This is a genomic window from Pseudomonas sp. NPDC089392, assembly GCF_044749595.1.
Lineage (GTDB): Bacteria > Pseudomonadota > Gammaproteobacteria > Pseudomonadales > Pseudomonadaceae > Aquipseudomonas.
Genome location: NZ_JBIVIF010000046.1, coordinates 1 through 52,522, shown reverse-complemented (window position 1 = coordinate 52,522; position 52,522 = coordinate 1). Strand labels below are relative to the sequence as shown.

At 55.6% G+C, this 52,522-nt stretch carries 54 protein-coding genes; 10 read left to right on the top strand and 44 right to left on the bottom strand.

Annotation, left to right across the window (positions count from 1 at the left end; all coding sequences use genetic code 11):
* The 13 genes from ACIP1G_RS27020 to ACIP1G_RS26960 all read right to left on the bottom strand — a co-directional run.
* Positions 1–4,049: conjugal transfer protein TraG N-terminal domain-containing protein (locus ACIP1G_RS27020; RefSeq protein ID WP_400742540.1), on the bottom strand; the 4,049-nt coding region annotated here is incomplete at its 3' end.
* A 9-nt stretch (positions 4,050–4,058) separates the two neighbouring features.
* The gene (locus ACIP1G_RS27015) at positions 4,059–5,510 is read right to left on the bottom strand and encodes a conjugal transfer protein TraH (protein ID WP_060515499.1); all 1,452 of its coding nucleotides are present in this window, start codon (positions 5,508–5,510) and stop codon (positions 4,059–4,061) included.
* A complete protein-coding gene (gene traF, locus ACIP1G_RS27010) occupies positions 5,500–6,510 on the bottom strand; it encodes a conjugal transfer protein TraF (protein ID WP_256213818.1) in 1,011 nt (336 codons plus the stop codon). The genes ACIP1G_RS27015 and traF overlap by 11 nt, the downstream gene beginning before the upstream one ends.
* Complete coding sequence (locus ACIP1G_RS27005; protein WP_060515498.1) at positions 6,510–7,073, bottom strand: S26 family signal peptidase; 564 nt, start codon at positions 7,071–7,073, stop codon at positions 6,510–6,512. The genes traF and ACIP1G_RS27005 overlap by 1 nt, the downstream gene beginning before the upstream one ends.
* Before the next feature lie 4 nt (positions 7,074–7,077).
* Positions 7,078–7,542, bottom strand: a complete 465-nt coding sequence (locus ACIP1G_RS27000; protein WP_060515497.1) for a hypothetical protein — start codon at positions 7,540–7,542, stop codon at positions 7,078–7,080.
* Between the two features lie 184 nt (positions 7,543–7,726).
* Entirely contained in the window at positions 7,727–10,159 is a 2,433-nt protein-coding gene (gene traC / locus ACIP1G_RS26995) for a type IV secretion system protein TraC (RefSeq protein ID WP_060515496.1), read from the bottom strand.
* Between the two features lie 112 nt (positions 10,160–10,271).
* Complete coding sequence (gene traA, locus ACIP1G_RS26990) at positions 10,272–10,613, bottom strand: TraA family conjugative transfer protein (protein ID WP_060515495.1); 342 nt, start codon at positions 10,611–10,613, stop codon at positions 10,272–10,274.
* Between the two features lie 19 nt (positions 10,614–10,632).
* Positions 10,633–11,241, bottom strand: a complete 609-nt coding sequence (gene traV, locus ACIP1G_RS26985) for a type IV conjugative transfer system lipoprotein TraV (protein WP_082425847.1) — start codon at positions 11,239–11,241, stop codon at positions 10,633–10,635.
* A gap of 14 nt (positions 11,242–11,255) precedes the next feature.
* Complete coding sequence (locus ACIP1G_RS26980) at positions 11,256–12,458, bottom strand: TraB/VirB10 family protein (protein WP_181131292.1); 1,203 nt, start codon at positions 12,456–12,458, stop codon at positions 11,256–11,258.
* Between the two features lie 2 nt (positions 12,459–12,460).
* Positions 12,461–13,306 (bottom strand): type-F conjugative transfer system secretin TraK, encoded by an 846-nt coding sequence (locus ACIP1G_RS26975; protein ID WP_060515493.1) that lies wholly within the window; start codon positions 13,304–13,306, stop codon positions 12,461–12,463.
* Complete coding sequence (locus ACIP1G_RS26970; protein WP_181131291.1) at positions 13,303–13,935, bottom strand: TraE/TraK family type IV conjugative transfer system protein; 633 nt, start codon at positions 13,933–13,935, stop codon at positions 13,303–13,305. The genes ACIP1G_RS26975 and ACIP1G_RS26970 overlap by 4 nt, the downstream gene beginning before the upstream one ends.
* A gap of 58 nt (positions 13,936–13,993) precedes the next feature.
* Entirely contained in the window at positions 13,994–14,278 is a 285-nt protein-coding gene (traL, locus tag ACIP1G_RS26965) for a type IV conjugative transfer system protein TraL (RefSeq protein WP_023383785.1), read from the bottom strand.
* The gene (locus ACIP1G_RS26960) at positions 14,275–14,886 is read right to left on the bottom strand and encodes an OmpA family protein (RefSeq protein WP_060515491.1); all 612 of its coding nucleotides are present in this window, start codon (positions 14,884–14,886) and stop codon (positions 14,275–14,277) included. The genes traL and ACIP1G_RS26960 overlap by 4 nt, the downstream gene beginning before the upstream one ends.
* 220 nt (positions 14,887–15,106) lie before the next feature.
* Between ACIP1G_RS26960 and ACIP1G_RS26955 the strand changes: the two genes are divergently transcribed.
* The 4 genes from ACIP1G_RS26955 to ACIP1G_RS26940 all read left to right on the top strand — a co-directional run bounded on the left by ACIP1G_RS26955 (position 15,107) and on the right by ACIP1G_RS26940 (position 19,987).
* Complete coding sequence (locus ACIP1G_RS26955; protein ID WP_060515490.1) at positions 15,107–15,979, top strand: hypothetical protein; 873 nt, start codon at positions 15,107–15,109, stop codon at positions 15,977–15,979.
* 63 nt (positions 15,980–16,042) lie between these two features.
* Positions 16,043–17,803: a type IV secretory system conjugative DNA transfer family protein gene (locus ACIP1G_RS26950; RefSeq protein WP_060515489.1), complete on the top strand. Its 1,761-nt coding sequence runs from the start codon at positions 16,043–16,045 to the stop codon at positions 17,801–17,803.
* Positions 17,796–19,070 carry a hypothetical protein gene (locus ACIP1G_RS26945; protein WP_181131290.1) on the top strand — a complete coding sequence of 425 codons (1,275 nt, stop codon included), beginning with the start codon at positions 17,796–17,798 and terminating at the stop codon, positions 19,068–19,070. Before ACIP1G_RS26950 ends, ACIP1G_RS26945 begins: the two co-directional genes overlap by 8 nt.
* 11 nt (positions 19,071–19,081) lie before the next feature.
* The gene (locus tag ACIP1G_RS26940) at positions 19,082–19,987 is read left to right on the top strand and encodes a hypothetical protein (RefSeq protein WP_060515487.1); all 906 of its coding nucleotides are present in this window, start codon (positions 19,082–19,084) and stop codon (positions 19,985–19,987) included.
* 51 nt (positions 19,988–20,038) lie between these two features.
* On the opposite strand, the gene ACIP1G_RS26935 is transcribed toward ACIP1G_RS26940, so the two are convergent.
* The 4 genes from ACIP1G_RS26935 to ligA all read right to left on the bottom strand — a co-directional run bounded on the left by ACIP1G_RS26935 (position 20,039) and on the right by ligA (position 25,065).
* Positions 20,039–20,581 carry a DUF882 domain-containing protein gene (locus ACIP1G_RS26935; RefSeq protein WP_082425846.1) on the bottom strand — a complete coding sequence of 181 codons (543 nt, stop codon included), beginning with the start codon at positions 20,579–20,581 and terminating at the stop codon, positions 20,039–20,041.
* A gap of 106 nt (positions 20,582–20,687) precedes the next feature.
* Entirely contained in the window at positions 20,688–21,785 is a 1,098-nt protein-coding gene (locus ACIP1G_RS26930) for a hypothetical protein (protein WP_181131289.1), read from the bottom strand.
* Positions 21,786–21,930: 145 nt separating this feature from the next.
* Positions 21,931–23,043 carry a toprim domain-containing protein gene (locus ACIP1G_RS26925; protein ID WP_256213817.1) on the bottom strand — a complete coding sequence of 371 codons (1,113 nt, stop codon included), beginning with the start codon at positions 23,041–23,043 and terminating at the stop codon, positions 21,931–21,933.
* 15 nt (positions 23,044–23,058) lie between these two features.
* Positions 23,059–25,065 carry an NAD-dependent DNA ligase LigA gene (ligA, locus tag ACIP1G_RS26920; RefSeq protein ID WP_181131288.1) on the bottom strand — a complete coding sequence of 669 codons (2,007 nt, stop codon included), beginning with the start codon at positions 25,063–25,065 and terminating at the stop codon, positions 23,059–23,061.
* A gap of 26 nt (positions 25,066–25,091) precedes the next feature.
* On the opposite strand from ligA, the gene ACIP1G_RS26915 reads away from it, so the two are divergent.
* Positions 25,092–26,084, top strand: coding sequence for a recombination-associated protein RdgC (locus ACIP1G_RS26915; protein ID WP_256817004.1), 993 nt, complete (start codon positions 25,092–25,094; stop codon positions 26,082–26,084).
* Positions 26,085–26,164: 80 nt separating this feature from the next.
* Entirely contained in the window at positions 26,165–26,545 is a 381-nt protein-coding gene (locus tag ACIP1G_RS26910; protein ID WP_060515481.1) for a hypothetical protein, read from the top strand.
* Between the two features lie 177 nt (positions 26,546–26,722).
* Here ACIP1G_RS26910 and trbC read toward each other — a convergent pair whose 3' ends face one another.
* The 4 genes from trbC to ACIP1G_RS26890 are packed head-to-tail and all read right to left on the bottom strand — an operon-like array spanning position 26,723 to position 29,968.
* Entirely contained in the window at positions 26,723–27,454 is a 732-nt protein-coding gene (trbC, locus tag ACIP1G_RS26905) for a type-F conjugative transfer system pilin assembly protein TrbC (RefSeq protein ID WP_258197967.1), read from the bottom strand.
* Positions 27,402–28,439 carry a TraU family protein gene (locus tag ACIP1G_RS26900; RefSeq protein WP_060515480.1) on the bottom strand — a complete coding sequence of 346 codons (1,038 nt, stop codon included), beginning with the start codon at positions 28,437–28,439 and terminating at the stop codon, positions 27,402–27,404. Before ACIP1G_RS26900 ends, trbC begins: the two co-directional genes overlap by 53 nt.
* Positions 28,436–29,134: a type-F conjugative transfer system protein TraW gene (gene traW, locus ACIP1G_RS26895; RefSeq protein WP_082425845.1), complete on the bottom strand. Its 699-nt coding sequence runs from the start codon at positions 29,132–29,134 to the stop codon at positions 28,436–28,438. Before traW ends, ACIP1G_RS26900 begins: the two co-directional genes overlap by 4 nt.
* 36 nt (positions 29,135–29,170) lie before the next feature.
* Positions 29,171–29,968: a DsbC family protein gene (locus ACIP1G_RS26890; RefSeq protein ID WP_181131287.1), complete on the bottom strand. Its 798-nt coding sequence runs from the start codon at positions 29,966–29,968 to the stop codon at positions 29,171–29,173.
* 110 nt (positions 29,969–30,078) lie between these two features.
* Here ACIP1G_RS26890 and ACIP1G_RS26885 point away from each other — a divergent pair, with 110 nt between their 5' ends.
* Positions 30,079–30,807 carry a hypothetical protein gene (locus tag ACIP1G_RS26885; RefSeq protein ID WP_181131286.1) on the top strand — a complete coding sequence of 243 codons (729 nt, stop codon included), beginning with the start codon at positions 30,079–30,081 and terminating at the stop codon, positions 30,805–30,807.
* Positions 30,808–30,885: 78 nt separating this feature from the next.
* On the opposite strand, the gene ACIP1G_RS26880 is transcribed toward ACIP1G_RS26885, so the two are convergent.
* From ACIP1G_RS26880 to ACIP1G_RS26855, 6 genes are all read right to left on the bottom strand, one after another.
* Positions 30,886–31,149: a hypothetical protein gene (locus ACIP1G_RS26880; RefSeq protein ID WP_060515477.1), complete on the bottom strand. Its 264-nt coding sequence runs from the start codon at positions 31,147–31,149 to the stop codon at positions 30,886–30,888.
* A 34-nt stretch (positions 31,150–31,183) separates the two neighbouring features.
* Positions 31,184–31,408 (bottom strand): hypothetical protein, encoded by a 225-nt coding sequence (locus ACIP1G_RS26875; RefSeq protein WP_060515476.1) that lies wholly within the window; start codon positions 31,406–31,408, stop codon positions 31,184–31,186.
* A 138-nt stretch (positions 31,409–31,546) separates the two neighbouring features.
* The gene (locus tag ACIP1G_RS26870) at positions 31,547–31,795 is read right to left on the bottom strand and encodes a hypothetical protein (RefSeq protein WP_060515501.1); all 249 of its coding nucleotides are present in this window, start codon (positions 31,793–31,795) and stop codon (positions 31,547–31,549) included.
* A gap of 11 nt (positions 31,796–31,806) precedes the next feature.
* Positions 31,807–32,070, bottom strand: a complete 264-nt coding sequence (locus ACIP1G_RS26865) for a hypothetical protein (RefSeq protein WP_181131285.1) — start codon at positions 32,068–32,070, stop codon at positions 31,807–31,809.
* A 299-nt stretch (positions 32,071–32,369) separates the two neighbouring features.
* Complete coding sequence (locus ACIP1G_RS26860; RefSeq protein WP_181131284.1) at positions 32,370–33,860, bottom strand: hypothetical protein; 1,491 nt, start codon at positions 33,858–33,860, stop codon at positions 32,370–32,372.
* Positions 33,861–35,034: 1,174 nt separating this feature from the next.
* Entirely contained in the window at positions 35,035–36,093 is a 1,059-nt protein-coding gene (locus tag ACIP1G_RS26855; protein ID WP_181131283.1) for a tyrosine-type recombinase/integrase, read from the bottom strand.
* 251 nt (positions 36,094–36,344) lie between these two features.
* Here ACIP1G_RS26855 and ACIP1G_RS26850 point away from each other — a divergent pair, with 251 nt between their 5' ends.
* Entirely contained in the window at positions 36,345–37,205 is an 861-nt protein-coding gene (locus ACIP1G_RS26850) for a hypothetical protein (protein WP_400742520.1), read from the top strand.
* A 95-nt stretch (positions 37,206–37,300) separates the two neighbouring features.
* Here ACIP1G_RS26850 and ACIP1G_RS26845 read toward each other — a convergent pair whose 3' ends face one another.
* From ACIP1G_RS26845 to ACIP1G_RS26825, 5 genes are all read right to left on the bottom strand, one after another.
* Positions 37,301–37,960 (bottom strand): hypothetical protein, encoded by a 660-nt coding sequence (locus tag ACIP1G_RS26845; protein WP_060515471.1) that lies wholly within the window; start codon positions 37,958–37,960, stop codon positions 37,301–37,303.
* A gap of 170 nt (positions 37,961–38,130) precedes the next feature.
* The gene (locus ACIP1G_RS26840) at positions 38,131–38,421 is read right to left on the bottom strand and encodes a hypothetical protein (protein ID WP_060515470.1); all 291 of its coding nucleotides are present in this window, start codon (positions 38,419–38,421) and stop codon (positions 38,131–38,133) included.
* A 58-nt stretch (positions 38,422–38,479) separates the two neighbouring features.
* Positions 38,480–38,995, bottom strand: coding sequence for a hypothetical protein (locus tag ACIP1G_RS26835; protein WP_060515469.1), 516 nt, complete (start codon positions 38,993–38,995; stop codon positions 38,480–38,482).
* A complete protein-coding gene (locus ACIP1G_RS26830; protein ID WP_060515468.1) occupies positions 38,992–39,399 on the bottom strand; it encodes a hypothetical protein in 408 nt (135 codons plus the stop codon). The genes ACIP1G_RS26835 and ACIP1G_RS26830 overlap by 4 nt, the downstream gene beginning before the upstream one ends.
* Positions 39,400–39,584: 185 nt before the next feature.
* Positions 39,585–40,052, bottom strand: coding sequence for a hypothetical protein (locus ACIP1G_RS26825; RefSeq protein WP_060515432.1), 468 nt, complete (start codon positions 40,050–40,052; stop codon positions 39,585–39,587).
* A 127-nt stretch (positions 40,053–40,179) separates the two neighbouring features.
* Between ACIP1G_RS26825 and ACIP1G_RS26820 the strand changes: the two genes are divergently transcribed.
* The gene (locus tag ACIP1G_RS26820) at positions 40,180–40,755 is read left to right on the top strand and encodes a hypothetical protein (RefSeq protein ID WP_181131281.1); all 576 of its coding nucleotides are present in this window, start codon (positions 40,180–40,182) and stop codon (positions 40,753–40,755) included.
* Between the two features lie 96 nt (positions 40,756–40,851).
* On the opposite strand, the gene ACIP1G_RS26815 is transcribed toward ACIP1G_RS26820, so the two are convergent.
* The 12 genes from ACIP1G_RS26815 to ACIP1G_RS26760 form a co-directional block, all read right to left on the bottom strand.
* Positions 40,852–41,646: a hypothetical protein gene (locus tag ACIP1G_RS26815; RefSeq protein ID WP_181131280.1), complete on the bottom strand. Its 795-nt coding sequence runs from the start codon at positions 41,644–41,646 to the stop codon at positions 40,852–40,854.
* An 84-nt stretch (positions 41,647–41,730) separates the two neighbouring features.
* On the bottom strand, positions 41,731–42,240 hold the full coding sequence (locus ACIP1G_RS26810; protein WP_181131279.1) for a hypothetical protein: 510 nt from the start codon (positions 42,238–42,240) through the stop codon (positions 41,731–41,733).
* 617 nt (positions 42,241–42,857) lie between these two features.
* Positions 42,858–43,265: a hypothetical protein gene (locus ACIP1G_RS26805; RefSeq protein WP_060515428.1), complete on the bottom strand. Its 408-nt coding sequence runs from the start codon at positions 43,263–43,265 to the stop codon at positions 42,858–42,860.
* A 33-nt stretch (positions 43,266–43,298) separates the two neighbouring features.
* Complete coding sequence (locus tag ACIP1G_RS26800) at positions 43,299–43,991, bottom strand: hypothetical protein (protein WP_060515427.1); 693 nt, start codon at positions 43,989–43,991, stop codon at positions 43,299–43,301.
* Between the two features lie 1,056 nt (positions 43,992–45,047).
* Complete coding sequence (locus ACIP1G_RS26795; protein WP_181131278.1) at positions 45,048–45,230, bottom strand: hypothetical protein; 183 nt, start codon at positions 45,228–45,230, stop codon at positions 45,048–45,050.
* 20 nt (positions 45,231–45,250) lie between these two features.
* Positions 45,251–45,832, bottom strand: coding sequence for a hypothetical protein (locus ACIP1G_RS26790; RefSeq protein WP_181131277.1), 582 nt, complete (start codon positions 45,830–45,832; stop codon positions 45,251–45,253).
* Positions 45,833–46,096: 264 nt separating this feature from the next.
* Positions 46,097–46,726, bottom strand: coding sequence for a hypothetical protein (locus ACIP1G_RS26785; protein ID WP_223843666.1), 630 nt, complete (start codon positions 46,724–46,726; stop codon positions 46,097–46,099).
* Positions 46,727–46,869: 143 nt separating this feature from the next.
* A complete protein-coding gene (locus ACIP1G_RS26780; RefSeq protein ID WP_181131276.1) occupies positions 46,870–47,358 on the bottom strand; it encodes a hypothetical protein in 489 nt (162 codons plus the stop codon).
* Positions 47,355–48,047 carry an N-6 DNA methylase gene (locus tag ACIP1G_RS26775; RefSeq protein ID WP_181131275.1) on the bottom strand — a complete coding sequence of 231 codons (693 nt, stop codon included), beginning with the start codon at positions 48,045–48,047 and terminating at the stop codon, positions 47,355–47,357. The genes ACIP1G_RS26780 and ACIP1G_RS26775 overlap by 4 nt, the downstream gene beginning before the upstream one ends.
* A 115-nt stretch (positions 48,048–48,162) precedes the next feature.
* On the bottom strand, positions 48,163–49,017 hold the full coding sequence (locus ACIP1G_RS26770) for a hypothetical protein (RefSeq protein WP_060515422.1): 855 nt from the start codon (positions 49,015–49,017) through the stop codon (positions 48,163–48,165).
* A gap of 105 nt (positions 49,018–49,122) precedes the next feature.
* Entirely contained in the window at positions 49,123–49,422 is a 300-nt protein-coding gene (locus tag ACIP1G_RS26765) for a hypothetical protein (RefSeq protein WP_060515421.1), read from the bottom strand.
* Between the two features lie 13 nt (positions 49,423–49,435).
* Entirely contained in the window at positions 49,436–49,825 is a 390-nt protein-coding gene (locus ACIP1G_RS26760) for a hypothetical protein (protein WP_060515420.1), read from the bottom strand.
* Positions 49,826–50,042: 217 nt separating this feature from the next.
* Here ACIP1G_RS26760 and ACIP1G_RS26755 point away from each other — a divergent pair, with 217 nt between their 5' ends.
* Entirely contained in the window at positions 50,043–52,385 is a 2,343-nt protein-coding gene (locus ACIP1G_RS26755; protein ID WP_181131274.1) for an autotransporter domain-containing protein, read from the top strand.
* Positions 52,386–52,522: the final 137 nt, after the last annotated feature.

Below are 52,522 nucleotides of genomic sequence, written 5' to 3'. Positions count from 1 at the left end.
TCGGCGCCGGTCAGCGCTGCGGCCGCGACGGGCTGGCTGGCCTGAGCAGGTGCAGCATCCTGGCGGATCGGTGCTTGTGTCTCGGCGCCGGTCAGCGCTGCGGCCGCGACGGGCTGGCTGGCCTGAGCAGGTGCAGCATCCTGGCGGATCGGTGCTTGTGTCTCGGCGCCGGTCAGCGCTGCGGCCGCGACGGGTTGGTAGGCCTGAGCAGGTGCAGCATCCTGGCGGATCGGTGCTTGTGTCTCGGCGCCGGTCAGGGCTGCCGCTGCAGCGGGTTGGTTGGCCTGAGCAGGTGCAGCATCCTGGCGGATCGGTGCTTGTGTCTCGGCGCCAGTCAGCGCTGCGGCCGCGACGGGCTGGCTGGCCTGAGCAGGTGCAGCATCCTGGCGGATCGGTGCATGTGTCTCGGCGCCGGTCAGCGCTGCCGCTGCCACGGGCTGGTTGACTTGAGCAGGTGCGGCATCCTGGTGGATCGGTGCGTGTGCCTCGGCGCCGGTCAGTGCTGCCGCTGTTACAGGCTGATTGCTCTGCGCAGGAGTCGCGTGCTGTCGAATAGGTGCAGGTGCAGGTGCAGGTGCAGGCGCTTCAGCGTTCGCTTTCATCGGTGTGACCAGTGGCTGGCCATGAGCTGCAGCTTGCGTATTTTCGCCCGGGGCGGCCATCAAGTTGCCTGCGTGTCCGCCCAGTGGAGCAAGAGCATCGGCGGGCGCCGGCATTGGAGTAACTAGCGGCTGACCACTCTGTGCTTGAGCGCCTGCTGTTGCGCCATCACTCTGGAGCATCGAGCGCACACTTGAGCCGGGCTCATAGCGTTCAGGCTTGCCGTTCGCGGCCACATCAGCGTTGTAGTTGTCAGCCATGTGGTCGGAAGCGATCATCATCCCTGGGACGACCGAAACGTTGCCGGCGAGCTTGGTGGCGGCTGCGGCCTCCCGAACGGCTGTCTTCGCAGTTGCCGAGGCGACTTTCGCAGTTTCTGCAGCTTCTGCCACATGTTCACCATTCACCACTCGCGAGGCCTGACCTCGGTTACGGAGAAGTGCCGGTATCTCATGGCCAGCAGCGTTGGCGACGCGTGCAGCCTGCGCAACCTCTGTACCAGCTTCCGCGGTCTTAAGTGCTGCCTCTGCGCCTCTTGCTGCCATCACAGCCCTACCAGCTTGCGCGCCTTTGAGGGCAGCGTTACCCCACCCTGCGCCTGGCACAAACATTGTCGCTGCCGTAACGGCCATCGCAGTTTTAGGGTTCTCTTGCTCCCATTGCTGTTCAGCCTGACCTGCACCAATCATCGTGTTTGTGATTGGCTTGGTCGACATGGTGTCGCGGATCTGCTCAGGGGAAAGCGTGGTGTCTGAATTTTCGAGTGCGGTTTTCCCTGCTCGCATCTGTTCTTGTGCTTTAGGACGGCTACTTGGCAGTTGTGACGACACATATGTCTCGCGGTCTTCGTAAGAACGGTAAGGATCCATTCCTGATGCGACCTCTCTCAACTCCTGTGGCTGTGGAGCACCTGTTGGCCCGACCTGGTTTGCATCAACGCCAGAAACATTCATCGACGGATTGCCAATATTTGCACGAGAAACCTGACCGGCTGGGTTGTCACTGATCTGGGCCGCTTTGCCCCCTACGCCCTTAAATTTACTCGCATCACCTTCGCTCGGACCGCCCACAACGTTGCCCGTCATAGCCGAAATGACGTTAGCGAACTCGGTGTCCGCCCCAATCGACTTCAGAGCCCACAGCTGAGCGGACTCACGTGCCCCAACCATTCCGGTGGACTGTTGGGCGTATCGAGTTTCTAGCTCGGGGAATTTTTTGTTGAACTCACTGCGCTGAGAATCACTGAGACCCGCGATGGCCTGATTGAGGGCCTGCATACCCTGCTGCGAACGTGTGAGATTCCCACCGGTGGTCTCCTCACTGATCTTCGCGTTTGCGGAAACGCCGGCTTCCGCTGAGGTCGCTTGCTGGAAGCGATTGAACGACGACTGGGTGTCAGCGGTTGTTGCACTCAGACGACGACCGAGTGCGTTTTCAGTTGCGGCTTCTCTACCGGTGCTATGAGAGAACGTGTCAGCAACCGAGGCCTTCCACCCGGACATGTCGCTTTCATTTTTGGAGATCTCCGTACCAAATTGGGATGCTATCGTTGAGGCCTGAGACTTGGTCATATCCTTACCAGTGGCGTTCTGGATGCCGGCAGAAACACCTCCAAAAATGCCGCTGAAGCCAACTTTAGCGTCGAACGCCTCTTTGAACGAGTTCATCTCTTTGCCAGTGAAGCCCAAGGCCTGGCCAATGCTATCGCCCAGTTTCATCGCCTGTTGGGAGATACTACTATGCTGCCGATCAAGCGACTGCATACGTTGATCTGTCCAGCTATCACCGGATTTGTACGAGGACATCTGACGGAGAGATGCCTCCACTGCTGAGGAGCTCTCGCTGCGCTTCGAATGGTCAGAACCGAAGGCACTCTGGGTAGAAGTGCTTAGAGTATTTTTCAGATCCGCAGAGTTCCAGTTGGCGCCATTCAGCGAAAGCCCATTATTGATGCTGCCAGAATGTTCGGACTGGTATTGGTTGCGACTTGCAACATCGACATGTGCCCCGTTCTTTACGAGATCAGGTGACTGGAGCTTTTCGTCATTGTGGTCACGTCCTGACCAGCGACTTGCAAGACTCACCATACCGTAAGCAGTTAGCCCAAGCATTGCTGCCGAAATGAGTGGGGTTGCGGCAAGCATGTCCGATGCAATACCGAGCCTAGTTGCCAGGACATCGTAATATACGGCCTTCAAGTTGCTCGGCACCAACCCTTTCTCGGTGAACTCAGTCAGCTTTTCAGCGACATCGTTTTGTATGTACATCTGAATTACTGCGGAGAATGGTAACCACGAAGTTGTCCAGATGCCAAAACCAAGGAATTTCACATACATCATCAAAGATCCAGCACCTTTGAATAGGCTGTAAATGATGACGATTGGGGCGAAGCCGAAGAAAAGGATCTGAAGAAAGACCATCGTCGGCATCATGATTTTAGCAAAGAAGCTTCCAGATGCTGCTGCGTCGGAACGGAACTGCTCGTCTTGCTGGGTAAGGGAGGACATGCAGAGGTTGAAGCTATTTTGATCCGCAACGCTGTCGAGACAGTTATATGTGCCAACTATAGAGTTAAAGAAGAATGCGTTGACCATGAAATCATCAGCGCTTTGTGCTGATGACCACAGCGAAGGCACCAAGTTAGTGATGGCGGCACTGACATCATCTGGCGTGTAAGCGCTACCTGAAGGACTTTTGTCCTTCATGCCCGCATTGATCATTTTCTTGGCGGCATCAGAGGAAGGGAAAGAACCAACTCGGCCGTCAAGCCTCGTTTGTGCCTCCTGGCACGAAAGCGCTAAGCCGCTAATGTTCACGTTATCCCAGTAGGTTGTAAGACCTGTGCCGCGGGAATGACCTAAAACGTAAGACACTATGTTCGTAGATTTCTGAAAATCCGCGATGCTGAACGTCGTAGAGCCTGGAACGCAGTCGATCACATATTGTTTGAGACTGGCAACAAGATAGGGATCAACATTCTCCACCCCTTTACGCAGAGTGAGGAGCAGTTTCAATGGCGTTACAAAGCCGTTCTGAGTTACGGCCATGTAACTGCCAGAAGTACTTTGGTATGCCGTGGTAATCTTTTCAAACAGACCGTACATAGTCGTCGTGAATAAGCTGGCCGGGGCGGCAAGTACGAGGGGGACGTTGTCGACCTTGTTCACCGTCCCTGTGTAGATGTCTTCGATCTTGACATCGGCCTTAATGGTGCAACAGGCAACCATCATAGCGAAGCCAAATAGACCACCTACAGGACCGTTAGCAGGGATGAACTGTTCAGATGCACCCTTTTGGATGACGAACATAATTCCCGAGATCAACGCAACGAACCCACCTACCAGGTACACGCCAGTCATGAATCCCTTAGCGTTGAACACCATCGCTACGCTATTAAGCGTATTATAGAAGGTCGAAACATCACCAAGTACATATACAGTGAAGTCCATAGTTTATTCCTAGAGGCCCGGCTTGACAAAGATGGCGGGGTTACTGGTTAGAATCATTTTGACCCATTGCTCAGTAGCTACAATTCTGGGCTGGAAGTTTGCGTCTTCCGCCCTGATTGCCGCCAGTTCTTGAGTGAGCTTACTGATGTTCTGGTCAACAAAGTCTGGTTTAATACCTTTGACTCCATTGAAGGTCTGATTGGCGGCATACAGTGCCGCCTCACCATATTTAAGGGCCAGCTCGTTGGCGATGATTGGTGCCATTTGCTCAGCAACTGTCTGAATGGCCCCTGGGAACTGTTGTACCTTTCTTATCAGAGCCAGCGCTGGTGTTTTTACAGAATTGATGAATTGTTTCTGTGCAGCGGTGAAGTCACATGAGTTTGTAGTGCAGTTTGTAAGTTTACCAACAATCGAAGTACTAGCTGTCCCAGTAGTCGCGCCCTGTGCGTAGCCAAACAGCATTTTGTTGGTGTATCCCAACGTGCCATCAAAGCTCAACGTCTTATTAGGGTTGATGCTAGTGCACTTGTTCCGGTCGTACCCGTTGTTGCAATGCAGGATTCTCAATGGGGTGCTGTTTGAGCTTGAGCCGTTTTTGAAGTTCATCAAAGTCAAAGTCGGGCTGTAGATTTGGCCAACCTTTGGCTTCTCAGAACCGTCAGAGTTCTTGGAAGAGCTGTCAGGAGCGGTCATTACCACTGCGCCAATCATGCTCATCACAACTTCATTAGCGAGGTTGCTGTCAGCTTCGCCAGTGTCGGGATTGCCCAGGTATTGGCCGGATGAGGTATCTGTCAATGCTTTCCATACTGGGTTGCCGCACTCCTCGCAGCTTCCGTCATTTGTGCCTTTGTCAGAACTGCTGTTTGGAGAGCTGAACAGGTCCGACAAACCAGCAAACAGATCAGAGAAAGAGCCAGTTGCTGCCGAGGCCGCCGTCGAAGCCTGGTCAACCATTTCTTTTCGGGCTGATGGGTCAGTGAACGATTTGACGATCGAGTTCGCCACTGCGCAGGTATTCTTCATCATCTGGTTCAGGGCTTGAAGTTTATTCTGGAAGTCCTGCATCAGCTTGCCCAGGGCCGGGTTAATAGCGTCAATGGCGGCTTTGAACGCAACACCAACAGCGTTTGCTGCGATTTGGCGGAACAGCGCAACTAGGGCGTCAGCGTTGATGAAAGAGAACGACCCCGCGAACATATCAATACCGCCACAACCGGCCGAGAATCGGGGCGGGTCGAAAGCTACCAGGTTAATGTTTCGCACCGGGCTTCGAAGGGCTGCGCCTCCGCCGACCATGCCGCCCCGGCTTTGGCTTGTGAATGCGCCCGCGCTCGTGCTGTTCGACATGAACATGCCGTCAAGCGCATCTGCAAGTCCAGCTGAAGCAGGTACTGAAACCATGGTAAGTGTTGCAACCAGTAATAACGAAACCAGCTGCTTAAATTTATTCCGCATTATTGCTGCCCCCCTCGTAGCGGCCTTCTAATTTGTCCTTTAGATATTTAACCCACTGCTTTGGATCATCACTTGCACCTTTTTGAGTGTCTTCGTTGGTCAAGACGCCTCGATCATAGGTATTGATTTTCTGGGCAATATCTTTCGGCAGTAGATTGTTGCTGTCAGCTGCAATGATGATCCGCTCCGCGAGCTGATCCTGAGCCATCATCCCTTGCGACACGATGTAGTAGTTGTTCGGCGGAACAACGAGAACAGTAGTTGGCGTGATGCGCAAGTTCAGGATGCTCGCTTGCCCAGTGTTTTTCTCGAACTCTGTAACATTCGGTAAGGGCTTGCCATCCATGGAAATGAACTTCGTGACAAATCCATACTCCTTGGCTAGTTTTTGAACGGTATTAACCTGAGGCCGGCAGAACTCGCACTTCGAATCGAAGAAAACCCACAAACCGCCGACTGTCGCGACATGTTTTAAAGCCTCGGTTACACCGGCCTGGGCATTCCGCAGGAAGAAGGGTTTCGTATATGTCGCGATAGGGACTCGGTTGTTCTCGTCCAAAAATGGATCGGCTGCCACTACACGGGTTGTCATCTCTGCATAGCGCTGGGACTTGTCCATGGCCACGCGCTGCGCGTAGAGGTACGCCTCAACGTTTTCCTTGCTAGGGTCGTCGATCGCGGCGTCCAACAGCTTCGGCATGTTTTCGCGCAACCACGAAACAGAAAACGGCTGGATCTTCGGTTCTTCGGCGGCCGTTTTTCCGGCGGGCGGTTTTGGCTCTCGTTGCATTAATGGCGGAGCCGGGGGGGTCTCTTTTGGATCTTTGTAGAAGAACCACCCTTCTGCTTTCCGCTCGATGAACCTCGGAGATCCACTGTCGGTATCCGCAGAGACAGCACTCGGCAAGGCAGCGATCGAGAACAGCGCCAATACCGAAATTGCTTTTGATAATCCTTTACGCGTACGCATACGTGAAAGGCGCTTGAATGGAGCTTTCATCAGATGATAGGCCCTACCTTGCCAATGATCAGCTTCGAATCAAGGAAGCCCCAGTAGCGACCGTCATAACTACGTGGCTCAGTCCCAATAACCAGAATCTTGCCGGCTGGTACTGTCATGACTCGGTCGAAATCGCCGGACTTCTTGCCCAGTTTTCCGATGAGGTCCAGCTCACCGATCAGTCGATCGCCGATGTATGCAACGTTGTTCTTCACGACCAGTTTGTCGCCCGGGAGGCCTGCGACCATCTTTCCGACGGTCTTCCCTTCAAAGTGCTCGCCCATGAAGCCACCTTTTGGCACGAAAGCGACGAAATCACCACGCTTGAGCTCGGCAGGCTGGCCATAAGTGATCATGTACAGGCGCCAGGGCAGGCAACGTACTGACGCAAGATCAACGCCGATCCGGTAGTCCTGGCGAAAGGTCGTAACAGCGGCAACTGCAACGATGAAAGAAGCGGCGATACCGATGAGCGAGTTTCGAAGAAATCGAAGCCGTGCCTTGTCTGACCGAAGGGCTTTGAGCGGGGACACCAGTCGAGACACCAGTGCTTTAGCGTTCATGCGATCACTCCAGCTCAAGGCCAAGATGCTGAGCAACTTGGACAGTTACGTTCATGCCTGCCGGGGCGTTCAAGGCTACCGATGAGTTGATAACCAGTACCCCTGAATCCGTGTACGCCTTCAGTACATTCTGGAGGTCTGTCACAAACGCGAGGCCGTCGGCCTGTGCTTGCTCGGGGCTCAATTCGGCCTTATCGAGGGTTCGCTTCATCTGTGCATTGGCGAGCTTTGTGCCGTCAACCAACACTACCTGAGCACCCACATTGAGATTCTGCCCGGCGAAGTGATAAGCCATGAAGCTGCTAAAACTGGATACAGCGAGGGCCACGATGACGCATGTCAGAAAGGAAACACCAGCAGGTCCTTGCTGGGCTTTGGTAGCTGGTGCTGGCTTCGTCCTAACCTGGTCGTCATCAGGGCGGATTTGTTCCCCTGCCTGTTGTTCTTGGCTATTCGCTGTATCAGTCATCTCGGCGTTTCCCTAATAGCGATGGAAAAAGATAGCGCTCTGCGCGCAGTTGTTTGACAAGCATAACACGTAGCACTACGATAACAGTATTAGATTGCAGCAACAAAAAGCCCGGCTGATGGCCGGGCTGAGCATTGCAGTGCATGCGGTGCGAGCTGGAGGTGCGGATAGCTTGCTGGCTTCTCTACGCCGCGGAGCTTTGGCGGGCCATGTAGTTGTTCACTGCCTCCACCGCATCGACGCCACGGTCAAGATCGTCAAGAATCTCGTTGCGCGCTGCCCCTTTCGAGGAGAACGTCACGTTGTGGAATTCATCCACAACAAGACGCACGATGCCCCAATCGGTTTCGCTGCGTTTGACCATGATCTCGCTGTACTTGCCAGGCATTGTGTGAACTGACTTCAGCATGTGAGCACCGTAGGGTTCGATCTTGAACTGCTTGCTGTCGATGGCCGAGTCGATCGATTCGGATTTTTGCTGCAGGATAAACTGCCAGGCCGAGTTCGCAGCGATAGCTTCAGTGTTTTTCGACGCGTAGACGTCGCCGATAGCCTGCGTGACCACCAGCACTGCGCCGTCTTCTTTACGCGCCTTGCGGTAAGCCGCAACCATCGCCTTGGCCATCATCGGATCATCGAGCATCTCCCAAGCCTCATCGACGATGAGGATTTTTTTCCGGCCCCGCTCACCCAGCTGAGCCTTGTACATGTCGTGGTTGATGCGGGAGATCAGCTGCAGCAGCACTACCTGTTGAAGAGCCGGCCGCCCCTTGAGGTCGCTCAGCTCCATGCAGATGAACGCATTGCTCATATCCAGGTTGTTCTCACCATCGAACCACTTGGTGTATTGGCCGCCGGCGAACGGGAACAGCTGGCGCCCTAGTCGCAAGCACTCCGGGTCGTCCGACTGATTGATGAACCACTCCGCAACTGCAGTGATGTTCGCTGCGTTGCCATACTTCTCCCAGGTACTGGTGATGGCCTGTTCAACGCGAGAGAGCTGGTAATCGTCAAGCGTGTCCTCTGGGGCGGCCATTTTGGCGATGGTGGCTTTGAGGATGTCCATTTCCTCGTGCAGGTCTTCGACGTGCGTGAACGGGTTGAGGCACACATCCGACTCAGGCTTGAACTCGATGAACTCGCCGCCAACCATCTTGCAAAGCTTCAGGTAACTCCGGCCGGCGTCGATCACCCACAGTTTTGCACCAGCAGCGAGATAGTCGGCGGCGATTTTCTGAGTGAAGAACGACTTGCCAGCGCCGGCCTCAGCAAAAATGATTCCGCTGTAGTTGGTGCTCGATTCATACAAATCAATCAATGCCGCCTGGCCGCGGCGGGTGAGCATGAGCATTGCTCCGGCCATGCCGCTACCAGTCCACTCGCCAAGGATTGGCAGGAATTGACAGGCATGCCGAACTGCCATCGTATGGAAGCGATAGAGGTTCTTGACCCCTTCTCGCGATGTGTTGAGTGGCAGCAGGTTGTTCCAGAGCGCTTCCAAGATTCGGCGATCTTCCCTGAGCTCGAAAGCAAGGGATGTGTAATAAGCCTGCAGGCCTGCGGACAGTTTGTTCAGGCGCTGCTTATCCCTTGAGAACAGGAAGATCGTGAAGTTTACTTCTACGATGATCGCACCCTTACCGTCGATCTCATGGACCAGGGTGTCGATGCCCTTTTTCTTGTAGCTGAGGATGGGGATCAGGTGGGCTGTCGGTCCAAAGACCTGGTGATTGATGATTGAGGACGTTTGCTTGACTTCGTCCTTCTTCACGACCTGATCCGGATAGTGGATGGTCAGCACCATGTAGTACGGGTCGGTGATCTGGTTCGAAAGACCGTTCGGGTCCCCGATCATGTGGTTCATGATTGCGAGGCTGGTTTTCTGCGGGAAGTGTTTGACACTCAGCGCCTTCGCATAATGGGCGCCGTCATTGAAATTGATGGTCGACGGATCATCATAGTTGATGGAGTCGCCAGGGTAGTAAACCTGATCCTTGATCAGTTGATCTTCATCGTAGTGAGACCGAGGAGCATCCCAGAGCTTCGTGATTATTCGCATGAGCACTAGGTAGCCCACGGCATCGAGCTGGAACAGGTTCAGGGACGCTGCTTTAAGCGCTTCCGTGACACGGTCGGCCGATTCCTTCGTTGCCGCAATGTCTGCGTCATCCGGGCTCTCGTTACGGCACGGGAATTTTACTGTCACGATGACGCGCTGACGATTCAGCATCACACCGCTCCGTTGAACCAACGGGGTATCGATGCCACCGGTGATCAGATTCGCGTGCTGCCGAGAGAGGGCCTTGAGGATCGGGTTCAGCGCAGGTTTACTGTTCAGATAGGCATCGATGTATTCACCGACATCGGGGCTTCCAAGCATAGCGATCTGAATGAAGGTGCCGGGCGCGAAGTTCATGCTCAAGGCAGACTGGAGCTTGTCAACGGTTGAGGAGCTGGCGCCTGTCAGGGCATCAGATACAAAACATGCCCCGAGGTAATGTTCATTTCCATCGGAGCAAAAGAATACCTTTGAGTCGGGATCGATAGCCCTGACATTGAGTTTTTTTTGAGGGGTGGAGGTTCTATCCCCTTTGATCGTCGCTTTCGAGGCTGCCATTTCACTGTTCGCCATATGTGGTGGTTGAGTAGGCTTGGAAGGCCTGGAGGGCAACCCGCAGGCAGAGCCAGTTGAAAAGGCGCACTAGCGACCTAGTGCGCCTTGAGAGGCGTTACAGCGTGGCGGTGAAGATGTTGGTCAGCACGCCTGGACCAACGCTCGCGGAGAGGGCTACAGCTACGCCGGTCACAACAGCCATGACCGACTGCTTGACCACGCCGATTGCCAGGCCGGTACCCAGGGCACCCAGGGCAAAGACTTTACCCAGGGAGCCAGTCATCCAACCGTCGAGGCTGGTGACGATCTCGGTGAAGGTGGAGTCGGAGCCAGCTGTCACGTCGACGGCGACAGCCAGGCCGACAACAGCCATGCTCAGCAGTGCACGCTTGTCGATTTTCTTGAATGGAGCAGCGGCTACTGCGTTGGTTTCGATTTGTGCGATTTGTGCGGTCATTGTGTAGCTCCCAGTGTTATCAGTTCAGATTGATGTCAGTTGTGGATGGGATTGCGGACGATGTAACTTGCGGTCCGTAATTGGTTGGTTCTGCAGCAACGTTTTCCGATTTAGGTGCGGCAACGCTGACTGGCGGTACAGCGGTTAACTCAAGGTGAGGGACAACCATGCCTTGGCCTGAATATTCGGATTTCCCGAACGACCAAGTGCGTGGCTGGATCTCGGTAAAGAGGTAGGACGGAAAGTGCAAATCGTCTTTGCTGTCGATCCATGGCGCAATCCAGATGCGCATGACCTGGGCTGGAACTCGGACTGGTCGAGCAAGTTCTGCAACAGCTGGCCCTGGCATACCGTTTGATACTTTGAGGTTATGCTCAGAGCCGGCAGTCTTTCCCATGTCGTCACCGTACTTCACGTTCGGCGCCTTCTGACCAATTGGCATGTCACTGTCAGTCAGCGCTGGACTCTGTTCAGTGGACTTGTAAACGGCCATTGGCGACTTACAAATGATGCCTTGTGGCATGCCGGGGCATGAGAACTCGTCTTCGCCGGCAGTATTCAGCCAGGACGAACAACCACTCAGAAGAGCAATAGGCAACAGCGCTGCGACTAATGCAGTACGTTTCATGTAATTACCTTTCATCATTTCAGTTCGATCCCTTTCACCAGCATGATCGTAACTTTACGGCCGGCGTCGATCTCAACCACCGGAGTCATTTCGCGAGCCATCTCCATATAGAATTTGGCAATTTCATTCGCGGAAGTAGAGAACCCTTTAGCCACACCAGTTTGCAGAATGGTCGAAGTATCAGCACTTTGGGTTTGTGTGGTGCTATTGTCACCCAAGCTCAACTGCGGGATTGTTTGTGGTGTCATGCCTTGTGCGAGCCCCGAGAGACCGCCGGCAACCAAAGTTTTGGCAATCATTTGGCCCTGCTTGGACACGAGACGGCCACGCATACCGACCCGCCCGTCCTCGCCAACGATGTAACCTTCCATTTTCCCTTCGATGATCTTTCCGTCCTTGCGTACGCAAGAGAAAGTTTCGGTTCGAAGCATGGCGCGTTCGCTGGACAGAACACCGTAGCCTGAAGCGAGCGCAAAACATTCTTTGACATCGACGCTGTACTTGTTTGGAAGTACTGCGTCAGACTTGATTCGCAGTGTTGTCGGCACGGGGTTTTTCTGCGTTGTAGAGCTGGTAGGAGCGTCCATACCGTTCAACAGCACTCCCTCGAAGAACGATCCGGCTGGCATAGCCGGGGTCGGCTTCTCTGCTTGCTTCGGTGCCTCATTGCGGGACGTTTGAGTGCCGCCAGTAACCCGCAGGGTTGCTGCCTTTGGTTTCGGCTCTTGTAGAGCTTCACCAGTGGCAGTGGCGCCTTCATAGCCTGGCAACGCACTATTCAGTGCTGGCGCGTTACCGCCCTTGTTCAGTTCCAATTTCTCCATCCGATCACCCAAACGCTTCAGCTCGCGAAGCGTGTCCTGGGTAACTGGGTCTGGCCGTTGCCCCCGCAGCCGTTCTTCTTCGAGTGCGCGCAGTCGATCATCTTTACGATCTTGATCCATCTGCTTGATCGATCTGCCGAATTCATCTAGACGCTTGTTCTGAACAGCCAACATAGCCATGATCTGCTCGGGAGTATTGTTATCTCCACGAGGCAATAGCAGTTTGGTATCAGAGGTCGCGTCGGTTTTCGAATTATTCTTAGGCTTGTCATTACCAACAATGACAGACCCAACGATCATCAAAAAGCCTAAAAGGCCAATAATTGCAATGGTAGATCGAACGCCAGGGCTAAGATCCTGCCACTTATCTTTCAACTGGTCCTTGATAGCCATGCTCAGTTCCCCGTTGCCGACTTATCAGAGACGATGAAAACATCAGTGGTCATACCGGCACGAAGGGTGGCGGTCGGGAAGAAAGACACGGCACGGACGCCTTCGCTGTAGAAAGTGCCTTCATCAAGATCAACATCGGTTTTTGATGTTCCTTGCAGGCTGTAGCGATAAATATCGTACTCTGGGCCGGAGTAACGCACCTTAGGATAGGCAATCACATTACCAATGTTCGCAGCCGATGCTGGGAGCAGACCTTCGCTGAAACCCTCAGGCGCTTTGCCAAGAGCTGCTTCTCGTAGCACATAACGAATGGTATCGGTGTAGTTGTTGCTGTCTGGCGCATGATTTTCTGAGGCATGCCCACCAGTTTCTGCCATTGGCTTGTCCAGCTGCAGAGTAATTGTCTGCTGTGGAAGCTCCTTCGGAATCAAGGTCAAAGAGATAACCGGGTCGTTTGGATTGGAACCTGTCACGTAGAGTGCGACAGGCTTATCCTTGGTTTTCATCGTCGCATAAAGCGATTGACCAATCTGGTTAATATCCAAATCATCTGGTTGTTGGTCAACAGCTTTAGGCGAAGCGAACGGAGTAGAAATCCGGTTCGGCAAGATGTTCGAAACGTAAATAACTTCGTTCCGGTCTGAACTCACGCGAACAACCTGGGTGCGCGAATCTGATTCGGCACCCGGCATTACACCTAAACCTGGCAGAGGCTGCGCTTCGACAGGTTTGACACGTTTAGCTGCCGTAGGAACGGGTGGCAATTTGACTTCCGCCATCCCATCAGCCCATGAGATGGATGCATGGATGGTGGCCAGCACGACTAGAGCAATGGCTGAGCGTTTCACTGAAGCGCCTCCTTGGTTGGTTCTGCTGGCTTAGGCGGGTGAGACTGAAGCCACTTGAGTGTTTTGGGGGTGCTGCCTGGGTAATGGTCCATGCCCGTGATCCATGGGCGGCCCGCACGCATCTCGATGACGTACTCGACCACTTGGTAGTCCTGTTTAGGCTTGCCGGCTGCGCTGCGTGACTCCATCGAACCGAGAATGAAAACCTTCTTGGATTCCTTTTCGTAGCTGATGTCAGTGGCGTTCCAAGACACGGAGCCGGCGTTCGTTGCGAACACGGGATCGTTGGCCAACACGAACATCTTCTTGCGAACGTCTGCGTAGATCTTCGGATCAACGAAGGCGCTTACAGAGTCGGCGATGAAGTTCACGTTCTTGGGCGTGACATTTCCCATCAGGGTCGAGGCATAAAGACCAAAGGACTTGATGTATTCGTCGTCCGCGTTGTTCCAGCCAACTTTCACCGCCTTGTCCAGGTTCGGCGGCACCAAACGCGTGGTTTCGTGCTGCCCCATTTGGTTGAAGGCGAGTAGCAGGACCGCTACCGCAAGGCAAGCGTTCGACAAGGTCTGGAAGTTTGTGAGGCTTTTCAGCCCTTCCATCGTTTTCTGCATTTTCTTGATCTTCATTCCGGCCCCTGAGCGCTATCAGATACATAACGCGTACAGATAAATTGATTCGAAAGCTTTAGTAGAAGTAGTCGCGCTTCGAGGAGTCGTCGTAGTGCTTGTTCAGCGCCATGACTCCTGCCTCGTAGCAGAGGTGGTGCAAAACACCGTCCAGTGCACCACTCTTGAATCGCTTAAACCGCTTCACTGCATACCAGCCGCCGGCGAGGGAAGCGATGGTTGCCCAGCCACCCAGTGCGATACCTGCGCCCAAGCAGCCAATGAAGATCGCAGCCTCATCAATTTCCCAGAAAAGTAATTGCACCTGGCTGTCTACGTACCGGGGGATATCGATCTCTTTCACAGAGGTTTCCCCGCGGCTTTCACGATGTCGACTTCGACCCGACGGTTCATCGAGCTGTCGGAGCTCGAAACAGGATCGCGTTTGCCCCGGCCGTAGACCTTAATGTTTTTCTTCTTAACACCCTGCCGGATCAGGTAACGCGCAGCTTCGATGGCGCGATTCTCGGACAGGCGCTGGTTGTAAACCGCCTCACCCACTTCGTCTGCATAACCGATCAAGGTAATGGTGCTGCCGAGGCGGAGAGCGTCAGCGATGACGTTCTTCAGCGGCCACCAGCCCGTCGGCATGGTTTTGTCGAAATCAAAATAAAGTGTGGCGCGTGTGTGGCGGGCTTCCTCGGCCACCCTTGCGTCCTCTGCATCGAGCAGAGCCTCTTCTGCCGGCATAAGAGCGCGGGCCCTGGCTGGCTCAGTCACAGTCCAGATCGGGGATTCGGCTTTTTGCTGGGTGTCGCGAATGGATTCAACAAGCGCGTGGCCAGCGTGCGCGGGCTCAACCGCAACGCCATAGCTATCTGGAACCACTACCTGTCGCACATCAACGGCACCCGCGGTGCTTGCTGAGAGCGCAAGCGTTGCAAGCAGAATGGCTCTGTTCAAGGTGTTCATAGGGTACTCGTTGGTTTGAAATGCGAATTAACACGTAGCGATAATACAGATAGTTGGCTTTTTGTTGCAACCGTCCTCTTGTGGCGCCTAAAATATAGCGACGTGTTACGTATTGCAAACGCTTTTAGAGCTTTCGCGGTCTAGCCCCCACCTTATCAGCAGCTGTGCTTCATACCCCTGCATTAGGTATTCCCTCTTTGCAGAGTCGTAGGAGTCAAAAATGCAAACTAGAACAGACGCAGCATCCCACCAAGGCTCGGCCAACGGCGAATCGCTTTGGTCCAGCCAGGGCCAGGCCGCGGCTTCTATCGGCCTGGAGGTGTGGAACAAGGTTGAGAAAACCAATCCTGATGAGACCAAGTCCTTCAACAAGGGTGGCTTCCAGGGGACTGCGATCGCGCCCATCTATCAGATCAAGCGTGCTACTGAGGTTTTCGGACCTTTTGGCCTTGGCTGGGGTGTCGAACTGATAAGTGAGGCGTACGTGGACGGAAAACCGTTCGTGGTGGATAGCCAGGTAGTTGGTAAAGAGGTCATTCACAAGGTGTACGTCGAGCTGTGGTATCTCCAACGGGGTTTCCGCGGTTCAGTGAAGCAGTTCGGCGCGACCACCTACATCACGCGAGATTCCTACGGAATCATCAGTAGTGATGAGGATCACGCCAAGAAAAGTCTCACAGACGCGACCTCAAAATGCCTTTCGTTGCTCGGTTTCAGTGCTGATGTCTTCACTGGCAAATTCGATGACACCAAGTATGTCGAGGGTCTCCGCGAGGAAGCCCAGCAAGGTCAGGTAAACGAATCAGTTGGAGGCACAACAGGTGCAGCCGAGACTGTTCAATCAGATACCCAACAGCAGGCATCTACGCAACCGCCAGAGAAATCTCGGTACCAGAAATACAAGGATCAGCTGGATCAAATTGCTCAAACCGGGCAGGCCGTAAAGGACGTGCCAAGCGTTCGGACCACCATTGAGCAGGACACGCTCCTGTCGCAGATGGAAATCCAAACGCTTCTGCAATCCCCGCTGCTGCGCTTACCCGCAGCAGAGAAAGACAATGCGCAGGCTTCAGCGTCTGGCGTGTTCCTCTAACCCCACAACCCGGGCGCCTCACGGTGCTCGGGTTTTTTTGTGCGTAGCTAAAGGCTCACTTCCATGAGTATGGATCAGATACTTCGCTCGAAAATCGGTGGCTTCAAAGACACCCTAGCACTCAGTTCAATCGGTGCGGGAGGCCTGCTGACATCACCTTTCTTCAGCTCGGTGCCGGCCACCCTCCCCCTTGCCATGGGGGCTGCGGGCTCGGCATACATCGGCAACCGTGTTTTTGATTTCTGGAAGAACCAGCTGCTCCTTGAGTCGAAGATAAACATCCGGTCGGCTACCGATCTGGCGCACGGTGATGGCTTGCTACTGGGCTTCACTACTGACACGGGCCAGCCTGTACGTGTCCCTGATGAAGACTTCATGCGACATGGATTTATCCTGGGCCAGTCCGGCGTCGGTAAAACCGTATTGGGCAAGCTGATGATGTTCCAGCAAATTCAGCGTGGCGGCGGCTTGACGTTTATTGACGGCAAGATGAATGCGGACGACATTCAAACGATCTACCAGTACTGCGTCTGGGCGGGCCGCGAGCAGGATCTGCTGATTCTGAATCCTGGTAACCCATCGCTCAGCAACACGTACAACCCCATCCTCCGGGGTGACCCGGATGAGATCGCCGCACGCATCCTATCCATCATTCCGTCTACCGAGAATAACCCTGGCGCCGACCACTACAAACAGTCGGCGAACCAGGGCATCACCACTCTCGTAGCGGCTATGCAAGCTGCCGGCCTCGCTTACAACTTCATCGACTTCACGATTCTGCTGATGAACCACAAGGCGATCGAGGAGCTGGAAACATTGCTGAAGAAGACCCAGCCTCACAACCCGGCGACCAAGAACTTCTCCCTGTTCCTTGAGCAATACAAGATCGGCGGAAAGCCGGGTATGGAGAACGTTGTCGACATCAAGCGGATGAAGGAAACGTTCGGCGGTCTTGCCGGCCGGATGTACTTGTTCGGTACGGGGAAATTCGGTGACGTGATGAACACCTACGCCCCCGAAATCGACTTGTTCGAAGCAATCCGGGCGAAGAAGATCATCTACGTCGCTCTCCCGACGATGGGTAAAAACGAAGCCGCCTCGAACTTCGGCAAGATGTTCCTGGGCGACCTGCGTACGGCTATCTCGTGGATCCAGGCGCTGCCTGAAGAGGACCGGCCTAACCCCCCGCATTTCAATTTCATGGATGAGCTGGGCAGTTACGCCGTTCAGTCGCTAGCACGCCCCTTTGAACAGGGGCGCAGCGCGCAGATGGCACTGTTCCCCGCAGCCCAGACCTTGGCCAACCTGGATGTGGTTTCCCCTGACTTCAAAGAGATGGTCATCGGTAACACCTGGACCAAGATCTTTTTCAAGATCGGTACCCAGGCCACAGCCGTTGAGTGTGCAGACCTCATCGGCATGAAAATCGGTATCACGAAGTCATTGAGCGGTACGCAGAACGAAAGCAGTAGCACCCCCCTTCTCAATGTGGCGCCAGAGGGTGGCACCGGTGCCGCCGCCGGCATATCGGTCGGTGAGCGAGAGCAGGAGGAGTACAAGGTCTCGCCGGATGACCTCAAAGCGCTCGGTAAGGGGGAATGCATCATCCAGTACGGCGGAGACCAGATCTTCAACGTCCGGGTGCCGATGATCAGCATCGACAGAAAGCTGCAGAAAGAAATCGGCCCTATTCGAATCAACCACTTCCGCAGGCCGTCCGTTAAGGGTGCGGACTTCTTCAAGAACAGTGACAAGTACCTGGGTGGCAGCGGGCTGCCCACTGGTGGGCGGAAGAAACAACAGGAGCAGCTGAGAGATGAGTAACGTAGAACCTAAGGGCGCTCATGTTGTGCCCGGGCATACCCTTGTGCTCGATGAGAGCACTGAGGGCCAGGGGCAACTGATCAGGGAGGTGATTCAGCGACGCATTGCAGCCGGCGCTGCGGTCTTCGTGGTCGGCTCATCGGTCGATGAATCACTTTTGGGAGCGATGATCGGCGCCAGCACTGCAGTTGGTCGGGGAGCTGATCTGCTCATCGTGAATCCTGGTAGTCCCGCCTTGAGCCATACCTACAACCCGGTGCTGCACACAGCACCTACCAAGGTCGCGAGCCATGTCTTGAATTTCCTCGCGGATCAGGATGCGACGGCAGGTCACGATTCAACCCCAACCGCAGCTCTTGTTCGGGCGATTGTATCCTCGCTGCAGCTCGCTGGCCTGCCCTACTCGTACCTTGATCTAGGTATGTTCGTGATGAAGCCTGACGCTATTTCAGCGCTGATCGAACACATGGCCACTGCATACCCTCGTTCAGTGCAGCTGGGAGCCCTGCAGCAGGCCTGCAAGGCCTTTCAGGATGATGATGGCGACATCTGTGCGGTAAAGCTGAAAGGACGCTTCTCGGGCCTCGCTGGGAGCATGTGCATGCTCGGCGCCGGTAGAGCGGGTGAAGTGTTCAACAGCTACCAGCCTGACGTCGTGCTGCACGAGGCGCTGGTAACACGAAAGATCGTGTATCTCGCAATTCCCTACATCGGCCGAGGCCAGGCTGCGTCCAATCTCCGCCGCATCGTGATCTCGAACCTGGCGGATGCTGTTCTGCGGTCGATCGGTGAGCCTGGTGCACCCACTGCGCTGGCTGTGTTCACCGATCCAGGTGGTTGCAATGACCCGAGCATCGAGCAGCTGCTCTCGCCACAGACTGAGCAGGTGATGAGCGTATGGGTTGCAGCTGGTTCGCTCGACGATCTTGGGCGTGAGTCTCTGGATCTGCGCGAGGCCTGCCTGAGTCGAGCTCGCAACCTGGTTCTGTTCAAACCTCAATCCGAGCCGGCAGCGCAGGTCTATTCCCAGCTGTTGCCTATGGAGCCTGAGCAAGCCCAGGGCACAGGGGATGTGATGCAAAAACTCTTGTCGATGGGCACCACCGACTACGCGATTGTTTCCGGCGAGCACCAGGTGACCTGGGCGAGTGTGGCCACCCCGGGTGAAGTGAGGTTCGCCACAGCGGCCGACATCAGACGGCCGGCCAGGCGCCAGCATGCCCGGATGACTGGCGCAGACCAATTCACGCAAACAGTTCCGGTTTAAGGGTGGTGCCAATGAACGAATTCACTGATATGCCCCTGGGCAACGAGGAAGAAAATGATGTCTTCGGATCTGAGCTTCTATCTGACGATTCTGGCGGTCTTTCTGATCCTGGCGATGTTCGTAACTGGCTTGAGAGCTTTGATAGCGCCAATCTTTTCGAAGGTCTTGACGCCTTCGATCTTGATAACGCTGCAGACGATGCTCAAGTGGATTTTCTGGGGACTGACGAAACTGTGGTCGAGTCATATCCTTTTGCTGAAGAACTTGGGCTCGCCGCACTCAATAATCTATCGAACCTTGGAGCGCAAAGACGAAAACTGAAGAAGGATGAGCTGCGCCGGCTTGATGAAGAGGATTTCGAGGACGGCGTAACGCGTCTCGCGTTTCGCATCATCAAGGCCAACGTCGAAGCCTTGTTCGCGAAGAAGCTACCGACCGACGTGTACGTTACGGCTGCGCAGTGGGTGTTCGGGCCTACTCTTGGCGACTGGGCATTTGATAAGTGCTGCGAGGTGCTTGGCGCTCGTAAGGACGTTATCCGCCTGCGGATCCACTACGAGTTCTGGCGTCGCTGGTACGTGTTCCCTGTCGAGTTCCCTTTCATGATCGACCCTGTGCCTGAAGCTGTTGCGGATGAGATCTTCATTCTGGCCGGTGATGAAGGTTTCGATCTTGCCCGGGTAGCATGGGGGCAGCCTGGCATTCGATCGGCTGACCTATTGGCACTGGCATCCCGTAACAATGTCACAGAGGCCTACCGTTCGGCCCTGGAGCGGCTGAGTGATCGTTACATGTTGAGCCAGCAGAATGACTGCTGGTACCTCACCGGCCGTAACCCAGCACTGAGGGCCGTGGACCTGGCTCTGTTGCCCCACAAGCCCTTGGTTAATCAGATCTCCTGGTCCAGCATGTTCTAACCAAGTGAAGAGGAAGCCAGGCTCTCGATTGCGCGGGGGCCTGGTAATACCCTACCCACGCCAGACTCTCACATCCCCATCATCTACATGGATGAAGCCAGTTCCATCGGGATAAAACCCCACCCCGCCGCCACCTAGATACAGGGCAAGACGTCGAAGGTAATCAACCGGAATACCTGGTACCGTGAGATCGCATGCACCGCCACGGAGGTGTGCTGAATGCTTCTTGCCACCCACCTTTTTATTGGTCGACTCCTCCCGATAGCCTGAAAGTACTATGAGAGGTTTGTGTATGCCGTTGATGGAGAACCAGCCCTGTATTCCGCACATGATGTTCAAAAGTGGGACGGAAATCTGTACGGCCTGTCCGGTGTGAACATCGCGCATCAGCCGACATATCGGATCATAACCGGGCCATACAAGAGCCCCCTTATCGAAGTAGACCTTATCGACCTCCTCCCATTTACCAGGCTCGACCTCACGCTTCAGCCAGAGACGTCTCGGTTGATCCCAGAAGGTGCTGGCGATTGAGAGTAGCGGTGTTGAGGAGGCGGCCAAGCCGAGGGCGTAGTGTAGGAATGATCGACGATCCAAGGGAGAGCTCCACTATCTGTGAAGCAGACTCTATCACTGCATGCAGCGTATGTGTACGTGTTATGTATGGATTTGTGATTTATACTTTAATCGAGTAGCCCTAGGGCTATTCGTCCTCGTTCACCCGCTGCATGAACCAACTCGTTTCTGCACTTTGTTGGCGTATCATTGGGACAATCCCACCCTCAAAATCATCCGCGCTATGACCGGAGAGACAGATACTGAGCAGGGTGCAGAAATTACCCCCATGATCTTCTAGCGCTGGGTGCCCCTGGTGGATGTTCTCAACGAGATTATTCAGATTCAGAAGCTCGGACACGCTTGTGCATCGGAAGTTGAACAGCAGGTCTTGCCACTCGCCCAATTCAAAGTGGTAGACGCTGCCCGCATGGCAATAGGTGTGACCATCAATTTCCTTCATGACTGGCCAGCGCATCAACATCAGAGCGGCTTCACCAGGAAAATCCTGGGTAAGAAAATCTCCCAAGCATGCTGCTCTCTGCAGGCGCAGGGCACGGTCTATCGGTGCATCTGGCGTCGCGGGTGATCGAGACAACGGAGTAATGTATACCGGAACCTCCCCGAGAATGTCGTCGTAAATTTCAAAGGAGGGCTCGTCGATATCCGGGGTATCGTCATCAGCGAGCTCATACTCCCAACCGAGGGCATCAAAGACCTCGCACCAAAGAAACGGCTCTGTGTCACCGCAAAGAGCTAGTGCCAATTGTGTCCGGTTAGGCTCACATTGCAGCTCGAAATGTTCGGGGTTGCCTGGTGCAGCGAAAAACTTGAGTCCGTCATCCTCTGGTAGCTCATTGAGGAATGCTTCAAATGCCAGTCTCTGTTCAGTGCTGACAGCGAACTCATCTGACTTCGAGAAAGCCTTGAGCGGCTTTCCCGAGGTGGGGTTGACCACGCTTAAGATAAAAATCGCGAGGGGGGGATCGAGTTGGTGCACTCCAACCAAGACCTGCATGTGATGCTTAAGTCTGGCCTGGACAACTTCCGAATCAACCTTCTCGTCGACCAGTGAGGGTGGAAGAGCTTCAATGGCGTAACTCATGATGTCCCAGCTACCGAAGCCGCACAGACTTGCGAGCATCGCTGCCACCTTATCCTTGGGCAGCTCTGCTCCGCAGCTGCATATGTCAACCCAGTCACGAGCCCGATCAATCGAACTCAAAACAAATGGCTCTTCGTGCATGGGAGGGCTCCGATCAACTAAAGGTATGCAGGTTGATCTCAGCGTAGCGGATGTCTCAACGGGAGTAGTCCTACCGATCGTTCCATTGCAATCACCACCCAATGCGTAGGCATAAAAAAACCCGGCAAGAGCCGGGTTTGGGGGGTTAATTTAAGAGCCCTCGCATGTGCTTGAGCTGCTCGTTTAAGTCGCCGACCCGGTTGGGTGGATTGAAGGTTCCAAGGTTGGCTTCAAGAGCCTCTAGCACTGGCTTGAGGTTCTCTGCAGCCTTGAAGCCCGGCTTATCAGGATCGAGCGCTTGAAGCACGTTCTTCTTGGCCATCATGTTGAACCATTCAGGCTCCCAGTTCTCACAACCAGGTAGCGCAAAGATCGTCCTTTTCGAGCCCATTTCGACGGCTGATAACATGTCGATAGGGCCTTCGACGATCATGAACTCACTCTCAGAGCCTTCCCAAATCCAAGGAGATTTTCCGCCGTAACGCATGGCCTTCTTCTCCCCTTCTTTGGGTTCACGCATAAGCCTGAACTCTGCAGCACAGTGCGATTGCGACCGAAACCACAGTGGCCGAAATGCACAGGCTGGCGCCTTCTTTTCGGGGTTCCACAGGCCAGCTTTCACCATCAGTTCCTGCCCTGCGACCTCAGTCAAGAAGCCCTTGGCTTCCATTGGGTTGTTCGGGATGGTGATCAGGATGCCTCGATTGCAGGCCTCTCGTGCTACACCCTCGGATATACCCCGGCCAGCAAAGTACTTCAGGGCGTCATTCGACGGATAATTGCGAGATTCGGCGACCCGTTGCAATACCAGCGCAAGAGCACTGTCATCGCGTTGGATCGCGTCCATGGGCTTCGGCGGAATGTAGTGCTTAAGCAGCTCCACGTCGGCGCTCATGAGTTCCAGGCCAGCCTCACGATGTGATTTTTCCCAGTAGTAAGCCGCCGCAGCGACCACGTCACCTTGCTCACCGCACGAGTAGCAAAGCCACCCGCCATTTTTTACGCTGATTTTCACCGAGTGAGCGGAAGAAGCTCCGCACCCAGGGTTTGGACAGATGTTGTACCGGATAGCACCTGCTGACGGTCTCGCCTTCGCACCGAGCATGTGCTCGAAGAACCAGTCGAGCGGGACATTATCTCGCACATACTCAAAGTCGACCTCATAGGCGACTCCATTAGCATCGCGCTTGTATGGTCCATTAGTTACTGACATTTTCTGGTTCTCCAGATGAAAACTTGATGCTTTGTGATGCTTCACGCCGGCCTGTAAACCTCAGCCCGCGGCCGTGGCCAGCAGCCGAGCCTCATCCCATATATCAATGTCTAGCTCCCGGGCAGCTTCGAGTTTCGAGCCTGCTTCTTCGCCGGCAACGACGAAACTGGTTTTGCTTGAAACCTTGCTGGAGACCTTCCCCCCTGCTCCCTCGACCAGGGCTTTGGCAGCCTCTCTGCTAAGGGTTGGAAAAGTGCCAGTGAGGACGACGACCTTGCCCTTCAGCGAGGTTCCACTGATGGCAATGAAGTCGTTCGGTGTGGTGATCACGGCTAGGCGATCCGCCTCAGCACCGAGTGTTGAATCCTCGAAGAATCGGGTGATGTTGGTGGCGGTACCGTCTCCAACATCCGCGGTGGCCAGCAGTTGCGCGTATGTCGCTGCGCGGAATGCTGACCAGGACCCGAACTGCGCCGCCAGAGCTTTGCTGGTGGCCTCGCCGACACCCTCGATCCCCAGCGAGAAAATGAACCGCGGGAGTTCAGGAGCCTTGGAGCCCTCAATGCCCGCGATCAGGTTCTTCGCGGAGACCGTCCCAAACCCCGGGAGCGGTGCGACTACCTTGTCGTTCAGGCTGTACAAGTCGGAGGGCATGCTGATCAGGCCGGCGGCGACCAGAGTAGAGACCGACTTGTCGCCCAGGTTGTCGATGTTCATTCCCAGCCGAGAGCCGAAGTGAGCGAGCTTGCCCTGCTTCTGTGCTGGGCATTTGATGCCACCTGGGCAATACAACTCGACGGCGCCCTGCAGGCGAACTAGGGGGCTATCGCACGACGGGCACTTTGTCGGCATCACATAGCGGGAGAGGGACTCATCGCCGATCGAGGGCACTGTCCGAACGATCTCCGGTACCACATCCCCAGCTCGGCGAACGATAACGGTGCTACCGACCTTGATGCCCTTGGCCTCAATCTGATCAGCGTTATGGAGAGTGGCGCTGGACACCACTACACCTCCGACTCGCACAGGTTTAAGCTTCGCCACAGGGGTTGCAGGCCCAGTTCGGCCGATCTGCACCACGATGTCTTCGACGATGGACACGGCCTCTTCTGCCGGATACTTAAACGCAATGGCGAAGCGGGGGGTGCGATTGTTCCAGCCAAGGCTTTCTTGGTCGGCAAGGGAGTTGACCTTGAATACGACGCCGTCGATGGCTACTGGGAGGTTGGTTCGATTCGCACCCACCTCATCGTAGAACCCTTTGATGCCATCCCAGCCGCGGACCACGGTCGTTTCAGGGGCGATGCTGAATCCGAGCTCAAGCAAGCCCTCAATGATCTTCCACTGTTTGGTTGTCTTGAACGCAGGCGTGCCATCGAGCTCCTGGGCTCCATACGCGTAGAAGGACAGCCTCCTGGAGGCAGTCACCTTGGGGTCCAACTGGCGCATACTGCCGGCGGCGCCGTTGCGGGGGTTGGCGAGGGTCTTCAAGCCCTGGCTCTTGAGGCGCTCATTCACGATCTCAAAATCGCTATTGAGCATGACAACCTCGCCACGAACCTCCAAATCAATGGCCGCAGGGAGGGTCAAAGGCAAGTTCAGGATGGTTTTGGCCTGTGCCGTTACATCCTCCCCGGTCGTACCATCCCCGCGGGTGACTGCGCGAACCAGGACGCCAGCCAGGTATCGCGCCGAAAGCGCTAAGCCGTCGTACTTCAGTTCAGCGGTGAACTCGATGTCCGCCGGCTGTGACAGCTCATCCAGCACAGAGCTTGCAAATGCCCGTGCCTCTTCCTCGTTCATGGCGTCCTTGAGCGACAGCATTGGCACATCGTGTGGTGCTTGGACGAACTCCTCCAGAACCCGGCCACCGACCCGCTGCGTTGGTGAGTCGGCGGTAGCCAGATCTGGATACGCAGCTTCCAGTTGCTCCAGTTCACGAAACAGGAGGTTGAATTCTCCGTCCGGGATCGTCGGGGCATCGAGTCGGTGGTACGCATCCATGTGTCCAGCGACCTCTGCACGGAGTTGAAGAAGGCGTTGCTCAACCTGGGCGAATTCAGACATGGTTTTTCCACTGGCAGGATAGGTGTGTGCATGATTATAAATCTGCCAGTATTATGCGTACATGTTTCTTTTTCGTGCGCCAAATTGTGCTGGCGGTAAGCCGGCCAGGAGTGAGTTGCATCATGTTTTCGAACCTTCACCTCTACCGGATTACTGAGCCCTGGGGCTTGTCTACGGCCGACCTTGCGAAACGGCTGGAAAAAAAGGCTTTCACCCCTTGTTCGGGTAGCGTCACCAAAACCCAGGGGTGGGTGGAGCCCCGCGTGGGCGGTGGTCTCGTGCTTGAGGTGCAGAAACAGATCCTGCTGAATCTGTGCTTTGAAGAAAAGAAAGTCCCAGAGCCGGTGTTGCAGCGACACGTGGCAAAGAAGGCGGCCAAAATGCTCTCAGAGAAGGGCTACAAGCCCAGCCGGGACCAGCTGAAGGCGATGAAGGACGAAGCGTTTATCGAACTTCTGCCCAGGGCATTCGAAGCACAGAGCACGGAAAAGGTGTGGATCGATACCGCGGCGGGGCTGATCGGCATTGACTGTGGCTCACCGGCGAAAGCCGATGATGTTGTCACTCAAATCCATGATGCCATCGATATACCCGCATCACTGATTCGGACCTCGATGGACCCCTCCTCTGCGATGGCCACCTGGTTGATGAACAACGAATCCCCTGACGAATTCACGGTCGACCGTGAAGTCAACCTGCAGGGGCTGGACCTTGAAAAGTCAAAGGTGGGTTACGCCTCGATCAGCCTGGAGCGAGAAGAGATCCGCCAGCATCTACTGGAAGGTCGGCGGCCCGTACGATTGGCCATGACGTTCAATGAAGAGGTGTCTTTCGTTTTGACGGACAAGTCGACCCTCAAGCGCATCGTCTTCCTCGAAAACGTGAATAAAGAGATTCCCGATGAGGAGGATGAAGAGGCCGCATTCGGTGCAATGTTCCTGACTTACGCTGGCGTGCTGTCAAAGCTCGTGCCCGCTCTAATGGAAGCGCTCGGCGGCGAGGAGGCAGCACAGGGGTAATCAGATTTGTAGATGCGTGATGTGCATTACCGGGTACTAGGCAAACGCAAGGCTTAGCCACTCAACCCGGGAGAATGACCATGAAACTGACTATCGACACCGATGTTTGCAAACGTAAGGCTCAAGCTCTGTCGCTTGAACTCGCTCTGTTCATCACCGCGTGCTGCATGCGCTTGAAACTGCTCTGTGAGATTGCTGTGATGCTGGCAAAGGCCGGTTACTACAGGATGTTCTTCTCGCAAATCTACACCACCAGCAACATTGATGTTGACGGTTTCCGTAACGTGTTCGAGCTTGAAGGTTATCCAAGCGTCACGCCTGGCCATGTGCGCTTGCAGTATCGCCAGACGGTGAACGGTCACGAGAAGGCTCGCACCAGCATGCTGGTTACTGTGCAGGAATGGGATGCAGTGGCCCGCCGTGTGGCATTCGGTTCTGGGCGCTTGGCGCAAGCCGATTAACGTTTTACAGCACCCGGCCTCACCTGAGGCCGGGTTTTTTATTACTCGCCGTACAGCGCGTCCCATGCCTCTTGGACTGCTTCGTCCGAGGCGTCGCTGAGCTCACCCAGGCTGACGGTCGCATACCCACTGGCATGTTTCACGAGAAGCCCAGCGCGATGCCGGGCTTGATCGTGATCAGTGGACGGGGCCTGGGGCTTGTTGTTTGTAGATCTTCTGCAACCTGGCCTCGGCAAGCTTCGCGATCTCAGGCTGCGCACGGAGGCGGATGGTATCCAGGGCCAACATGGCGCTGATGTCGCCAGTGATCGACGTGAAGGTAGCATCTGGTGAGCAGCCATCGTCCAGAACGGATTCTGCTTCTGCAGACGCCACGACGAACGTCGGTACCGATTCCACCTTGAAGGCCTTGAACAGATTGGGGTTGATCTCCCACGGCACACCGGCCTTGTTCACCTCCAGCGCAGCCTGTTTGGTCTGCATCTGGGAGCCGTTTTTAAACCCTCTCACGACCATGACGGCACCGGTTTCACGCGCCTGTTGCGCCAGCCGCTCAAGCGTATCTTTCGGCATTGAGAACGACACGAAGATGATGAAGTCGTTCGCGCCATGGCTAACCTTCTTCCCGTCCTTGGCCGCGTTGAATCGGGCAATCACGTCGTCGAGCGATTCAGTCTTGGTGGGTGCTGGGGCGTCAATGACCGGTACCGTGGCCTTGAACGTGCCCGGCTTCACCGGATCAATCTTCCCGTTCAGAGCGGCACTTCGAGATGCCGCCTGCTCCTGCATGATCTTCTGGATAGCTTCGTTGGAAGGAATTTCCAGCTGCTGGGACACGGCAGGCACGGCGATGAAGCTAGTTACTAAGAGTAGCGCCGCCGCAGCAGTCGCGTTTACGGAAAATGCCATAGCCAAAGTCCTTGTAACCTGGGAGAGGGAACTCAGTGTTCGATTCGGTCAGAATGGTCGACCGCCCGATTGGAGAGCAGCACTTGCCTGCGATTTTTGCGGTCTCAGGCTTGGGGTAGAGGCGAGTCAGCTTGTACTGCCGCTTGTCCATGATGATCTGCGGGTAGTAGCCGCACATGGCGTCACCCCCCATTGCCGCCCACTGGGTACCAGCGGCATGCAGTTTTGCGAGGATTCGCGTGGTTTGCAGCCGGGCGGTTTGCTCCATGCTCAGGTGCGCCTCGTTTCGGCCGGTCAGCGGGTACATGTGACCGTACGAGCCGGCGGCCCAGAAGATCGTGGACAGTGGAAAGCCCGCGGCGGCGGCAACGGCATCGGCGGACATGGCCCCAATCGCCAGCATGCTTCCGAACGGGAATGCGTATGGCGTCAGGATGCCGGCGAGCTCGTCGTCGTTGTGGGTGGGGTCTGCAAAAGACATCCAGGGGACGTCGATACCGCGGTTGTCCATGCAGGTATCGTCCAGGATGGCGCCCATCACATACATGGCCGGGTTGATGTAGAAGTTGACCTGCATGAACGAGTCGCGTGTGCTCCCGATGCCGCTGCTCTGATCGTCAGAGATGTAGCCGAAGGCGTCTGCGTTCACGCCTACGTTGACTTTCACCCCACCAAGCAAGGGGAAGCATCCAGGCACCGTGGTAACGTCGGTCATCATGTCGAACTCCCAGAACGATGTGGGAATGCCGACCTTGGGCGGGTTGTCGCACGTGCAGAATGCGCTTTTGTTCCCACTGTCGAAGTCCTCCTGGCCATCGGAGATGAGCTCCGTTGAACCGAAAAGCTTGATCGGGAACATGCAGGACCAGCAGACATCCGAAATCAGGTTCGGGAATTTACCGGTGCACACGCCTTCATCGGCAGAGCTGACCGGACTGAGCAGGGCCGTTGCCACAAAGCCCAGGGCCATAAGCAGTTTCTTCATAGCTTCAACTCCTCGATCTGGAGTTCCCTGCCCTTTTGGGTCAGGACCGCGGGAACGCGCTCGATCCCGAACTTCTTCGTGAGGATCCCCATCTGGTCGAAGTAGACCGGGCGACCCCACTCCCGGTTGAGCTTCAGGAACGAACCCGCGACCAATATCACTTTGTCCCGGGGATGCTCATCGGTGCGCTTCTTGGCGTACTGCAGCTGCTTCGGATCGCGAGCGTCGATGAAGATGATCGCTTTGCTGAGGGTGATGTGGTCCAGCGGGTTGATGCGAGTGCCCGCCGGCACCAGGATGTTGCCCAGATGATCTTTGACGGTCTCAGGGTACGTGTAGGTCGGGTCGTACATCCTGATCTGTGGCTCAACGACGGGCCCAATGCCGGGTACCGGCTTGGGGTTTTCTGCTCCGGCCAACTGCTTGTCGCGGTAGTCGTTCCAGAACTTGTCGAGTTCGCCTTTCTTGTCCATCGCTTTCAATCGACCTTGGATCATGTCGATTGCATCCTGCTCCTGGATCTCCCAGGTGTTTCCGTACTTGCCGAGATCTTCGGCATGAACAGTGGATGACGTGAGGTAGAGGGCGGTAAGGAAAGCGGATGCGCATAAGCGGCGTAGCTTCATCACAACTCCAATGAGAATGCCCAGCCCGGGGCTCATGATGATCAGGTGATCAGAAACCAACGTGGCCATCGAAATGGCCACGTGGAGAAAACTGTCGGAGGGGGATCAGGAACCGCCGTTGAGGAAGTTATCCAGGCGCTCAAGTGGTACCAGCCCCGGCAGCTTTCGGCCGTCTTCGCTCACCATGGCTGGGGTGCCTTGGAAGCCGATGCTTTCAGCCAGGGCGATGTTGCGCTCGATTGGGTTGTCGCATTTCTTCGCCGGAGGCTGGGTGCCATGCGCCAGTGCTTCCCATGCTGCAGCCCGGCCCGATTCAGGCAAACACCAAACCGATTCTGCTTTGGCGCGAGCCTGCGGGTGCAGTGAGTCAAGCGGATACATGAAGGTGTAGATCGTGACGTTGTCGAGCTTGGCCAGGACGTCCGATTCCAGGGTTTTGCAGAACGGGCAGTCAGGGTCAGAGAACAGGTAGAGCTTGCGGGCGCCGTTGCCCTTCACGCGAGTGATCGCATCGGCCAGAGGAAACTTCGATACGTCGATTTTCTCAGCGGCAGCTCGCTTAGGTGCCGTCAGGTCCTTGCGGGTCTGCATGTCGTAGACGCTGCCGAACAACAGGTAGCGACCTGAAGCGTCGGTATAGGCAATGTTCTTGCCCATGGTGATTTCGTAGAGGCCATCAATCGGCGCCCGCTCCACGTTGGTGAAGTTGGTGGAGGGGTATTTGCCCTTGAGCGTGTTGAGCACGGTCATGATCTCGATGTCAGCAGCTGGCGCCGCTGCCGCAGCAGCTGGAGCGATGGCTGCTGCAGGGGCCTGAGCCACCTCTGGTGCAGGAGACTCGGCCTGGGCGAATGCAGCCAGCGAGCAACTGGCGAGAGCGATAGCGACAACGAGCTTTTTCATCGGTTACCTCAGATTTAGAAATGGCATCGGTAGAATTATGTGTACGTGTGATCATATACTAGCAATACCGACAACGCGTGACTATACGCAGCGAGTATTAAAAGAGAGTTATGGATACCGCAAAGCCGCCATCTCACCCGTTGCAGCAACTGCAGCACGCCTATCACGCCATCAACGAGCGTTTCTTTTCCGGGGCATTGCCTGGCTGTGAAATCGGATTTTCGACACGCCATGGATCTGAAGGCCATTACCGGCCTGGCGCTCTTCCGAGCGGGGAGCTCTGCCCGGCCCTGGACCAAATCGCCATCGGGGCGCACCTTTCGAGCAGCAAGATGATCGAATCGCTGGCGCATCAGGCCTGTCATCAGTACCGCCAGCACTCCGGACCGCCCCCGCGGCGGTCCTACCACGACCAGGTCTGGGCCGAGAAAATGGTCGAGATCGGTCTGCAACCGTCCAGTACCGGTATGCCTGGTGGCCGAGTGACTGGGCAGAAGGTGTCGCACTACCTTCTCGAAGGCGGGGGCCTGAGTCTCCTCATCCGCGAGCTTCACGATCAAGGGCTGAATATCAATCTGGCGGGTGCGGCCGGGCCTGCTGGTGCTGGCCTCCGAAGCGCGAACAAAAAAGCCTGGGCCAGAACGAAATACACATGTGCTGGCTGCAACAAATCTGTGCTCGGCGGCGACCAGTTCAACCTGGTGTGCGGTGATTGCCAGCTGCCGCTAACGGCTGAGGTATCTACTGCGGGAGCGATCGAGCGCGAAGGCGCCGAGATGTCGACGTCGGGTGCAATACTGCATTCGTCAGCCAGAACTCTGGTGCAGCCGGCGGCATAAAAAATCCCTCGAACCAATGGTCCGAGGGATGGTGAAGCAGTTATGCAGAGCTGGTTCGCTCGCAAGAATCCAAACGGCTCATGTCCGGCCTGCATTCTCCATTACGTTGCTTTCCGGGATAGGAATCCCGTAGTGGTCGGCATCGTGGTACACCGATGAGTTCGGATTGAGGAATGACAGATCCTCAACGACCCAACGTCCTCCATTGCTACCTCCTACGAGGAAACAGCATGTGGTGCCAGCAGGTACGTCAATTTGGTAAGCGCTTCGGCCCACCTTCAGCTCGATTGTGGCGGCGATGACGGTCTTGCCCAGTTTTGCGACAGGGGTGCGGGTGCTCATGTGTATCTCCTGAAAGGCGTTTATTGCTGGCAGATCAATAAGTGAACAGGTCACCCGCAGATCCATTGCCGTTGTTGAACTTCGTGTCACGAGGCACTTCGAACCAGCTGTAACCGTCCCAGACCTCCAGCGTTTCGCCAGACACACGTGCATCGAAGTAGCGCCCGCCCAGCTTCGGGTGGTAGGCGTAGATGCCCGCCCCTTTCATCAGGTGATCTTCAATTTTCTTCCTTGCTATAACTGCGGTGAGAGTGGCCATCGCCTGCTCCATTCATGTGAGGTGTGCCGAGGCACTTGAGTCGCCATCTGGCGTTGAACTTGCCTTTGGGGATGTCCCTCATGGGCCTATAAATCCACATGAAAAACCCGGCGCGTGGCCGGGTTGGATGGAGCGTTTCTAAGCTTGCAGCTGGTAGCTACCAGTTACCTTGGTACCGCGCATGGCGCTGTAGTAATTGACGCGTTCGATGAAGGGGATGGCCTTCAACGCGGTTGAACTGAAGCCATGCGCTGAGCGGATGGTCTCAATGGTGCCTCCTGTTGAAAGCTCCCAGAGGAAAATGGTGCCACCATTGGCATGCACCGCTGCTTTACGGGTGATCTGCGCGTCTTTCATCAGTCGCGAGGCTTCGATGATGGGATGCATACCGCCACCCTTCACTTAGCTTTGGTGTTGGCGACGAACGATTCGAGTTCCTTAACGGTCGAGCCGAAATTTACTTTCTCGCAGAGCCCTTCGATCTCTTGGATGGACAGAGGGGTGAGCTGTCCGGAATTGCTTGCGATATCAAGCAAGCCCGGAGTTGCTGACTCGCCGCTTCGAAGGAACTCCTGATAGTGGCGAAGTGAGGCGAGGATCGTACCTTGTTCACGGTCATCGACCAGAACTGCAGTTTGAGTTGCTTGGATTTGCTTGGACATGCTGAATCTCCTGAATGAAACAGGTCTTGCGATGACCTGGTCCCAGGAGATGGTGAGCATCGAGCAATAAAGCTGGGCTCGGTTTGAGGTAGGGGTGCTGATGCGAGTGTGCGAGCTCTGCTCCGGTGATAGGCCGACAGGACAGAGCTCAGCTCCAATGTGTGCTGGTTTCTCTACTTTGGTTGGTCAGCCATGGTTGTACACTTGGTGCGGTAGCCATGCGGAGTTTTTTGTTGAATCCGATAAATCCTCAGGAATTCGGCCCTGCTCGCGCACACTCCGAGGCAGAGCCTGATACCTCAAACCGCAGGTTCAATATCATCGATCATGAAGTCTAGTTCAGACCGCAAATAATCAAAGCGAGCATTAGCGACTACATCTGGATATTTGGAATCCATGAATGGGGAAACCATCCACCCTTTATGCTCGCTTTTTGATCGCTCTTCAAAAAACTCCGTCAAGCCAACCTGACTAATGACCTGAATTGCGATCTCATACTCCTCAATCGACATGATTGTGTATGGGTACTGATCTACCATGCTCTTTTCAAGACCAGCCTTGTCTAGGAGATTAAGAATAGCGTCTTCAAGTTTCTGGAAGATGGATGGGCCAAAGAGATACCAGTTTGAGAGAGTCAATACAACCGGGTAGAGTTTCCGACCCTCTGGCTTCCATGGCGTATACTCACTAACTACATCCGCCAAATTCTTGTAGTTCTGAACGACGAATTTTGCCAGATGATTAACCTCTTTCTCTAGAGCGCCCTCCTCTAGCTGGTAACGAGCTGGAAGTCCAAGGCGCTTCGATTTACACTCAATAAGCATAGCCGCCGATCCATCGTACACATACCAGTCCACCCCATCCTTCTTAGTCTTTTTAACGAAATACTCCTCTCCCGCTCGAATTGATAGATTGCCCGTTGTTATAAGCTCAGCACTTATTTCACCAACATATCGTTCAACCGCCGCCCCGTATGGATTCTCAAACCCCTCAATTCTTCCCAAGTCAAAAAATAAGCCTTCCGACACTCTCGACAAGATAAAATGAGGAACCGGGCAAATTACAATATTAGGGGCCTCTGGAAAAACACGAACCAAAGGTGTACTTTGCAAAGGGTTGATAGTGTACGACCAGTTCTCATTGTATTCTTGAACTGACTTGGTCCGCTCTCGGAGGGGCTGAAAATCCATCACAATCAAGTTGAAAAATGAATCCCGTTGCTGATCAGAAACTCCGAGCTGTGTAAAATCAGTATTCAGATCATATGAATTTTTTGAGATGAACGCACCGGCTGTCGCCATACCTAGGAGATAGAATTTCTTGATAGTGAGGCCAGTCTCCTTCTCCAAAAGGGCTTCAACCTCAGGCGCTCTGTAAATCCTAAAGTATCGAGCAAGCCGCAATTCGACAGTGTGGGCCTGCCAGGGGAACTGTTGCTGAATGATCCGATGCACTTCTTGGAAGATCATCTTTTCAAGGCGGCCGTGCACCTGTTGATCTTGCAGCTTCCTGACTTTCTCGATGGCGGAAACAAAATCTCTTAAGTCAAAAAGGTTTTTTGTAGCACCCACTCCAGAGTTCAAGATCACCTCACGCGCAAGGATATCGAGCTCCCAAGGAAATACTACACCCTTTATAGAACACTTGCCCTTTGGATGAATGCGTGAAAAGTGCAGAGGAATAGATTCCCCATATTGGATATTCTGAAAAAACCGACATATTTGTAGAAGGGCTGCAGTACGGTCAAGCTTGGCAACAAAATTACGAAGTGGCTTGTAATGGTGATACATCAGTCTTCCCTGATTATTTGACGTCAGAAAAAAGCGTAGAAACTAAGCACGATATTGCGTAGTACTTTACACTATCCCTCGGCGCTGGGCACTGCCACTATCTTGCTTGTCGAGACGACTACCGAGGCTGATTCGGATAACCTTTGTCCATGGCAGCGAAGCTTGAAATCCAACTCATCGGCCGATTTTGGCGACCTGATGTCTCTGTTTGTGAGACTCACAACTGATGGCAGGGAGGTAGCAATGGTGATGGCCTGCATAGAAGCCGAAAATGGACGTGGCCAACAAGCTTATGTCGATTACAGCACTTCGTATTCTGCACCAGGGACAACTGCAGCCTACAGAGTACCTCGACCCGTTCGAGCCATTGATCGGGCGTGGCTATTATCCCCCACCCCTCGTTGTCCTCGGTACCTCCCGCGGATTAGCCACTAGGGGAATTCAGGTGGCTGATAAGCGAAAGATCAGGAACTCATGATTATCGCCTGCATGCCAGGCTCTCGCGATCGAGGAGGCCGAGTACTGGAAGCAGTTCAGCCGGCCAGCATAGGGTGAATCTGGCTGGACCGAGGATGTTTTGAACCGATCAAAATCATAGCCCGCACGGTTGGAGGCTTGGCTCGGTTGATAGGCTGCATGCTGAGCTCGTTATCTTCCCGGCGCTGCTGCTGTTCGTGTGAGAGTATGGTGGCCATCGTTGTCCCTATTGGGTTAAGGCAGAAGTCGCGCCTGGAACGCGTACCTATACGCCTCGTGCTTCTGAATGCATGGGTTGCCTTTGCCCATTCCGATACTGTGAGTATTTATAGTGCTGATTAGAGGGTTTTAAAGCAGTGTATAAGGATGCCTAATCCTCTAGAAGCGGCTAATTTCCGCCATTTTAGGGGGCGCAAGCGATGGTCTGAAGAATTTTATAGATCCATGTTGCATCGCCAGCGGAATCGGTGTCTAATAGGGCCCATGCAGGCGATCAAGCCTCAACCTACCCAATCTCCTGAAAGGCTGGGAAAATCAACCGAAAGGTTGAACTTGCGACCACAAGGCCCGCTACTTCGTAGTGGGCCTTGTGGTTTCTGGCGTTCGTGAATCATGCGCGTTTCTTACGCAGTGCATGGGTTCGCTAAACAAGAGTCCGCAGAGGGCGGAGGTGATCACGCCTCTACCCAACTACAGATCACTCCCCTTGTTCTGTGCCTTTGGTGGACTGCCGCCACAGTTTCCAGGACTCATAAAGCCGCTCGGCGGATACGGGCTGTGCAAAGCCCATCCATTCCGCCACCAGGGCCGGCGTTTCACCTCTTTCGAACAACTCAGCCGCAAAGGTATTACGTAGGGTCTGCGGGCTAGCTCGATGCTCAGGATCGCGAATGGCCTTCACCCCGGATTCGACGATCACGGCCTCGGTGATGCGGTTCACCGTCGACGGGTTGATCGAGGTGATTTTGCGACCGTTCTTGACCACCGGCGTGATGTCGCTCGGGAACACCAGGTCGCCCTCGGTACCGGCCTGATGGCGGATGTGCAACCAGGTGGCCAGCGCCCGGGCGGCGTAGTCAAACGGCTTGGTCCGGTGCTCGAACTTCGAATCCGCATAGGAAATGATGATCCATGGGGCGGCTTGCGGGGTGATGCAATTAACAGTCAGGCCGACGATGTCCTGCACCTTGAGCCCAGCCCCCACACACAGACCCACCATCGCCCGATCGCGGGCTTCGCGCCAGCGCCCCCGCTCGTTCTGCGCCGTCAGCGGCGCCACCAGGTGATTGGCCAGCAGCTCGGCTTCCTGGGGCCGCAGAAAGCTCGTAGGCAGGTTGCCGTCGACATCCTTCCATTTGACCCCTTCAGCCCTCAACGCCTGCGCCGCCGGGTTGAGGAAGCCTGGCTCTTCCTTTTCCTTGAACAGGTCGGCCAACACCCGTTGTATGAGTTTGCGGTACCGGTCGCGCTGCGGCCTATTGTTCACTCGCTTTTCGTTCTTCTCGATCTCAGGGGTTAGGCTATCGAGGAAGTCTGAAATATCGCTTGCATCCACTTCGTCTAATTTAATGCTCTTTTGCTCAATCCAGTCGACAAACCGGCCCCACTGTGCACGGTAGACCTCTGCAGATGACACTCGAATCCGGACTGAGGTGCCCCGCCCCGCCTGCTGGCTGATCCAGTGGTCGAATGTCTCCTTGGGCCGTTCATTCCAAGAAGGACTATCAGGTTTGAAGAGGTCTTCAGTAGCGCTCATGGGCGACTCCGGAGGTACAGGATGGACGGGAGCTAGGTCGGCCTGCTCTGACTGTTAATTGCATGTCGATGAAGTGTAGTGGAGAACATTTGTACTCGCCTGGTTTTTTCACTGACAGAATGGGGTGTGCCTGGCGCCGGCACTGCGGGCCGAGAGGGACCGGCGGCTTCAAGAGCACAGAACAAGGGAGGGGGTATTCGTGCGTGTGTGGCATCCCTGAGGGCAAGTTCAACTACTTTCAGGAGTTCGCCATGAACAACGTATCGCTCATCAGCTTCATCAACCTGCTGCACAGCGCCTCCCACGTGCAGCTGACGCTGCCCGGGCTTACCACGCGCTGCACTGCGGAGGTCGAGCAAACGGATTCCACCATCACCCTGCTTCGCCTGTTGTGGTCGAGCAACTGCGAGACGATGATCACTGCTGAGGCACTGTCGGCTGGTCACTGGGTCGACGACACGTTCCACTGCCTGGATATTCACGGCCGCGAGGTGACGCTGCAATTACTGCAGACGACAACAATCAAACCCGACTGCAGCACGCCGAACGAGCTCGATGCCTTGCTCCGTGAACTGTTGCTGGAAGCTAATCGCCGCCGGCACTTGCCAACCAAGCCCATGCAAAATGCCCTGCAGGTAGCTGTCTGGGAAGGTTCGAAGTCAGTCCGACGGTTGCTGTTCCCGCAGATGCTTGCAACGCTGAACACCGTCCAGGAAACACTCAACAAAGCCGCGCAACTCGGCGTATGGGACTGGGCCTCGATGCCGCAACTGCGTGACCAGGTCACGGCTGCGCTCGCGGCTGATTACGGTACCGAGGTCACCTGGAGTCCGGATTGCGTCTACGACCACCTGGACAGCGGTGAGATCCTCGATTTCTTCGCGGATCTTCGCAAACGCACCGACACTCTGGATGAAGAATCCGAGCTGGTATGGCGAGTCTTGGTCATGGCGGTCAACCTTCTGGAGAAAAAGCAGCTCCACGAGTTGCTCCAGGGCCTGCGTCAACGACTGGAAGACACGAACGACGACATGCGCGAGCTCTGCTCTCTGCCTGTCGCTGATTTGCTGCGACTGATCGCAGACCCTGAGGCTGATGCCGAGGGGGTATAACGCTCTACCCGCCCCGACCTTGTGTCGGGGCTTTTCTTTGGGCAAAAGAAAACCGCCAGTCCGAAGACCAGCGGCGGATGGAGCGTTTGTGTGGGCTATGCCGATTTCAGCACATAGCGCTTCTGCGGAATGAGCACTGTTTCTTCGACGACGTTTAGGCTCAGCATGTCGATGAAGGTTGAGCGGATATTGTCACAAGCATTGTCAAATGCCTCGACGACCTCCACGCGGTTCGCGAGTTGGTCCAGAGACCATTCGTTGAAGTCTTCATCCTGGTCCAACGCCTGGCCAGAGACACGAAGCGTTTTGGGTGGATGCTGGAAGTTTAAACGACCTGCATGACCTTCGGCGCCACAGCGACCGCAGCGGTTGTCACCTTCGGAACAGCCTTGGTAATTGCGTTGAGAGCAGCTTCGGCAGTAGGACTGATAGCCGGTGGACTCCCAGTGGCTCTTCATGAGCACCAGATACCCGCTCGAACGTCCATTACTGCTGATGGTGAACTCGCCATTCATTTCCACGACGAAGTCCTCGATCACCAGAGACAAGTCATCCCAGTAGTCGACATTGAGCAGCTCAAAGGCCTTCTCTGTCTGCTCCCGATCCAGGCCAAGGGCATGAATCTTCACGCAGTGAGCGTAACTGGTGACGCGGTTCCAAGAGTTCATTGTGTCATAGCGATAATGACCAGCCAGGAAGCTGATCATCGCTTGACGATCGGTGCGGTCCACTGCGGCTTTTTGAAAATGTTGCATTGGAAAATCTCCTGTTGGCTGTATAACCGGAGATGTGCAACACAGAGCGGTAAATCCGGGCAATGGCGCGATCGGGGATCATAGGCCTGGGGCCGGCCCGGGCAGATCGAGTGCTGCAACGGCGAGTTGGCCCGCTGGGTTAGCCCACCCGCCTGGCAACGGTCTGGGCATCACCAAAACTGCGTGATAGGCCGGGTCTCAAAATTGTCGATGGCTTCCTTGTGCTGCTGGTAATGCTGCTCGTAAATCTTGATGTTGAGGCGGCAGAACTCTTCCAGCTCAGGCTCGGGTAACCGCGGCGAGAATAGAATCACTGGCCGCTGGTCCTGATCTGCGAACTGCAGGGTGCCGTCAGGGAACATCACCTGAGGTATCCCGCCCAATAGCATCTCAACTTTGGTAATGAACGGGGTGATCTTGGACTGCTCGGGCGCGAAAATGTGCATCACTTGATCGGTCATAGCGGTTATCTCCTAGGTCAATGGAACAGGGATGCGATTAGGTCCTCTGGTCCCTACATCACACCAGCTTCAGATGGGGTCTTTTAGGGTCGCCTATACGGACCTGCAGCGCCGGCTGCATGTGCATTACGTCAAAACCCATGGACTTGAACCACACAGGGTTCATCAACGTGCGTTTCTCGGTGGGGAGTTCGAAAAAACCGTTGTCCTCGGACCAGAATCGGCCGCTCACTGGATGAACCAGGTCAAGCTCACAGGTGCCGTCGGGATAGGCGCACACCACAAGCTCCCAGGACGGATCAGGGGGGATTGGCCATTGGTAGCCCGCCGGCCCCAGGCGCTTCCGAATTCCGCCGTCACAGCGGCCGGACAACCCATATACGAATGCACGGACATGCCACATCAAGACCGGGCGGTTTCGCTCAGTCCACCCTGCACATGCATGCCTGAATGCCTGGCGAACCAAAGGCCTTGGTAGGCCCCACTGAAAGCACGCAAGGCCCTTCTGATACATATCTTCGAAGTCGAGGTTGGGATAGCCTGCGTCGTCCGCTGCACGCTCCAAATAGTTCATGCTTCGCGCACCTCCGGGCGATGTGCAGACCATCCGAGACGGTACTCGTCCACCCTGGCCAGCGCGTCTGCTGCCGAGCGCTCGACTAGGGTTTGCGTTTCCCCATCGGTGTACAGGCAGCCCGTGGTATCCATCACGAGCGCAGCGCCGGCAAGGTCGATTGCCAGGATGTGGGTGTAGTTTTGGTGGCCTGCCAGGCTATTTTCACTTTGAGTAAGATCTCGACTGATCGGCCCTTTGGCGACCCCGCGGTATGGCTCTGGAACTGTCTCGGGCCATCCGTCGCAAAAGAATGACTCGACGAATTCCAGCAGGCCGATTCCGAGCTCGGCAGCGAAGCGTTTGATGCCCTCGATCGATGATCCATCCCACGACCATTCTTCAATCAAATTCCGATTGCACATGCTGGGTCCCTCCCTAAGGCTCCGGCACCATTGTGTGTGCACCAATTGAACCATGCATTCTAAATAATATCGATACTTAACACGTAAACATAAGTCGATTAGAGATAACTGTGGCCTGCAGTGAAGCACGCTCATCCTGCGGGCGAAAAAAAACCCGGCAAATGCCGGGCTATGGGGTTACCTGCTCACGCTTGCGGCGTCAGCAGTAGCTCAAGGTGTTGACGATCACTTGCGACCATCGAATCGACGCCCCGCAAAATAGCAGCAGAGAGCGCCTTTCCAGCGATTTGCTGCGAGTTTGCGTTACCGTTGAGCTGCTCTTGAGAGCAGCACTCAGAGGCCTGGAGAATTGACCGGAGATTGCCTAAGGAGAGCCGACCGACTATGGCATCCAACACGATGGCAACAGGAGAGCCACACACCTGAGTCGCTTTAGCTACAGCGCTCGCTGTGTAAGGTGCAGGATCAACGGTGAGGCCCTGGGCAGCGGCCAAAATCTCATTCAACTGATCAGTGACCAGGTGCAAGAGCTCGTTGTAGCTATCCCCATCGGGAGGCAATTCCTTGTCGTTGAGGTCTCGGGCATGCGCGTTGACGGCGCTGAGAAGCTTGACCACAGCTTGCAGGGAGATTTTTGGATCGTTCAGGCTCATGAGAGGCACCAGGTAGTTGGTTGTTTAACTGACCTCAGGAGATGCTGCACACAGCCCTACAAACCCCTTTCTACATGCCTGTGGGACATCTCCTTGCATCATGAAAAGCCTTTCAAGGAGAGACCCTATGCAATTCCAACAAGCCTTCGAGCAAATGCGTGCCATCGTTGAGGCTGATGACTGCCTTCTGCGGGGATACAAACAAGACTTTTACCAGTTTGACCTGCTCCATCTCACCAAAACTGGGACGGTCGGCGGTCGATACGTTTGGGTCATCCGCGAAAACGGCACACACCTGGCTTCACTCGGCCTGCATCCCAAGCTCACTGAGTTTGTGGAATGCGCGCTCGACATGAAGGAGGCACTGCAGGTTTTCGAAATCACCCTGCTGAAGGATGGCGCTGCGACGATTAAACCTATCTCCGTGGAGATGGGGCGTGACCTGTTACGGCACCAGCAATACAAGTTCGAGGGACGGCACATCAAACGAGGCGGCCGCCTCGTTGCGCTGGTTGACATCGAGGTGTTGTACAACCGAGGCCAATACGGCGGTACCGTCAGCTTCTCCTTCGAATCAACACCGAGCAGGGATGAAGAGACTGACTTCAAGCAAATCGCCCTGTGCCTTTTCCAACAGAGAGCGCAAAGCTTGTTTGCCTGTATGGACAACGTGACTTTCCAGACGCGCAATCTTGCTGCATGAGGTACCAACGCAATACCCCACCGCTGGCCACCTAGGTCAGCGGTTTTTTTTGGCCGAAAAAAAACCGGCCTCAAGGGCCGGTCGGTAGCGTTTCCTTCAGCGTGCAGCGAGCATTGCCATACGGCTCCGCTCCTCGCGTTCAAGCAATTGCTGGCAGTTGTACGGCTCAACCACCTGGACGCCGCCCAGGTCATCGAGGTGCACCAGGTAATTTAAGTAATCATCACCAGGATTCGACCATAGGTGCCTCAGCCGCTCGTGGTTGAGCACATGTGCCTTGAACTCCTCTCGACTCAATTCCCCACGGCCGAGGGCGACCTGCAGTTTCGAGTACGCCAGGTAGTCTGGGCGCCAGCTTAAAGGGATAGCGCAAAGCGCGTGATGTACGCCATCCGAATCGGGCCATACCGGGGGAATGGTCGTCAGTTGTGCCATGGTTAGGCCCGCCTCTTCTGCCGGTGCAGCGATGGGCGAGAGTTCGAGCCCTGTAACATCGAACCAAGCATGGCCAGTCGCCGAATAAGCAACCGCGCTGATCGGTGACGTTGGTGCGCAACCATAGACCACCCAGCTCTGGCAGCCAGCCCACTGACGGATGAATCTCACCATCAGGGAGCCGTCGACAAGAGGCTTCCGCCAGATGCAAGCGCGCAGGTGGTAATCGATATTGTAGGGCGCCAGGTCCGCAGGTAGATCAGTGTCGACAACAGCATCGAACACCTCAAACCCACCGGCGCCGATTCGCGCCAGGTAACTGGCTCCCTCGGCGATTTCAAAGGCAGGGTCAAAGTGCAGCACGCCGGCAAGTGCCGTCTCCCCTCCTCCGGTTAGGCGAAACACAATGCGGCCGTGAGGCTTGTAGCTGTGGTTGAACTGTACGGTGGTGGTCATCTGTATACCCTCTTCTTGGTCTGAGGGAATGCTTTGCAGGACCCAATAAAAAACCCACCGCGAACGGTGGGTCAGGTGTAGCGTTCAAGAACTGAGCAGGTAGTCCCCGGCGATGACAGCGTTGGTAGACAGGCCCTGTGAAGGGATTTCGACACGCTTGGTGCCGTCATCGATCAGCTCAACGAGCGTGGCGGCAAGTTTGCGCACGATGACGTTGTCGACCGTTTTGACAGGCACCGAATGGCCCTTGTCCTGGAGCAGGAGCTTGTAGCCCGTATCGTCGGCGTTGTGGGTGATCACCAGAAAGCCATGCAGCTTACTCGTGTTTACATTCACCTGCAGCGCCGGGCGGCGGGCAAGCCGAGAATCATCGTCGCAGTCACGCAACAGGATGAAATCGGGGTTTGCACCGGCATCAAGCAGCATTTGCCAGATGGTGCGATCGTTGTCCGGGACGCGAAGGACCTCCACCAGCTCGATCAAGCGCAAGAGACGTCGCGAGCGAATCGACTCACGGTCAATAGGGAGCTTCGACTGGTTGAAATCGTCAATGGTGTCCAACTGTGCTACGGCATTTACGGTTTGGGTGTGCATTGCATGACTCTCCTGAAAGGTAAGCCAGGTGTTGCGAAGACCTGGTACCGCAGGAATGCGTCACACGACTGTGGAAAGCTGCCGGCTGGAGATGACCGCAGGCGGAGATCATTTTCACGACAGTTTGAATTTTTTTCAGGCTTTCTGAACCCGGCACAGGTATGATGCGCCAGCTTGCGTGTGGACCTGCATTTCAAGAGGCCCTTTTGGTGATATGTCCTCTGCTCGGTTACCGAGAATCTCGATGTTCCGAGGATGAGATACACCTTTCGACACGGTGTTTAGACCGTGCCGGCTTGCTGCATTCGAAGGGCCACCAGGGCCTCTTCTGGAATGCACCACGTGCGTTCTGAAAGCGCTGAAGTGCCGGTTAGGCGTTGGAAGATTGGCCTTCCTGAAACGGAGGTCAACGATTATGAAGCGTATGCTGAATTTTCTGAGCCACGTCTGGACTCTCTACCGGCTTTTGTCGGCTGTGTGGGGATTCATGCGTGACCACTGTGATGCGGTCTAAACGCCCGTCCAGTGTTGAGATGTAAAAAGGCCACCCGAGCGTAAAGCAGAGGTGGCCTTTCTGTTTCCACGGATGCATCCCAGTAAGGCTGGCCGGGTACGATTTACGAAGGTACGTACCAGCGACGTTCAATGTTCAGCTGATGCTCACGCTCGTAGGCACTCACGGTTCTAGCATGCTCATGTCGGCCGCCGTCGTACTGGTCTGGATCGCTGTTCAAGAGCTCGTCGAGCATACCCTTGACCCTGAGAGCGTGAGCTGCGCGCTTGGCCTTGATCGCCTTGCACACGTCCATGAAGTCGGGATCGCCTTCACCATGGCGACGGTAGGATGCCGACATCATTTGGAAGATCACCATGTGCCGGTCATCCAGATTACGCAGGCCACTAGCGTCCAGTGGGAAGGCAGCGCCGGCATACATGGACATCGCGAACGACTGCAGAAAAACCGCAGCCGCATAGTCGCTGTCGACCAGCACTGAGCGGAAGGTGGCGAAAGGTGATTCGGTCATCTGTAAACGTCCTGAAGGGTGTGGGATCGCCGATTACCAACCGGCGTAGTGCGACACCAGGTGGCCCCAGTCAGCGAGAGCCGAGTTGTCGCGCAGAATGGTCAGAGCCTCGGCGGCGTGGATCTTCGTTGGGCAACCGCCGGTGAGGAACAGCTTGTCCTTACCCTGGTTGTACAGGTGCATAACTGTCAAAGTCATAACCTGCTGGAGGGGACTCATTGCCCGGTACGCCTTGCGCATGGCGGTGAGCTTTTCCGGGATCTCCGCGTGGCCCCTCGCCCAATCACAGCCCTGAGGGCGGAGGCTGTAATGATCGCCAACAGCCTGGAACGGCTTGTTGTGGCGTTCAAAGCACCCATGCAGCTGGTATTTATCAACGATAGCCCAGACCGCGTCGCCGAAAATGCGTGCTCGATCATCTGACCCCTTGAACGAAGGCAGCTCAGCCCCGCACACGATCGCCAGGGCAGCATATTCCGCATAGTCCAGGCTCGGGATCTTGTCGACCAGGTCCACCAACGTATATCCAGGAAAGCGCCCGGCTGCGAAGGTAGGGTTGACCGCAGCATATGCTGCGAGGGCTGCGGGCTTCTGCGAGTGGTGGATATAGCCGTGACTGGCCGTTCCCACATCACTCAGCGACCACGTGCTCAGTGCACCTTGGTGGACGCCGAAGGCGGTCAACAGCTCTGTGGCTTTCACGTGATAGTGGGCTGCATCAAACATCGTTCGTCCTCTGAAACAGTTGATTGCAAAGCTTGTGGTGGATGGGGTTCTGCACCGCCAGATCTGCGGCTATGCATTCATCTGCCAGGTTCGGCCTCGCTTCATCACTGCAACCCTAGAACGTCGGTGTGGGCTTCGCAACCCCTAGCAATATGGCCGAACAAGGCTAAATCGCAGGCACAAAAAAAGCCGCCTGAGAATGGGCGGCTTTCTTAGGCTAAATGAGCTGAGAGGCTCATCTGGCATGCGCGTACTGAAACGGTCGAACCTCAAAATAATATCCGAATTGCAATCCAGTGAGCAACCTGACCTGCCCCACCTTTTCACTAATGAAAAACCCGACCACTAGGGTCGGGTCTGTGCTGCGTTTGGAGATGATCCAGCCTAAGCCGGCAGATACTTGACCTCGGTCTCGGACCTCACCAGCTCTTGGATCACTGGGCACGTGGAAAGGCCGGTATTGACCATGTATTTCGCTGCACTCAACAGATAACGTCTCTCTCTGCCAAGTACTCGCAAGGCTCAAGACCGTTGGCTCCATGGCATTCGGAGAGGAAGCATTGGTAGAACACGACCTCACGCATGTCAGGGACAGATTTGAACTTCGGTTTCACACCTACGACACGTGCTAGGTGGAATCCTGTTGGGATCACCGAAGCCCCGTGGGCAGCAGTAAGGGTTTGCAGCATGGTGGCCCCCTGGGCATTGTCTGTGATTGCGATCAAGCTTCTGAACAGGTATCTAAGCGGCTACATAGGGCACGCCAGTAACGGGCATCCTGCATCGACTCCCTCCTCATACGGCGGTATTCGGGCCTATAGCGGTGCGGTTCTGTGCGAGCGGAGAGCGAGTTTTCCTTTGCCATTCGTAGACAGAAATTCAACTTGAACAGGGCATGTGCTTTCGGTCGGGATGACTGCTGCGTTCTTGCGGTGATCATTGGGGTTGCTCCTGTGATTTTTGACCTAGTGCGTGGAGATGGCGCACATCGATCACCACGCAAGCAGCTTGGCCGCGGGCAAAAAAAGCCCGACTAGGTCGGGCGTGGGTATAGCGTTAAGCGGTCTGGTAGAACAGTTCCGCCGGGTAGACGAAGACCTGAAGTTTTCCCTGCAGACATGACAGCTCATACACCTGCTTCGCTGGTGTCCGGCCGGGGCCTGGCAGATGGCGTTTTCCGACTTCAGACCAGCCCAAGCGTTTCAGTTCAGCAACCTTCTGCTCTTGGTAAGGCGACATTTTTTGATCCCCCTTCGCGGTCACAGTCGACCAGCTGGTTTCGTCTCACCAAAAATCCCGAACTCAACAAGGGTGCTGAATGCGATTTCGAGGGCCGGCTTTTGGTGGGCGAGCTCCAATGCTCTCTCACCAGCAGCTTTCGCTTTCTCCGCCTGCCAATCACACAGGAAGTCGGAGAACCGACGGTATCTGTGAAAGTCGATAAACCGATCGAAGCAGACCTCTTCTGAGGCTGCCAGGGCGGTCATCGCCGTGAGCAGATTCCCAAATGCAGGGAATTCACTACGTTTCAAAGTGCCCGCAGCTACGAGCTTGTCGACCGTGGTGTCGAAGCGTTGCTGGTGTTCTTCAAGTCTGCCGCTCACGATCCGGAGCGCGTGATCCTGCGCGACAAACTGATTCCGCCCATCACGGTGATAGCGCGGATCGAACTCAGCGAAGCTGGTGTGCTTCAGTGAAAGCCCAGAGGTGGCACCCTCACGGTCTGTCTCGATGTTCAGGCGGTCAACGAATGGGGTCGACCACCGGATGCCGGTCAGCCCCTGGCGACCAGCCTGGACCATCACCATCATTCCATCAGTCAGTTCAAGTGTTGCGAGCATGAGTGTGTCCCCTTAGAACGTTGATCAAGTCCAAGGGGATGAGTCACATGAACCGCGAAACTCACCAATTTTGTCGGATCGGGCACAGCGCCCGGGGCACCATAAAAAAACCCGGCACATGGCCGGGTTGGGTGTAGCGTTAGGATACGGAGGGCCTGGGACAAATGCGCTGGGGCCCGGGCGAAAAAACCCGGTCTATTGACCGGGTCATGTGCAGCGTTTGACGCGAGCATCATGCTGGCGCTAAAGGCTGAAGTACAGCAGTCATGCCGACTCCGTGACTTCGTCATCGGAGTGGCAAGCCGAGAGATCGATCTCTACTGGCTTTTGATCGGATTTTGCGGTCACCACGAAGGTGCACGCGCTGTCCTGCTCACCGGCGGCAATGTGGCTGCGGAAATACCGGTCCGCGACAGCCTGGGCTGCCGCATGGTGATCCCCCTCAACCTCAACATCAGCACTCCAAGTAACGAGATACTGTCGTTCCCCATCAACTTCAACCTCTTCGGTGCCTCCAGCCAAGCGGAAGTGGCTTTCCAGTTCGGCGATCGGCTGGCGTGCGCTAACAACCTCGACGTCGGTGTTTCTGACGAATCCCGAAAACCAGAAGCTGGTCGAGTCCACATTCAGGCAGCAGGCCTTCAGTAGCACATCGTTTTCAGCTTCAATTTCCTCCGCCTCCTCCGTGCCCGGGGCGTACTGATGGAATGACGCAGTGCTGTCGAACGTTTCGACCTTGTGCAGCCCATTCTCTCTGACTAGGCGAGCCAGGTTCATGATGCCCTGTGCTGCAGCCAAATCGATGTTGAAGGAAGCATAATCCGGTGTGCCTTCTGCGCCATTGGTGGCACGGGTTTCGACGGTGTAGCTCTTGGTGGTTACGGACGAATGCATAGCGGTACCCTCAGGTGTTGGTCTAGTAAAGCGAGATGCGTCACAGCCAACATGAATCGGCGCTACGGACTGAAGCCCATATCTTCGGCCGCTTGAATGACGCCCAAAAGAAAACCCCGTCTCAAGGACGGGGTTTGATGGGGTTAACGGCGGTGAAAGCAGATGCTCTTCAATGCCCTGTCGACCAGGTCACCTTCGTAACTCAAGATGACCTCAACATTGGTGCACGAGCGCTGGGAAGGCCCCAGAGCACGTGCTGCGATCAGGTAACCATTGGGGTCCACTTGCGATGAAGCACCGAATAGAACCGCATTATCGACCACTGCGCGGAGAACATCCCCGGCGCCATCGTCTTCAGTCCAACTGGGTGAAACTGTGTTGCGAGCACTGACCTGGTTACTGCATACACGGAAGTGCTCAAAGCGCCCAGGGGCATTTTGAATCGAGACTGAGTCGCAGCCTTCAAATTTACCCACGTAGATGACCGGCCGTGTGGCGCCGTTGATGCGAGCTACGGTGGACATTTTTGAGGCGGCAACCGACTGAACCGCATCTGAAGCCTCCGAAGCGCTTGCCGCATGCGGAAGCACCTGAAAGGCTAGAGCCGCGGCGATCGCGTAATAGCGTTTCATGAGGCGACCTCAAGTTTCGGAATTGATATTTGACGTGAACGCATTCGCGTAGGAGAGGTTGCGTGCAAGATCTGCTGCTTGGGTTCCGTGCTGAGCGTATCACCAAGGAGCACTATGATCTCCCCGATTTCGACTCTATGAATGGCACAATTCGCGGCCAGCTGAATTGCAACCATACGTGCGCAGATTGCATCGATGTCGCACGCGTGAAAGAGCCATTGCTGCAGCTCATCAGGCCCTTTCGTCTCAAGTAGGTGGTTTGCTTTTGCCAACAGCATAACCCCACTGCCACATGCCGGATCGGAGTACGCTTTGAGATCACCGGCGCGAGGCGCGTCGATGTCGGTATCGCTCATCCTAACCATCATGCTGGCGAGCGACCAGGGCGTGAAGAACTGCCCCAGCATTTGCTTGCCGCCATGGCTGGCCAGCTCTTCGTAGAGTGGGCCTAAAATGTCCTTGAACGGTTCTTCATTGGCCACCGCCTGATCGTACAGCGTGATGACTCGTCCTATTTTTCCGCGTGCATCATCAGGAATTGGATACCAAGGCTGAAAGCCCCAAAGCTCCATCACTGCCCCGAGGAAAAAACGAAACATCTCCGCCGGTGGATACCGGTGGCCATCACACAATGCTTCTGCCAGTGGCTTGATGGTGGGTGGTACCGCGCGTGCTAGTTTGCTTGCCATGGGCAATCTCCAGAGAGGTTAGTCGTATGGATTGGGATGCATCACAGCGACCTACAACTCCGGCCGGCGCCCGGGCATAAAAAAACCGCTCCGGTGAGGGAGCGGTTGCGTAGCGTTAGTCAGCGGACTCTTCCGGATCAGCAACGTCCGGAATGGAATCTCGCGGCACCCATGTCCAGGTTGCGACAAATGCGCCATCTTCACACAGCGTTACCTGGGCATCTTCATTGACCTGCAGATCATCATTGGCGATGTTGTCCAGCGCCCATGAACGGTACCGGTCCTTGAGAGCGTTCGAGTCCACTGCCTGCTGATCCGGCTCTTCTTGCTCCAGCAGTTTCTTTTGAGCGAGATCATCGAGCAACTGAACAGAGGGAGCGCACTGCGACAGACCGAAGTGAACTCCTTGGTGCCCGTAGCGTTTGGAAAACTCTTCTGCCGTCATCTTGGCCAGCACTTTCTCGATGCAATCACTGCACAGACCGTGACCAGCATCTTGATTGCCCCACTGCCGACCGGTGGTTCGAGCACCACAGCACGGGCACAACAAGCGCACCGGGGCATCGAGATGTCCAGTCAGGTCGACATGTGCATAGGGAACATCCCTGAGCTCACAGTAGGCTTTCTCATCGCCATCGGCGTCATACAGGCCCAATGTGCACTCATCCCACTCCTCAGGTTCAGCGATGGACACCTCGATCGAAAGAAGCAGGTACTGACCGTTGCAGAACTCCTTCCGCAAAGCCATGCAACCGCTTCCGGTGTGATAAACCTCGAAGCCATACGCCTGTATGGGGTCAACAACTGTTGTTCCGCACGGCGAAAAGTAGGGGTTGCGAATCTCCACGTCGTTGAACATGAAAGCCATCTCCGACGGTGAATACGGCCGCATGAGCGTCTCGCCATTCGGCAGGACCTCGGTCATGACCATTTCTTGGGTACCAGCTGCGTTGCTTGCAATTACGTCCATGGTGCTGCGCCTCTTTGGGTAGTCATCTTGGTCTGAGATGAAGCACAGCCAGCTGTAACGACAGGCGAAAAAAAACCGCCCCATAAGGAGCGGCGGTACAGCGGTTTAGATTCGAGCAGAGACCTGGTAACCCTTGCCTCCTTCTGCCTGCGTCACGCCGCCTTCAAGCGTGATTGTCACGTCCTGCAGACCAGCGTTGCGGAACATGCTCGCCACAGTTTCAGCCACCGGCTGCATCTCAAACGGCAAAACCGTGTGCCAAGCGTTAGAAAAATGGCACCAGCGGCAGCCGTATCCAGCGAAAAACCCATTCTCGCGATTCCCAGGAACCGGATCCGGCATTTCCAGGATCTTGTTGATGCGGGTGGCAAAGGCTTCCGGGAATTCCTTCAGAACTGAAGACATACGAACCTCTCGATTAAGCGGCCTGGTGAATGTGCTGGTGCTTGCCGAACTCATTGAGGGAGTCCAGCTTTGCGAGGAACCGCTCAGCCGCAGTGGTGCTGGCCAATTCAGAGACAGTCTCAAAACGGTTCATTCCGCCGGCATAGTCCTTCCGGCCCTCACAGGATCGATAGAGCACTTTGAGCACTCGATCGAAACCGAGATGAACCATCAGATAGAGATGATCGCTGTGCAGGATCACCTCCCCCATGACTGCGTTTCCGCCTTTGCACGAACGAATTTCGTAGCTTGATTCTGGAAGCTTCAGGCGGCCGGCGATCTCTTTGAGCAAGCGCTTGCCCGAGCGGTGAAGGGTTTCTTTGGTGATTCGTTTTTCGAGCAGCGCTTTAGGGATTTGAAGCATGAGGTTTCTCCTCAGGGAATGACGGTCTCTTGCGAAGACCTGGTCATGGGAGATGCGCTACATAGGAATGCAAACCTAATGCTCGATCACCGCAGAGCGAGTGCAAACCAATAAATAACACGTGCGTATAAGATTCCATTTGCTTTGTATTGAATCCTGACAGTATTATCCGGCCATCCAATTGATATCACCTAACAAGGTCAGGACGAAACAGCCCATGCACAACAATGCAACCCCCTTCAAGCCACGTCTCTCCCTGCTTGTCGCCTCCATCGCACTGGCCATGAACGCAGGCACTGCGCATGCCGCTTACGCCGGCATTGATGTCTACGCGCCAACGCTTGGCTCCTCCGATACCACCTACGATCCGCACATCGGCGGCTCGGGTGATGGTTCCACCCTGGTTGGCGCCCAATACAACCCGAGCACCGACACCACCGAGGCCTTCAAGTGGACCTTGCTGGGCGGTAAGCAGTTGCTGGCCAATCTCGGCACCAACGCCGCTGCATACGCGGTATCGAATGAAGCTGACGTCATCGTCGGTAGCTCCGTAGACAGCCTCACGGACAACGAAACCGCCGTGTACTGGAACAGCGCCGGCATTCACAAGCTGGACTTCCTGAACGGTGGGGCCGAGGCCGAAGCTCGCGCTGTTTCGGCTGATGGCAGCGTCATCGCGGGCTCCGCCGACGATGGCCTGACCGGCAACCGATCGGCAGTGACCTGGGACCTGGCTGGCGCTGTGACTCAGTTGGGCTACCTGAACGACGGCACCTACAGCTACGCCATGGGCATCAGTGCTGACGGCAATGTGGTCGTGGGGTACGCGCAGAACGGCGCAGGCAATGGTGATATCGCCACTCGTTGGGTGGGCGGCGGTAGCGCCGAGAGCCTCGGCACCTTGGAGGGAGGTACTCAATCCATCGCCACGGCGACCAGTGCCGATGGCACTTACATCGTCGGTGCGAGTGACTCTTCGCTCGCCCTGAGCGAAGCTATGATCTGGTCCGAGCTGTCTGGCATGAAGGGCTTGGGCTTGCTGGCCGACGGTACCCTGTCCAAGGCTGAAGGCGTCTCTGCCAATGGCGCCGTGGTCGTCGGTGTCGCGGATACCACTGGCAGCGTCCTCTCCGGGTTCCGTTGGACAGCAGAGACTGGCATGCAATCGCTGGTTGAGTGGCTGCAGGACAACGACCCGTCTTACACACTGCTGGCCAACAACACCCTGAACACCGCCACCTCGGTGTCCGCTGATGGCAACACCGTCTTCGGCCTGGGCTTCCTGAACGGCCGCTCGCAGCCGTTCGTAGCGCGTTCCTATGGCCCGATCTCTGAACCTGTGGTCACTACCCCACCAGTCGTAACCACTCCGCCTGAAGAGACCACTCCAGAGGTAACCCCTCCCGTCGTCACCCCGCCAGTTACTGACCCAACGCCGCCAAGCACCGGAGGCTCCTCCAATGCAGGGGACACTTCTACTGGCGGTAGCGATGCAGGCACGGGCACCAGCGCCGGTGGTACCGAAACCGATTCGGGTACCGGTGGCACTGGGGGCACTGACACGGGTACTGGTGGTACCGGCGGAACTGGCACTGGCGCGGGTGGCGCTGACGTCACTACTCCACCGACTGGCGTGATCGGTTTGCTGGACCTCGGTGACTCGTTGCAGAATGCGACCCTGTACGCGCAAGCTATGCAGAATCAGCTGCAAGGCTTCGTCCAGGACCAACTGTCCTGCTCGACATTCGACACCAGCGGCATCTGTGTCAGCGTCAGCAGCCAGATGACTCACCACTCGGGCACGGTCCAGGGTGACAACGTGTACGGCGGCGTTACCGCTGCATATCGACTGACTCCTGACTTGGTTGCCGGCATCGGCTACCAAGGCCCGAACACCTCGCTCAAGATAAACGATGACCGCGTCGAGGGTGATACCAACACGATCGGTGCTTTCGTCGAGTACGGTAACCGTCTTCGCGAAGGCGTATTCGCCCGGGGCGCCGTGGCTGTTTCCGAAGGCGATGCCACCATCAAGCGCTCCTACAAAACGGGTGCCGGCGACGTCGAATCGAAAGGCAAGGCCGATGTCAGCCAGCGTGCTGTATCGGGCCAGGTCGGTTACGTATTCATCCTGCAAGACAACATCGCGGTGATGCCTTTCCTGGGCTTGGACTACCTCAACACCAAGCTGGACAGCTACACCGAGACCAGTGGTTCCTTCCCGGCGCACTTCGATAAGCGTACCGAGGAGAATATCTACGGTACCGCGGGCCTGAACGCCAGCATGAACCTGGCAAACAAGGCCATCGTCTCGGCCAACATCAAGCACGTCAGCCGCCTGAACAACTCGCAAGACGATCTGACCGGTGAGGTGATGGGCGTGTCGCGCTTCGACATGAAGCAGGACACCACTGAGCGCTGGAACGAAGTGGGCGTAGGGCTGCAGGTTGCCGGCCCGTTCAAGGCCTCCCGCGTGGGCATCACCTACGGCCACCGCTTCGGCAGCGACAAAGCCGTTGCCTCGGACGTCGCGACGTTGTCCCTGTCGGTCGGTTTCTAATCGGAAACTGATTCACCAAGCGCCCCACTCCCCAGTGGGGCGTTTTTGTGTGCGCCAGGCATGGCGCGTTGCGCGTAAGCGCAACCCGCTTGGCTGTGGTGGCCAAGCGGGTGACTTGGAGGTGAAAGTCCTCTACA

Bases quoted from the DNA above. Each gene is read 5' to 3' on its own strand.
- traA (WP_060515495.1), bottom strand. From the start codon at position 10,613: ATGACCGCACAAATCGCACAAATCGAAACCAACGCAGTAGCCGCTGCT.
- traW (WP_082425845.1), bottom strand. From the start codon at position 29,134: ATGGCCACGTTGGTTTCTGATCACCTGATCATCATGAGCCCCGGGCTG.
- ACIP1G_RS26880 (WP_060515477.1), bottom strand. From the start codon at position 31,149: ATGAGCACCCGCACCCCTGTCGCAAAACTGGGCAAGACCGTCATCGCC.
- traF (WP_256213818.1), bottom strand. From the start codon at position 6,510: ATGAAAGCTCCATTCAAGCGCCTTTCACGTATGCGTACGCGTAAAGGA.
- ACIP1G_RS26970 (WP_181131291.1), bottom strand. From the start codon at position 13,935: ATGAAGATCAAGAAAATGCAGAAAACGATGGAAGGGCTGAAAAGCCTC.
- traC (WP_060515496.1), bottom strand. From the start codon at position 10,159: ATGGCAGCCTCGAAAGCGACGATCAAAGGGGATAGAACCTCCACCCCT.
- ACIP1G_RS26890 (WP_181131287.1), bottom strand. From the start codon at position 29,968: ATGAAAAAGCTCGTTGTCGCTATCGCTCTCGCCAGTTGCTCGCTGGCT.
- ACIP1G_RS26875 (WP_060515476.1), bottom strand. From the start codon at position 31,408: ATGGCCACTCTCACCGCAGTTATAGCAAGGAAGAAAATTGAAGATCAC.
- ACIP1G_RS26815 (WP_181131280.1), bottom strand. From the start codon at position 41,646: ATGACCACCACCGTACAGTTCAACCACAGCTACAAGCCTCACGGCCGC.
- ACIP1G_RS26800 (WP_060515427.1), bottom strand. From the start codon at position 43,991: ATGTTTGATGCAGCCCACTATCACGTGAAAGCCACAGAGCTGTTGACC.
- ACIP1G_RS26765 (WP_060515421.1), bottom strand. From the start codon at position 49,422: ATGTCTTCAGTTCTGAAGGAATTCCCGGAAGCCTTTGCCACCCGCATC.
- ACIP1G_RS26865 (WP_181131285.1), bottom strand. From the start codon at position 32,070: ATGTCCAAGCAAATCCAAGCAACTCAAACTGCAGTTCTGGTCGATGAC.
- ACIP1G_RS26775 (WP_181131275.1), bottom strand. From the start codon at position 48,047: ATGGCAAGCAAACTAGCACGCGCGGTACCACCCACCATCAAGCCACTG.
- ACIP1G_RS26940 (WP_060515487.1), top strand. From the start codon at position 19,082: ATGAACGAATTCACTGATATGCCCCTGGGCAACGAGGAAGAAAATGAT.
- ACIP1G_RS26845 (WP_060515471.1), bottom strand. From the start codon at position 37,960: ATGCAACATTTTCAAAAAGCCGCAGTGGACCGCACCGATCGTCAAGCG.
- trbC (WP_258197967.1), bottom strand. From the start codon at position 27,454: ATGGCATTTTCCGTAAACGCGACTGCTGCGGCGGCGCTACTCTTAGTA.
- ACIP1G_RS27000 (WP_060515497.1), bottom strand. From the start codon at position 7,542: ATGACTGATACAGCGAATAGCCAAGAACAACAGGCAGGGGAACAAATC.
- traV (WP_082425847.1), bottom strand. From the start codon at position 11,241: ATGAAACGTACTGCATTAGTCGCAGCGCTGTTGCCTATTGCTCTTCTG.
- ACIP1G_RS26910 (WP_060515481.1), top strand. From the start codon at position 26,165: ATGAAACTGACTATCGACACCGATGTTTGCAAACGTAAGGCTCAAGCT.
- ACIP1G_RS26805 (WP_060515428.1), bottom strand. From the start codon at position 43,265: ATGACCGAATCACCTTTCGCCACCTTCCGCTCAGTGCTGGTCGACAGC.
- ACIP1G_RS26950 (WP_060515489.1), top strand. From the start codon at position 16,043: ATGAGTATGGATCAGATACTTCGCTCGAAAATCGGTGGCTTCAAAGAC.
- ACIP1G_RS26785 (WP_223843666.1), bottom strand. From the start codon at position 46,726: ATGCATTCGTCCGTAACCACCAAGAGCTACACCGTCGAAACCCGTGCC.
- ACIP1G_RS26820 (WP_181131281.1), top strand. From the start codon at position 40,180: ATGCAATTCCAACAAGCCTTCGAGCAAATGCGTGCCATCGTTGAGGCT.
- ACIP1G_RS26960 (WP_060515491.1), bottom strand. From the start codon at position 14,886: ATGAACACCTTGAACAGAGCCATTCTGCTTGCAACGCTTGCGCTCTCA.
- ACIP1G_RS26760 (WP_060515420.1), bottom strand. From the start codon at position 49,825: ATGCTTCAAATCCCTAAAGCGCTGCTCGAAAAACGAATCACCAAAGAA.
- ACIP1G_RS26795 (WP_181131278.1), bottom strand. From the start codon at position 45,230: ATGTCGCCTTACCAAGAGCAGAAGGTTGCTGAACTGAAACGCTTGGGC.
- ACIP1G_RS26790 (WP_181131277.1), bottom strand. From the start codon at position 45,832: ATGCTCGCAACACTTGAACTGACTGATGGAATGATGGTGATGGTCCAG.
- ACIP1G_RS26825 (WP_060515432.1), bottom strand. From the start codon at position 40,052: ATGAGCCTGAACGATCCAAAAATCTCCCTGCAAGCTGTGGTCAAGCTT.
- ligA (WP_181131288.1), bottom strand. From the start codon at position 25,065: ATGTCTGAATTCGCCCAGGTTGAGCAACGCCTTCTTCAACTCCGTGCA.
- ACIP1G_RS26780 (WP_181131276.1), bottom strand. From the start codon at position 47,358: ATGAAACGCTATTACGCGATCGCCGCGGCTCTAGCCTTTCAGGTGCTT.
- ACIP1G_RS26900 (WP_060515480.1), bottom strand. From the start codon at position 28,439: ATGAAGAAACTGCTTATGGCCCTGGGCTTTGTGGCAACGGCCCTGCTC.
- ACIP1G_RS26840 (WP_060515470.1), bottom strand. From the start codon at position 38,421: ATGACCGATCAAGTGATGCACATTTTCGCGCCCGAGCAGTCCAAGATC.
- ACIP1G_RS27005 (WP_060515498.1), bottom strand. From the start codon at position 7,073: ATGAACGCTAAAGCACTGGTGTCTCGACTGGTGTCCCCGCTCAAAGCC.
- ACIP1G_RS26830 (WP_060515468.1), bottom strand. From the start codon at position 39,399: ATGTGCAATCGGAATTTGATTGAAGAATGGTCGTGGGATGGATCATCG.
- ACIP1G_RS26835 (WP_060515469.1), bottom strand. From the start codon at position 38,995: ATGAACTATTTGGAGCGTGCAGCGGACGACGCAGGCTATCCCAACCTC.
- ACIP1G_RS26870 (WP_060515501.1), bottom strand. From the start codon at position 31,795: ATGCATCCCATCATCGAAGCCTCGCGACTGATGAAAGACGCGCAGATC.
- ACIP1G_RS26810 (WP_181131279.1), bottom strand. From the start codon at position 42,240: ATGCACACCCAAACCGTAAATGCCGTAGCACAGTTGGACACCATTGAC.
- ACIP1G_RS26930 (WP_181131289.1), bottom strand. From the start codon at position 21,785: ATGCACGAAGAGCCATTTGTTTTGAGTTCGATTGATCGGGCTCGTGAC.
- ACIP1G_RS26885 (WP_181131286.1), top strand. From the start codon at position 30,079: ATGGATACCGCAAAGCCGCCATCTCACCCGTTGCAGCAACTGCAGCAC.
- ACIP1G_RS26860 (WP_181131284.1), bottom strand. From the start codon at position 33,860: ATGTATCACCATTACAAGCCACTTCGTAATTTTGTTGCCAAGCTTGAC.
- ACIP1G_RS26850 (WP_400742520.1), top strand. From the start codon at position 36,345: ATGAACAACGTATCGCTCATCAGCTTCATCAACCTGCTGCACAGCGCC.
- ACIP1G_RS26855 (WP_181131283.1), bottom strand. From the start codon at position 36,093: ATGAGCGCTACTGAAGACCTCTTCAAACCTGATAGTCCTTCTTGGAAT.
- ACIP1G_RS26955 (WP_060515490.1), top strand. From the start codon at position 15,107: ATGCAAACTAGAACAGACGCAGCATCCCACCAAGGCTCGGCCAACGGC.
- ACIP1G_RS26770 (WP_060515422.1), bottom strand. From the start codon at position 49,017: ATGGACGTAATTGCAAGCAACGCAGCTGGTACCCAAGAAATGGTCATG.
- ACIP1G_RS26945 (WP_181131290.1), top strand. From the start codon at position 17,796: ATGAGTAACGTAGAACCTAAGGGCGCTCATGTTGTGCCCGGGCATACC.
- ACIP1G_RS26755 (WP_181131274.1), top strand. From the start codon at position 50,043: ATGCACAACAATGCAACCCCCTTCAAGCCACGTCTCTCCCTGCTTGTC.
- ACIP1G_RS26980 (WP_181131292.1), bottom strand. From the start codon at position 12,458: ATGGCTATCAAGGACCAGTTGAAAGATAAGTGGCAGGATCTTAGCCCT.
- ACIP1G_RS27015 (WP_060515499.1), bottom strand. From the start codon at position 5,510: ATGCGGAATAAATTTAAGCAGCTGGTTTCGTTATTACTGGTTGCAACA.